The 57,049-nt window shown below is 69.9% G+C and carries 50 protein-coding genes, 2 tRNA genes, 2 pseudogenes and 1 riboswitch (1 of these 55 cut by a window edge); of the genes and pseudogenes, 29 read left to right on the forward strand and 25 right to left on the reverse strand.

The features are described from left to right. Positions 1–101 precede the first annotated feature (101 nt). Positions 102–1,370 carry a diaminobutyrate--2-oxoglutarate transaminase gene (gene ectB / locus ACGFZQ_RS30545; RefSeq protein ID WP_393843042.1) on the forward strand — a complete coding sequence of 423 codons (1,269 nt, stop codon included), beginning with the start codon at positions 102–104 and terminating at the stop codon, positions 1,368–1,370. Positions 1,371–1,519: 149 nt separating this feature from the next. Here ectB and ACGFZQ_RS30550 read toward each other — a convergent pair. Together ACGFZQ_RS30550 and ACGFZQ_RS30555 are read right to left on the reverse strand one after the other, a co-directional pair. Beyond that, positions 1,520–1,614: transfer RNA gene (locus tag ACGFZQ_RS30550), tRNA-Ser, on the reverse strand. 56 nt (positions 1,615–1,670) lie between these two features. Beyond that, entirely contained in the window at positions 1,671–3,152 is a 1,482-nt protein-coding gene (locus ACGFZQ_RS30555) for a S1C family serine protease (RefSeq protein WP_393843043.1), read from the reverse strand. A gap of 257 nt (positions 3,153–3,409) precedes the next feature. Between ACGFZQ_RS30555 and ACGFZQ_RS30560 the strand changes: the two genes are divergently transcribed. From ACGFZQ_RS30560 to ACGFZQ_RS30570, 3 genes are all read left to right on the forward strand, one after another. Continuing rightward, positions 3,410–4,237 (forward strand): glycerophosphodiester phosphodiesterase, encoded by an 828-nt coding sequence (locus ACGFZQ_RS30560; protein WP_393843044.1) that lies wholly within the window; start codon positions 3,410–3,412, stop codon positions 4,235–4,237. A gap of 229 nt (positions 4,238–4,466) precedes the next feature. After that, positions 4,467–5,105 (forward strand): ATP-binding protein, encoded by a 639-nt coding sequence (locus tag ACGFZQ_RS30565; protein WP_351744649.1) that lies wholly within the window; start codon positions 4,467–4,469, stop codon positions 5,103–5,105. Positions 5,106–5,289: 184 nt separating this feature from the next. Next, on the forward strand, positions 5,290–6,279 hold the full coding sequence (locus tag ACGFZQ_RS30570; RefSeq protein ID WP_351744651.1) for a DUF5926 family protein: 990 nt from the start codon (positions 5,290–5,292) through the stop codon (positions 6,277–6,279). Positions 6,280–6,536: 257 nt separating this feature from the next. On the opposite strand, the gene ACGFZQ_RS30575 is transcribed toward ACGFZQ_RS30570, so the two are convergent. Together ACGFZQ_RS30575 and ACGFZQ_RS30580 are read right to left on the reverse strand one after the other, a co-directional pair. Next, positions 6,537–7,196, reverse strand: a complete 660-nt coding sequence (locus tag ACGFZQ_RS30575) for a hypothetical protein (RefSeq protein ID WP_393843045.1) — start codon at positions 7,194–7,196, stop codon at positions 6,537–6,539. Between the two features lie 54 nt (positions 7,197–7,250). After that, the gene (locus tag ACGFZQ_RS30580; RefSeq protein ID WP_393843046.1) at positions 7,251–7,925 is read right to left on the reverse strand and encodes a bifunctional DNA primase/polymerase; all 675 of its coding nucleotides are present in this window, start codon (positions 7,923–7,925) and stop codon (positions 7,251–7,253) included. 612 nt (positions 7,926–8,537) lie between these two features. Here ACGFZQ_RS30580 and ACGFZQ_RS30585 point away from each other — a divergent pair. The 3 genes and pseudogenes from ACGFZQ_RS30585 to ACGFZQ_RS30595 all read left to right on the forward strand — a co-directional run bounded on the left by ACGFZQ_RS30585 (position 8,538) and on the right by ACGFZQ_RS30595 (position 12,945). Beyond that, positions 8,538–9,923: a PP2C family protein-serine/threonine phosphatase gene (locus ACGFZQ_RS30585; RefSeq protein ID WP_393843047.1), complete on the forward strand. Its 1,386-nt coding sequence runs from the start codon at positions 8,538–8,540 to the stop codon at positions 9,921–9,923. 105 nt (positions 9,924–10,028) lie between these two features. Further along, a complete protein-coding gene (locus tag ACGFZQ_RS30590) occupies positions 10,029–11,495 on the forward strand; it encodes an aminopeptidase P family protein (protein WP_393843048.1) in 1,467 nt (488 codons plus the stop codon). Positions 11,496–11,581: 86 nt separating this feature from the next. Next, a pseudogene (locus ACGFZQ_RS30595) lies at positions 11,582–12,945 on the forward strand (PLP-dependent aminotransferase family protein). Between the two features lies 1 nt (position 12,946). Here ACGFZQ_RS30595 and ACGFZQ_RS30600 read toward each other — a convergent pair. The 4 genes from ACGFZQ_RS30600 to ACGFZQ_RS30615 all read right to left on the reverse strand — a co-directional run bounded on the left by ACGFZQ_RS30600 (position 12,947) and on the right by ACGFZQ_RS30615 (position 15,890). Next, entirely contained in the window at positions 12,947–13,762 is an 816-nt protein-coding gene (locus tag ACGFZQ_RS30600; protein WP_393843049.1) for a triphosphoribosyl-dephospho-CoA synthase, read from the reverse strand. A gap of 10 nt (positions 13,763–13,772) precedes the next feature. Continuing rightward, complete coding sequence (locus ACGFZQ_RS30605) at positions 13,773–14,705, reverse strand: intradiol ring-cleavage dioxygenase (protein ID WP_393843050.1); 933 nt, start codon at positions 14,703–14,705, stop codon at positions 13,773–13,775. A 121-nt stretch (positions 14,706–14,826) separates the two neighbouring features. Beyond that, complete coding sequence (locus tag ACGFZQ_RS30610; RefSeq protein WP_393843051.1) at positions 14,827–15,402, reverse strand: GNAT family N-acetyltransferase; 576 nt, start codon at positions 15,400–15,402, stop codon at positions 14,827–14,829. A gap of 38 nt (positions 15,403–15,440) precedes the next feature. After that, on the reverse strand, positions 15,441–15,890 hold the full coding sequence (locus ACGFZQ_RS30615) for an ATP-binding protein (protein WP_351744667.1): 450 nt from the start codon (positions 15,888–15,890) through the stop codon (positions 15,441–15,443). A 240-nt stretch (positions 15,891–16,130) separates the two neighbouring features. Between ACGFZQ_RS30615 and ACGFZQ_RS30620 the strand changes: the two genes are divergently transcribed. The 9 genes from ACGFZQ_RS30620 (at position 16,131) to ACGFZQ_RS30660 (ending at position 26,312) form a co-directional block, all read left to right on the forward strand. Beyond that, complete coding sequence (locus tag ACGFZQ_RS30620; RefSeq protein WP_393843052.1) at positions 16,131–17,009, forward strand: hypothetical protein; 879 nt, start codon at positions 16,131–16,133, stop codon at positions 17,007–17,009. A 160-nt stretch (positions 17,010–17,169) separates the two neighbouring features. After that, on the forward strand, positions 17,170–17,907 hold the full coding sequence (locus tag ACGFZQ_RS30625; protein ID WP_393843053.1) for a YcnI family protein: 738 nt from the start codon (positions 17,170–17,172) through the stop codon (positions 17,905–17,907). A gap of 129 nt (positions 17,908–18,036) precedes the next feature. After that, the gene (locus ACGFZQ_RS30630; protein WP_393843054.1) at positions 18,037–18,690 is read left to right on the forward strand and encodes an SCO family protein; all 654 of its coding nucleotides are present in this window, start codon (positions 18,037–18,039) and stop codon (positions 18,688–18,690) included. A gap of 92 nt (positions 18,691–18,782) precedes the next feature. Further along, positions 18,783–19,244 (forward strand): copper chaperone PCu(A)C, encoded by a 462-nt coding sequence (locus tag ACGFZQ_RS30635; RefSeq protein WP_393843254.1) that lies wholly within the window; start codon positions 18,783–18,785, stop codon positions 19,242–19,244. A gap of 14 nt (positions 19,245–19,258) precedes the next feature. Next, positions 19,259–21,307, forward strand: coding sequence for a copper resistance CopC/CopD family protein (locus tag ACGFZQ_RS30640; RefSeq protein WP_393843055.1), 2,049 nt, complete (start codon positions 19,259–19,261; stop codon positions 21,305–21,307). Positions 21,308–21,315: 8 nt separating this feature from the next. After that, a complete protein-coding gene (gene efeB / locus ACGFZQ_RS30645) occupies positions 21,316–22,599 on the forward strand; it encodes an iron uptake transporter deferrochelatase/peroxidase subunit (RefSeq protein ID WP_393843056.1) in 1,284 nt (427 codons plus the stop codon). A gap of 175 nt (positions 22,600–22,774) precedes the next feature. Beyond that, a complete protein-coding gene (pheA, locus tag ACGFZQ_RS30650) occupies positions 22,775–23,710 on the forward strand; it encodes a prephenate dehydratase (RefSeq protein ID WP_351744683.1) in 936 nt (311 codons plus the stop codon). A gap of 530 nt (positions 23,711–24,240) precedes the next feature. After that, positions 24,241–25,518: a serine--tRNA ligase gene (gene serS / locus ACGFZQ_RS30655; protein WP_393843057.1), complete on the forward strand. Its 1,278-nt coding sequence runs from the start codon at positions 24,241–24,243 to the stop codon at positions 25,516–25,518. Further along, positions 25,515–26,312: an HAD family hydrolase gene (locus ACGFZQ_RS30660; protein WP_351744688.1), complete on the forward strand. Its 798-nt coding sequence runs from the start codon at positions 25,515–25,517 to the stop codon at positions 26,310–26,312. The genes serS and ACGFZQ_RS30660 overlap by 4 nt, the downstream gene beginning before the upstream one ends. Positions 26,313–26,330: 18 nt before the next feature. Here ACGFZQ_RS30660 and ACGFZQ_RS30665 read toward each other — a convergent pair. The 6 genes from ACGFZQ_RS30665 to ACGFZQ_RS30690 all read right to left on the reverse strand — a co-directional run bounded on the left by ACGFZQ_RS30665 (position 26,331) and on the right by ACGFZQ_RS30690 (position 30,414). Next, positions 26,331–26,418: transfer RNA gene (locus ACGFZQ_RS30665), tRNA-Ser, on the reverse strand. Between the two features lie 203 nt (positions 26,419–26,621). Then, positions 26,622–26,834 carry a hypothetical protein gene (locus ACGFZQ_RS30670; RefSeq protein WP_351749106.1) on the reverse strand — a complete coding sequence of 71 codons (213 nt, stop codon included), beginning with the start codon at positions 26,832–26,834 and terminating at the stop codon, positions 26,622–26,624. 78 nt (positions 26,835–26,912) lie between these two features. Beyond that, positions 26,913–27,632: an ABC transporter permease gene (locus ACGFZQ_RS30675; protein ID WP_351695747.1), complete on the reverse strand. Its 720-nt coding sequence runs from the start codon at positions 27,630–27,632 to the stop codon at positions 26,913–26,915. 10 nt (positions 27,633–27,642) lie between these two features. Next, positions 27,643–28,554 (reverse strand): ABC transporter ATP-binding protein, encoded by a 912-nt coding sequence (locus ACGFZQ_RS30680; RefSeq protein WP_351695749.1) that lies wholly within the window; start codon positions 28,552–28,554, stop codon positions 27,643–27,645. Then, complete coding sequence (locus tag ACGFZQ_RS30685; protein WP_393843058.1) at positions 28,551–29,459, reverse strand: ABC transporter permease; 909 nt, start codon at positions 29,457–29,459, stop codon at positions 28,551–28,553. Before ACGFZQ_RS30685 ends, ACGFZQ_RS30680 begins: the two co-directional genes overlap by 4 nt. Next, positions 29,449–30,414 carry an ABC transporter ATP-binding protein gene (locus tag ACGFZQ_RS30690; RefSeq protein WP_393843255.1) on the reverse strand — a complete coding sequence of 322 codons (966 nt, stop codon included), beginning with the start codon at positions 30,412–30,414 and terminating at the stop codon, positions 29,449–29,451. Before ACGFZQ_RS30690 ends, ACGFZQ_RS30685 begins: the two co-directional genes overlap by 11 nt. Before the next feature lie 225 nt (positions 30,415–30,639). Between ACGFZQ_RS30690 and ACGFZQ_RS30695 the strand changes: the two genes are divergently transcribed. From ACGFZQ_RS30695 to ACGFZQ_RS30725, 7 genes and pseudogenes are all read left to right on the forward strand, one after another. Beyond that, entirely contained in the window at positions 30,640–31,491 is an 852-nt protein-coding gene (locus tag ACGFZQ_RS30695) for a M24 family metallopeptidase (protein ID WP_393843059.1), read from the forward strand. After that, the gene (locus tag ACGFZQ_RS30700; protein WP_393843060.1) at positions 31,488–33,248 is read left to right on the forward strand and encodes an SDR family oxidoreductase; all 1,761 of its coding nucleotides are present in this window, start codon (positions 31,488–31,490) and stop codon (positions 33,246–33,248) included. The genes ACGFZQ_RS30695 and ACGFZQ_RS30700 overlap by 4 nt, the downstream gene beginning before the upstream one ends. Continuing rightward, positions 33,245–34,195, forward strand: a complete 951-nt coding sequence (locus tag ACGFZQ_RS30705) for a MerR family transcriptional regulator (protein ID WP_393843061.1) — start codon at positions 33,245–33,247, stop codon at positions 34,193–34,195. The genes ACGFZQ_RS30700 and ACGFZQ_RS30705 overlap by 4 nt, the downstream gene beginning before the upstream one ends. Positions 34,196–34,370: 175 nt before the next feature. Next, on the forward strand, positions 34,371–34,940 hold the full coding sequence (locus ACGFZQ_RS30710; protein ID WP_393843256.1) for an RNA 2'-phosphotransferase: 570 nt from the start codon (positions 34,371–34,373) through the stop codon (positions 34,938–34,940). 7 nt (positions 34,941–34,947) lie between these two features. Beyond that, a pseudogene (locus ACGFZQ_RS30715) lies at positions 34,948–35,423 on the forward strand (hypothetical protein). A 42-nt stretch (positions 35,424–35,465) separates the two neighbouring features. Next, positions 35,466–36,368: an LLM class flavin-dependent oxidoreductase gene (locus tag ACGFZQ_RS30720; protein WP_351749087.1), complete on the forward strand. Its 903-nt coding sequence runs from the start codon at positions 35,466–35,468 to the stop codon at positions 36,366–36,368. Positions 36,369–36,483: 115 nt separating this feature from the next. Next, positions 36,484–37,371 carry a Cof-type HAD-IIB family hydrolase gene (locus ACGFZQ_RS30725; protein WP_351749085.1) on the forward strand — a complete coding sequence of 296 codons (888 nt, stop codon included), beginning with the start codon at positions 36,484–36,486 and terminating at the stop codon, positions 37,369–37,371. Between the two features lie 61 nt (positions 37,372–37,432). On the opposite strand, the gene ACGFZQ_RS30730 is transcribed toward ACGFZQ_RS30725, so the two are convergent. From ACGFZQ_RS30730 to hisC, 5 genes are all read right to left on the reverse strand, one after another. Beyond that, complete coding sequence (locus ACGFZQ_RS30730; protein WP_393843062.1) at positions 37,433–37,576, reverse strand: hypothetical protein; 144 nt, start codon at positions 37,574–37,576, stop codon at positions 37,433–37,435. A 6-nt stretch (positions 37,577–37,582) separates the two neighbouring features. Further along, a complete protein-coding gene (gene cydD / locus ACGFZQ_RS30735) occupies positions 37,583–41,155 on the reverse strand; it encodes a thiol reductant ABC exporter subunit CydD (protein WP_393843063.1) in 3,573 nt (1,190 codons plus the stop codon). A 113-nt stretch (positions 41,156–41,268) separates the two neighbouring features. After that, positions 41,269–42,276: a cytochrome d ubiquinol oxidase subunit II gene (cydB, locus tag ACGFZQ_RS30740; protein ID WP_393843064.1), complete on the reverse strand. Its 1,008-nt coding sequence runs from the start codon at positions 42,274–42,276 to the stop codon at positions 41,269–41,271. An 18-nt stretch (positions 42,277–42,294) separates the two neighbouring features. Beyond that, positions 42,295–43,803, reverse strand: a complete 1,509-nt coding sequence (locus ACGFZQ_RS30745; protein ID WP_351749076.1) for a cytochrome ubiquinol oxidase subunit I — start codon at positions 43,801–43,803, stop codon at positions 42,295–42,297. A gap of 267 nt (positions 43,804–44,070) precedes the next feature. Then, complete coding sequence (gene hisC, locus ACGFZQ_RS30750; RefSeq protein ID WP_393843065.1) at positions 44,071–45,150, reverse strand: histidinol-phosphate transaminase; 1,080 nt, start codon at positions 45,148–45,150, stop codon at positions 44,071–44,073. 470 nt (positions 45,151–45,620) lie between these two features. Between hisC and ACGFZQ_RS30755 the strand changes: the two genes are divergently transcribed. The 3 genes from ACGFZQ_RS30755 to ACGFZQ_RS30765 all read left to right on the forward strand — a co-directional run bounded on the left by ACGFZQ_RS30755 (position 45,621) and on the right by ACGFZQ_RS30765 (position 49,157). Further along, a complete protein-coding gene (locus ACGFZQ_RS30755; RefSeq protein WP_351748148.1) occupies positions 45,621–46,733 on the forward strand; it encodes a LacI family DNA-binding transcriptional regulator in 1,113 nt (370 codons plus the stop codon). A 285-nt stretch (positions 46,734–47,018) separates the two neighbouring features. Then, positions 47,019–48,107, forward strand: a complete 1,089-nt coding sequence (locus ACGFZQ_RS30760; protein WP_351748150.1) for a metallophosphoesterase — start codon at positions 47,019–47,021, stop codon at positions 48,105–48,107. 180 nt (positions 48,108–48,287) lie between these two features. Continuing rightward, on the forward strand, positions 48,288–49,157 hold the full coding sequence (locus ACGFZQ_RS30765) for a hypothetical protein (protein WP_351748152.1): 870 nt from the start codon (positions 48,288–48,290) through the stop codon (positions 49,155–49,157). A gap of 107 nt (positions 49,158–49,264) precedes the next feature. Here ACGFZQ_RS30765 and ACGFZQ_RS30770 read toward each other — a convergent pair whose 3' ends face one another. Then, positions 49,265–50,245, reverse strand: coding sequence for a LysR family transcriptional regulator (locus ACGFZQ_RS30770; RefSeq protein WP_393843066.1), 981 nt, complete (start codon positions 50,243–50,245; stop codon positions 49,265–49,267). 203 nt (positions 50,246–50,448) lie between these two features. Between ACGFZQ_RS30770 and ACGFZQ_RS30775 the strand changes: the two genes are divergently transcribed. Further along, positions 50,449–50,835, forward strand: coding sequence for a VOC family protein (locus ACGFZQ_RS30775; protein WP_351748226.1), 387 nt, complete (start codon positions 50,449–50,451; stop codon positions 50,833–50,835). A 61-nt stretch (positions 50,836–50,896) separates the two neighbouring features. Here ACGFZQ_RS30775 and thiC read toward each other — a convergent pair whose 3' ends face one another. Next, positions 50,897–52,717, reverse strand: coding sequence for a phosphomethylpyrimidine synthase ThiC (gene thiC / locus ACGFZQ_RS30780; RefSeq protein WP_393843067.1), 1,821 nt, complete (start codon positions 52,715–52,717; stop codon positions 50,897–50,899). Then, a riboswitch (TPP riboswitch) is annotated at positions 52,710–52,887 on the reverse strand. It overlaps the preceding gene by 8 nt. A 71-nt stretch (positions 52,888–52,958) precedes the next feature. Here thiC and ACGFZQ_RS30785 point away from each other — a divergent pair. Beyond that, complete coding sequence (locus ACGFZQ_RS30785; RefSeq protein WP_393843068.1) at positions 52,959–54,521, forward strand: YibE/F family protein; 1,563 nt, start codon at positions 52,959–52,961, stop codon at positions 54,519–54,521. A gap of 204 nt (positions 54,522–54,725) precedes the next feature. On the opposite strand, the gene ACGFZQ_RS30790 is transcribed toward ACGFZQ_RS30785, so the two are convergent. The 4 genes from ACGFZQ_RS30790 to ACGFZQ_RS30805 form a co-directional block, all read right to left on the reverse strand. Next, positions 54,726–55,163, reverse strand: coding sequence for an SsgA family sporulation/cell division regulator (locus ACGFZQ_RS30790; RefSeq protein WP_351748159.1), 438 nt, complete (start codon positions 55,161–55,163; stop codon positions 54,726–54,728). Positions 55,164–55,262: 99 nt separating this feature from the next. After that, on the reverse strand, positions 55,263–56,048 hold the full coding sequence (locus tag ACGFZQ_RS30795; protein ID WP_393843257.1) for an IclR family transcriptional regulator: 786 nt from the start codon (positions 56,046–56,048) through the stop codon (positions 55,263–55,265). 211 nt (positions 56,049–56,259) lie between these two features. Continuing rightward, complete coding sequence (locus ACGFZQ_RS30800) at positions 56,260–56,472, reverse strand: DUF5326 family protein (protein WP_351748160.1); 213 nt, start codon at positions 56,470–56,472, stop codon at positions 56,260–56,262. 169 nt (positions 56,473–56,641) lie between these two features. Then, entirely contained in the window at positions 56,642–56,959 is a 318-nt protein-coding gene (locus ACGFZQ_RS30805; protein WP_351695789.1) for a cupin domain-containing protein, read from the reverse strand. A gap of 60 nt (positions 56,960–57,019) precedes the next feature. Here ACGFZQ_RS30805 and ACGFZQ_RS30810 point away from each other — a divergent pair, with 60 nt between their 5' ends. Beyond that, positions 57,020–57,049 carry the 5' portion of a phage holin family protein gene (locus tag ACGFZQ_RS30810; RefSeq protein ID WP_351695791.1) on the forward strand. Its footprint extends 348 nt past the window's final position, so the window shows 30 of its 378 coding nt (coding positions 1–30); its start codon is at positions 57,020–57,022; its stop codon lies beyond the right edge, outside the window.

A 57,049-nucleotide genomic window follows, 5' to 3' on the forward strand; every position in this document is an offset into this window, starting at 1 on the left:
CCCGGAGAGCCGGACGGCCACTCCTGAGAAGCCACTGAAGGCAAGACCCCATAAGCCACATCCGGCCCTCCCGGGCCACCTAACAACTTACGGAGTACCTCATGACTGTCACCCCACCTGCTCTTGACATCTTCGAGTCCCTTGAGTCCGAGGTCCGCAGCTACTGCCGAGGCTGGCCAACTGTCTTCGACAGCGCCCGCGGCAGCTACTTAACCGACGAAGACGGGCACACCTACCTCGACTTCTTCGCCGGCGCGGGCTCTCTCAACTACGGTCACAACAACCAGGTGCTGAAGCGCGCTTTGCTCAACTACTTGGAACGTGACGGCATCACGCATGGTCTCGACATGGCGACGACCGCCAAGCGCGCCTTCCTGGAGTCCTTCAACAAGCTGGTGCTGGCACCGCGTCATCTCTCTTACAAGGTCATGTTCACCGGGCCCACCGGAACAAACGCCGTAGAAGCGGCGCTCAAGTTGGCGCGGAAGGTCAAGGGCCGCGAGGCGATCGTGTCGTTCACGAACGCCTTCCATGGCATGTCTCTTGGCTCCCTCGCCGTCACCGGTAACGCCTTCAAGCGCGCGGGGGCCGGCATCCCCCTCGTACACAGCACTCCGATGCCGTTCGACAACTACCTCGGCGGCCGCGTACCCGACTTCCTCTGGTTCGAACGAATGCTGGAGGACCGAGGGTCCGGCCTCAACAAGCCAGCCGCCGTCATCGTCGAAACTGTGCAGGGTGAAGGCGGTATCAATGTCGCGCGTCCCGAGTGGCTGCGTGGCCTCGCGAGCCTGTGCGACCGCCACGACATGCTGTTGATTGTCGACGACATCCAGATGGGCTGTGGACGCACCGGTGGCTTCTTCTCCTTCGAGGAAGCAGGGATCGTCCCGGACATCGTCACCCTGTCGAAGTCCATAAGCGGGTATGGACTACCCATGTCGCTGTGCCTGTTCAAACCCGAACTGGACGTCTGGGAGCCAGGGGAGCACAACGGCACCTTCCGGGGCAACAACCCGGCCTTCGTCACGGCCACGGCCGCGCTCAGTACCTACTGGTTCGACCAGCAGATGGAGAAGCAGACCCTCGCACGCGGCGAGCAGATCGAGCAGGCTCTCCGGGCTCTCTGCAAGGAGTACAGCGCGCTCGGGGCGACCTACCGCGGTCGCGGCCTGGTGTGGGGGCTGGAGTTCGCCGACAAGTCGCGGGCCTCCGCTATCTGCGCTCGTGCGTTCGAACGCGGACTGCTGCTGGAAACCTCCGGTGTCGACAGCGAAGTAGTGAAGCTGTTGCCACCCCTCACCGTGACATCGGATGAGTTGGACGAAGGATTGCGCATCCTTTCTCGCACAGTGGCAGAGACTGCTTGAGCTGGGACTACCGACCAAGATCTGGTCCACGCCTGGTCCACACGCGCTGATCCACAATGCGACAGAGACGGATCAAGGTGAGACACCCTCCATGCAGAGGGGGTGTCCCTCGCTGAGGAACACCCCCTCTGACCAGCACGTCTATGACCTGCGGAGGCGGTGGGATTCGAACCCACGGTGACGGTTTCACGTCACTACGGTTTTCAAGACCGTTCCCTTAGGCCGCTCGGGCAACCCACCCCGCGCCGACCGAGATCGGCGCGGGGAACAGAGTAACCGGTTCGTGCGCGCGTGTGCGGATCAGTTGTCGCCGACGCGGGAGCCGAGGGTGACGGTGACCGTGTGTTCGCTGCCGCCCCGCTTGTAGGTGATCTGAACCTTGTCCTCGGGCTTGTGGGTCCAGATCTCGCCGATCAGGGTCGGGCCGCTGTCGATCACCGAGTCGTCGAGCTTGGTGATGACGTCGCCGGGCTTGAGGCCGGCCTTGTCCGCGGGCCCGCCCGACTCGACCGCGGCGGAGCCGCCCGTGCCCGCGTCGGTGATCTGCGCACCGTTCGTCGAGTCTTCCAGGGACACCGACGCGCCGATCTTCGCGTAGACCGGCTTGCCGGTCTTGATCAGCTGCTGGGCCACGTACTTGGCCTGGTTGATCGGGATGGCGAAGCCCAGGCCGATCGAGCCCGACTGCCCGGTGCTGCCCAGGCCGCCGCTGGAGGCGGACTGGATCGCGGAGTTGATGCCGATCACCGCGCCGGAGGCGTCCATCAGCGGGCCACCGGAGTTGCCCGGGTTGATGGAGGCGTCGGTCTGCAGGGCGCTCATGTAGGACGCCTTGCTGGTGGAGCTGCCGTCGCTGGAGGCCACCGGGCGGTTCTTGGCGCTGATGATGCCCGTGGTGACCGTGTTGGACAGGCCGAAGGGGGCGCCGATCGCGATCGTCTCGTCGCCGACCGCCACGTTGTCGGAGTTGCCCAGGGCGAGCGGCTTGAGGTCCGACGGCGGGTTCTTGAGCTTGATGACGGCGACGTCGTAGCCCTGCGCGTGGCCGACGACCTCGGCGTCGTACTTCTTGCCGTCCGGGAACGTCGCGGTCAGCTTGCCGCCGTCGAGGGCGTCCGCGACCACGTGGTTGTTGGTGATGATGTGGCCCTGGGTGTCGAAGACGAACCCGGTGCCCGTGCCGCCCTCGCCGCTGGTCGACTCGGCCTCGATGGTGACCGTGCTGGGCAGCGCGTTGTGGGCCACCGCCGCGATGGTGCCGGCCGCGCGCTTGACCTGGGTGGCGCCGCCGTCGGAGGAGGCGGAGACGGTCGTGGAGCCCACGTCGTCGTTGTTCTTGGCCAGCGTGTAGCCGAGGCCGCCGCCGATGCCGCCCGCGACCAGCGCGGCCACCAGAACGGCGGCGATCAGACCGCCGCGCCCGCTGCCCTTCTTCGGCGCGGGCTGCGGCTGCTGGAACGGCTGGTGTTGCTGGTACTGCTGGTGCTGGTCGTACGGCGAGCCCCAGCCGGCCCCGGCAGCCGCACCTGCACCCGCGCCGGCGTCCGCGTAGGAAGGGATCGCGGGAGCCGGGGGCGGCCAGGAACCCTCGGCGGGGGCCTGCGGCGGGGGCGCGTAAGGGTCACCTGCGGGCGCCCCCTGGGGCACCGGCGGGATCGGGGTGGTCGGCGCTTCCCCGCCGTCGGACGCGGCTGCCTGCGGTGAAGCAGCGGGAGACGTCGGCGGCACGGGAGGTGCGGACGGGGCCGGAGGTACCGGGTTGCCCTCGTTCTCGGTGCTCACAGCTTCTCTCCTCGGTCCACGGCTTTTCGTCTCGGTCGCACTCGGTCACGCTCTTTCACGCTTGCTGTCGGTCCGGCGCGATTCAGCTGTGCATGTGCTTTTGTATGCCGTCAGCTTTTCCCACAGGCCGTCAGAGCACCATAAGCGGTGGCTGTGGGTACACCGATAACCTTTATATAGGGCCTGTCCGACAAAAGTTCCCTTTGCTGGCATCGGGGATACCCCCACGTGCGCCCGCTCGGTGGCACCATGTCGCGGTGACCCACGCACCACAGCATCGCATCCAGGTCGTCGCGCACCGCGGGGCCTCCGAGGACGCCCCCGAGCACACCCTTGCCGCCTACAAGAAGGCCATCGAGGACGGCGCCGACGCCCTGGAGTGCGACGTCCGGCTGACCGCGGACGGCCACCTGGTCTGTGTCCACGACCGACGGGTCAACCGTACGTCCAACGGGCGGGGGGCCGTCTCGGCCCTGGAGCTCGCCGACCTGGCGGCCCTGGACTTCGGTTCCTGGAAGAAGGGCCCGGCCTGGCGGGGACGGGACGAGGAGCCCGAATGGGAGTTCCGGCCGGAGGACCGCGCGGACACCTCCGTACTCACACTGGAGCGATTGCTGGAGCTGGTCGCGGACGCCGGGCGGCGGGTGGAGCTGGCGATCGAGACCAAGCACCCCACGCGGTGGGCGGGGCAGGTCGAGGAGCGGCTGATGCTGCTGCTGAAGCGGTTCGGCCTGGACGCTCCGGCCACGGCCGCCGAGGCACAGGTGCGGGTCATGAGCTTCTCCGCGCGGTCGCTGCACCGGGTGCGGGCGGCCTCGCCGACGCTGCCGACGGTCTATCTGCTGCAGTTCCTCTCACCTCGGCTGCGCGACGGCCGGCTGCCGGCCGGGGTGCGGATCGCGGGCCCCTCGATCCGGATCGTGCGCAACCACCCCACCTACATCGAACGGCTGAAGCGGAACGGCAACCAGGTGCACGTCTGGACGGTGAACGAGCCGGAGGACGTGGATCTGTGCCTGGAGCTCGGTGTCGACGCGATCATCACCAACCGGCCCGGGGCGGTGCTGCGGCGGCTCGGACGATGAGCCCGACGAGCCTGCGCCCATGCCGCTGATCGACGTGCTGATCGAGGCTCAGATAAAGAGTCGCGTAAGGAATCACCACACCCCTTGACCCGACAGCTCTCCCACAGCATCCTCACGTATCGGCCACACCATCGAAATCCAGCCACACGAAGCCATACCTGGGGGATATGGCGACGTACCCGTCACAGGGTGTGCTCCGGCGCGTTCGGTCCGCATTCGTTCGTTGCGAATGCGTCACCGGACATTCATTGGCCGGTTTCCGGTTCAGGCCGATGGGGCATCCACACCGTGGCGTGGGGCAAAGGAGGTCTCGGGGGTGGCGTTGGTGGTGGCACAGGAGGTGCCCACGTCGTCGAGCATGGCCGTACCCCATGGCCCTGCGGGCGTGGGGAAGGCGAGGCACCGCATGCGCGATCAGTTGCGCACCGGTGGCGTATCGGAATCGGTCATCGACGATGCCGTACTCATCCTTTCCGAACTTTTGAGCAATGCGTGCAAACACGGGCGCCCCTTGGGGGACGCGCTGGCCGGGGACGGCGACGTCCGGGCCGCCTGGCGGGTGGACACGCGCGGCCGGCTGATCGTCGAGGTGACGGACGGTGGCGGACCGACCCGCCCGGCTCCCATGACCCCGTCGGTCACGGCACACGGCGGCCGCGGGCTGAACATCATCACGGCCCTGGCGGACGACTGGGGGGTCCGGGACGACGCCCGGGGCGAGGTGACGGTCTGGGTCGTGGTCCAGAAGGACGTGAGTGATCCGGATGGCACGGTCCGCCGCGACGCCTTCGCTACGCGCGTCACGGCATCCGCGGCCCCGGAGATGTCCGGTCTGGACTTCTCCGACGCGTTCGACGACCTGGACTGACCGGTACCGACCTGGACTGACCGGAGTGCCGTCCTGGACTGACCGGTACCGGCCTGTACCGAGCCGTACCGACCCGGTCCGGCGGTGCCCGCTCCGCGGCTCCGTCCACAGGTACCCGTGGTCCAGCGCGTGAACGGCTAGGCTCCCGCCAGTACGAGACGAGCCGTAACCGGGAGACACCCAGATGGCCAAGAAGCGACCCCAGACAAAGGCCACGCGGCCGCAGCTCAGCGATGCGGCCCGGGCCGAAGGCGCTGATGGAGACTTTCCGGTTGTCGGTGCCCGTGAACCCTGCCCCTGCGGCAGCGGCCGGCGCTACAAGGCGTGCCACGGCCGGGCGGCCGCGCACGCGGCGACCGAGCTGGTGCACCGCCCGTTCGAGGGGCTGGCGGGCGAGGGCGACTGGGTGGCACTGCGCGAGCTGGTGCCCGCCGCCACGGTCGAGCTGACCCTGAAGGACGGCCTGCCCGAGGGCGTCCCCTCGGTCACGCTCGCGACGGTGCTGCCGATGGCCTGGCCGGCGCTCCGGCGCGAGGACGGCACCGTCCTCCTCGGCCTGCAGAACGACACGGCGTCCGGCGACATCAGCCGCGACCTCGCCGACACCCTCCAGCGCGCCCTCGCCGCCGATCCGGGCACCCCGGTGCAGGGCCGCCGCGCCCCCGCCGACAGCCCCCGGCTGCAGGACCTGCTCGACCCCGAGGGCCCGTTCGCGCCGGTCGTGCACGACGGCTTCGAGTTCTGGGTGCAGGACGCGGAGAACGCCACCGCGGAGGTGACCGCCTCCCTGGAGCGGGCCAACGCGGCCGCCATCCCGACGGTGAAGCTGACCGGCGTCGACTCCGCCTACTGGTGCGAAACGCCCGATAAGAACCATCTGCGGTGGGTCATGCCGTATCCCGAGGAGCAGCTTCTGGACGCTCTCGCGCGGCTGCACGCGGCGGGCAGGTCCGGCCTCGGCGAGGGAACCCGGCTGGTCGGTTCCTTCCGCGCCCACGGTCTCACCGTGCCGGTCTGGGACCTGCCGAGCGGGGTCGGCGCCGAGGACGTGGAGAAGCCGGCCGCCGAGTTCGCCGAGCGGCTCGCGACCGCTCTGGCCTCGGAGGCACCGCTCACGGCGGACGAGCGCCGGGCCCGTGGCGGGCTGACCAACCGACAGGTCACGCTCAGCTGACGATCAGGGTCGGGGGAGGGACGCGGCTGACCGACCGGTCAGCCGCTCCGGGCCCGTTGACTCGGGTGACTCCTGTCACAACTTCCCTACGTGGCAGGCAAATACGTGTCCGAATAGCCGAGATCGAATTTGCGAACCGCCGATCTCTTGTTACCGTCTCAGTAGCCCGGTTGCTGGTGCATCCCCCGTCGCCAGCAACCGGGCCTTTTCATGCCCGCGTTCATGCCGGCGTCCGGTGTACGGACCGTAGCGATACGTCAACTCCCGTTTGACCCACCGGAGTTGCCCTCGAACGAGCCCCCGGAGCCGTCGGCCGAGTCGCCCGCAGCGCCCCTCCCGAAGCCACTCACAGCCCCGCTCCCGGAGCCACTGCCGGAGTCGCTCGCCGAGTTGCTCGCGCTGCGCAGCAGCAGTGGTCCGTCGCCGTCGCGCGCCGCGAACTCCGTGACGGCCGTGTAGGCGTCCAGCGCGCCCCGCGCGTGCTCCCGGGGCGTCTCACAGGTGGCGGGCTCGTCGGCGGCGTCCGCGGCGCAGTGCGTCTGCACGGTGCGGCCGTGCGGGCCCATGAGACTCAGCACGGGCTCCAGGTCCGCCCCGGTGGCGTTGCGGTAGTAGGTGCGCGCCCAGGTGTCCGCGCCCTGGGCCATCACGCAGGTCTGCGCCTCCACTCCGCCGGGGGAGGTGAGTTCGGGACCGCAGCGGGCGGCCGTGGCCAGGCCCAGGCCGAGCACCAGGGGGGACCGGACGGGCGCCGGCAGCTTCTCGTCGTCACTCCGGGCAGGGTGTCCGGCGGCGTCGCCCACCTGTCCCGCGGACGCCACGGTCAGCGGCAGCGCGACCGCGCACACCATGACGCCCGCGAGGGCGAGCAGACGTAGTCGGGGGTCTGGGGGTTGCCCCCCAGAATTACGCAGCATGTGCGGAAGATAACCAGCGAGGCACGAGAAGCCGCGTTCTCGCGCCCGACACCCTTACAACTCGGGTGCGCTCACACCCGTACGGGTGAGGACGTCGACCACGGCGTCCACCACGGCCTCCACATCGGGCACCCAGGGTTTGGCCGAGCCGGGCAGCGGGGCGCGCTCCCAGCGGATGGCGCCCTGGCCGGTCTCGGAGGGGGGCAGGGCGAGATAGCCGCCCTCCCCGTGGAAGCGGAGCGAGCCGGGGACGAAGTCCTTGGCGTACAGCAGCTCGCCCAACTGCTCCATGGAGTACGGCTTGACGAGCAGCGCCCAGCGGGTGGGCGCCGCGACCACCGGGCCGAGGCGCATGCCGCGGCGGTCGAGAAGAGTCAGGGCATGGGAGGCCGCGAGGGCGGGCAGACTGACCGCGCAGGGCGCGTTCCCGCCGACGGCTCCGGTGGCGAGGATGATCGGCGCGGCCGGCCGGTTGCCCCACCACCAGCGCACCATGCGCTCGTCGGTGGTGGCCGCGAGCAGACCGGGGTCGAAGGGGTGCGCACCGGGCACCGTGCACTCCGGGTCGGGGCAGGCACAGCGGGCCCGGCCCTGCGGGTCCGGGGCCACACCCGGGAGTACGGGCCACTGCCATTCCGTCGCGAAGGTCAGGGCCGCGCCGAGAAAATCAGGCCCCTTGTCTTTTCGCCTGGACAGGAGCCTGCGTCGCCTTCCGAGGATCTCGCGCATGAGCGCTCGTTCCTTTCCGTTGCACCGCTGGCAACACCGTGGACCACATCACATCATGTGTCGATCACTTCACTGTGCGTACCTGTTGGCGCATCACACCCCTGCACTGGCAAGGGGAACCCCAAGGGTCGAGCCGGGGGCCGCGCCCGCATCCAATACTGCGTCTATCAAAAGCACGGCCACGGCATGGGGGTGGCGAAGTCTGGCGTTTTGCCGTTCCGAGTGTTTCTCTCCGCCGCCGCCACGGGAGGATGGGGCACGGTCGTCGGTGGTTAAGACGCCCGGGTCCGTCGCCAGGTTCCGGGTGATCCCCAACCACCCCTGGCCTTCTCCGAGTACGTACCCATCACGACCGCTGTGACGCTCCGTGGAGCAAGGCCAGTCGACCGCAATGAACCGTTACCCGAGTCAGTTTTAAGCCAACTTTGCTTTTGCGCAAGCCGTCCCGGGAGAAGTCACCGGGGACCCACGGACACCAGGAATCCCAGCAGGACAATGCTGGACATCCCCTCACGAGTGCGTGTACATGTGGAGACACCGCTAGCGGCGCAGAAAGACATGGGGGTTTGCGATGCTTTTGAGCAATACGCACAGGTCTGAAAGCCGGACACGATGAGCGCCCCGCACCCTCCGAAAGTGGCTGGAATCGATTCAACGGTCCCCACGCCCGCACACACTGTCGCGCCGGTTCCCCCCGCCCCGGGCGCACCTTCCGTCCCGAAGGCCCCCGCCGCACCAGCACCGGGCACCCTCCTCCAGGACCGGCTGGCCGGCTGGGTCTCCGACCTGACCACCCTCCACGAACTGACCGAACGGCTCGCCCGCACCGACGGACTGGAGCCCGCCCTCCAGGAACTGCTGCGCGCCGGTACCGCCCTCGTGGGCGCCCGGCGCGGTCTCGTGGCGCTGGAGCCCGCCGACGGCCTCGGCCCGCACACCACGCTCGGCCTCGGACTCGGCCGCGCGGACCTCGGCCACATGGAGACCGTCCCGAGCGGCGCGCTGCCGTACGACACCGGCACCGCCGCCGAGATCGTCCACCCCGACCTGTTCGCCGAGGACGGCCTGGACCCCCGGCACCGCGAGGTCGCCGCCCGCCTCGGCTACGCAGCCAGCTACGCGCTCTCCCTGACCACCGACGCGGCCGCCCGCCTGGGCGCGGTCCTGTGGCTGTACGACGAGCCGGCCGAGCCGAACGAGCGCCAGCGCCACCTCATCGGCCTGTACGTCCGCTTCGCCGCCGAGCACCTGGCCCGGCTGCTGGAAGTCGAGCGCACGCGCGCGTGCATGGCGACCATCGCCGAGGAACTGCTCCCCTCCCGGCTCCCCCGGGTGGCCGGCGTCCAGCTCGCCGCCCGGCACCGCACCGGCCCGCGCGGCGGCGGCGACTGGTACGACGCGCTGCCGCTGCCCGACGCCGCCCTCGGCCTCGCGGTCGGCTCGGTCACCGGCTCCGGGCCCAGCGCGGTGGCCGCCATGGGCCGGCTGCGGGCCTCCCTGCGGGCGTACGCCGTGATGGAGGGCGAGGACCCGGTCGCGGTCCTCTCCGACCTCGAACTGCTGCTGCGCCTGACCGAACCGGCCCGCTCCGCCACCGCCCTGTTCGCCTACTGCGAGCCCGCGCTGCGCAAGGTCACCCTGGCCGGGGCCGGACACAGCCCGCCGCTGCTGATCGGGGAGCGCCGCACCGAGTTCGCGGAGACGTCGGTCTCGGCGCCGCTCGGGATGCTGGCCTGCTGGGAGGCGCCCAGCGTGGAGATCGAGGCCGAGGCCGGGGAAACGGTGCTCCTCTACACCGACGGGCTGCTGCACCGCACCGGCGACCCCATGGACCGCGCCTTCGCCCGGCTGCACGCGGCCGCCGCGGGCATCCCGCGTGCGCTGCGCCACGACCCCGGGGCGATCGCCGACCATGTGCTGCGCACGGTGCTGCCGAACGGACTGGACTCGGCCGGCGGCGAGGAGGACGTGGTGCTGCTCGCGGCCCGTTTTGACTGACCGGTCAGTCAAAAAGCCACGTCAACCGGTCAGGAGTCGTCCGGCCCTGGGTCGCCGTTCGGTACGACCGTACGATGGACGGGATCCAGTGCAGTGTCGAGGAGGATGACCGTGGCCGACGAGCTCACACCGGAGACCCCGGAAACCGAGCCGGAAGAGCCGATCAAGCAGCGCAAGAACGGCCTGTACCCGGGCGTGTCCGACGAGCTCGCCGAGAGCATGAAGTCCGGCTGGGCCGACACGGAGCTGCGCGACCTGACCCCCGTCGAGCAGGCCGAGCACACCGCCCGCCGCCGCGCCGAGCTGTCCGCCCGCTTCCCGGGCGACCGCCTGGTGATCCCGGCCGGCAACCTGAAGACCCGATCGAACGACACGGACTACCCGTTCCGGGCGTCGGTCGAGTACGTCTATCTCACCGGTGACCAGACGGAGGACGGCGTACTCGTCCTGGAGCCGAAGGACGACGGCCATGTGGCCACCGTCTACCTGCTGCCCCGCTCCGACCGCGAGAACGGCGAGTTCTGGCTCTCCGGGCAGGGCGAGCTGTGGGTGGGCCGCCGCCACTCCCTGACCGAGTCCGAGGCGCTCTACGGCATCCCCGCCGCCGACGTCCGCGAACTCGCCGACAAGCTGCGCGAGGCCACCGGCCCGGTGCGGGTCGTCCGCGGGTACGACGCCGGCATCGAGGCCGCGCTGACCGACAAGGTCACCGCCGAGCGCGACGAGGAACTGCGCGTCTTCCTCTCCGAGGCGCGGCTGGTCAAGGACGAGTGGGAGGTCGGCGAGCTACAGAAGGCCGTCGACTCCACGGTCCGCGGCTTCGAGGACGTGGTGAAGGTCCTCGACAAGGCCGAGGCCACCTCCGAGCGCTACATCGAGGGCACGTTCTTCCTCCGCGCGCGAGTGGAGGGCAACGACATCGGCTACGGCTCCATCTGCGCGGCCGGCCCGCACGCCTGCACCCTGCACTGGGTCCGCAACGACGGCCCGGTGCGCTCGGGCGACCTGCTCCTGCTGGACGCCGGCGTGGAGACGCACAGCCTGTACACCGCGGACGTCACGCGCACGCTGCCGATCAACGGCACCTTCAGCGAGCTGCAGAAGAAGATCTACGACGCGGTGTACGACGCCCAGGAGGCCGGCATCGCGGCGGTGCAGCCGGGCGCCAAGTACCGCGACTTCCACGACGCCGCGCAGCGCGTGCTGGCCGAGCGGCTCGTCGAGTGGGGGCTCGTGGAGGGGCCGGTGGAGCGGGTGCTGGAGCTCGGGCTGCAGCGCCGGTGGACGCTGCACGGGACGGGGCACATGCTCGGGCTCGACGTCCACGACTGCGCTGCCGCGCGGACCGAGACGTATGTCGAGGGCGTCCTTGAGCCGGGGATGGTGCTGACCGTCGAGCCGGGGCTGTACTTCCAGGCCGACGACCTGACCGTTCCGGAGGGGTACCGGGGGATCGGGGTGCGGATCGAGGACGACATCCTCGTGACGGCCGACGGGAACCGGAACCTGTCCGCGGGGCTGCCCCGGCGGTCGGACGAGGTCGAGGCGTGGATGGGTTCGCTCAAGAGCTGACGTATGGGGTGAATGGCCGGGTACCTGGGTGGTGCCCGGCCATTGTTGTGTTCTGCGTAGGTGGATCCAGTCAACGGGGGTTACGAGTGGACGACTTCTGGGGTGCCGTCGTACTGCGCCTGGAAGGTGATACCGGCGACGGACGGCGGGTTGGGCTGGAGCGTGCCCTGCGGGACGCCGTTCGCGTCGGGCAGCTGCTGCCCGGGGCCCGGTTGCCTGCCACCCGGCGGCTCGCTGCCGAGCTGGGGATCTCCCGGGGCACCGCCAAGGCCGCCTACGACCAGCTGGTCGCCGAGGGGTATCTGACCGCTCGGCAGGGGTCCGGGACCCGGGTCGCCTCGCTCCCCTCCGGCGCCTCCGACGCTCCCGAAGCGGCCGCACGCGCGCGTGCCCCGCTTTTCGATCTGCGGCCCGGCGGCCCGGACGTCGGGGCGTTCCCGGCGGCCGCCTGGTTGCGGGCCCTGCGGCGGGCCATCGCCGGCGCGCCGGCGATGGCGTACGACTACGGCGATCCGCGCGGGCGGATCGAGCTGCGGACCGCGCTGTCGGGGTATCTGATGCGGGCCCGCGGGGTGGTGGCGCCGCCGGAGCGGATCATGGTCACCTCGGGGTATGTGCAGGGGCTCGCGCTGCTCACACGGGTGCTGGGCGGGGCCGCCGCGGTGGCCATGGAGGACCCCGGGATGCCGTTCCACCGGGAGGTGGTGCGGAAGAACGGCGGGACCGTGGTGCCGGTGCGGGTGGACGAACATGGGGCGCGGGCGGCGGAGCTGGGGGACGCGGGGGCGGTCGTCCTCACCCCGGCCCACCAGTATCCGACCGGAGCCACCCTGCATCCGGAGCGGCGGCGGGCCGTGGTGGACTGGGCACGCGCGCGTGGCGGGGTGATCGTCGAGGACGACTACGACGGGGAGTTCCGCTACGACCGGCAGCCCGTGGGTGCCCTGCAGGGGGTGGCCCCGGGGCAGGTCGTGTATCTGGGGACCGCCTCCAAGACGCTGGGTCCCGCGCTGCGGCTCGGGTGGATGGTGCTGCCGCCGCATCTCGTCGACGCCGTCGCCGACGCCAAGCTGCACAGCGATCATCACACCGAGTCCATCGGCCAGCTGGCGCTCGCCGAGCTGATCGAGAGCCATGCCTACGACCGGCACGTGCGCGCGTGCCGGTTGCGGTACCGGCGGCGCCGGGACCAGCTGCTGGGGCGGCTGGGTGCCGGACGGCACGTGCGGGGGATCGCGGCCGGGCTGCACGCGCTCGTCGCCGTGACCGACGAGAAGGAGACGCTGGCCCGCGCGGAGGCCGCGGGGCTGGCGGTGGGCGGCCTCGGGGAGCACTGGCACAGGGGCGGCGGTGCGGGGCGGCCGCAGGCCTGGTCGTCGGGTACGGGACGCCCCGGGAGCGGGTCTACCCGGAGGCCCTGGAGGTGCTCGCCAAGGTGCTGGACGGCTGACTCACCGTGTCGGGAGGGCGTCCAGGAACAGGGCCCCGGCGAGCAGGCCCGCGCTGCCCCGCGGGCTCCAGCCGCGCTCGTACAGGTCGGCGTCCAGGGCCGTCAGCGCCTCCGCGCCGGCCCCCGTCGCCGTACCGCCCGCTTCCAGGACGCCGCGGGCACCCGCCTGGACGTGGCGCAGGCCGAAGGGACCCGCGGTGTAGAGGAGTTCGGTGTCCTGAAGGGTGGACATCACGGTGAGCAGGGCGTCGAGCCGGGCCTGGTTCTCGGTGGCGCCCGCCTTGCGGGCCGTCGCCAGTGCGTCCAACGCCCTTCGCACGTGCGGGAATCCGGCCCTGGCCTCGCCCCGGGCGCCGGCCGCGCCGTACTTGGCGGAGATCGACGAACCCCGGGAGGGGCGCTTGGGGGCGCCCTTGTCGTTGAAGGCGGCGATCTTGCGCGCCGTGGCGGCGATCTCGCGGGCCTTGGCCCGGGGATCCAGGGCGGCCGCGGCGACCAGGAGGCCGAGGGCCCACAGGGCGCCCTTGTGGCCGCCGCCGGCCAGGCCCACCGAGTGCTCGGTGGACCGGCCGATCGAGCCCAGCTCCGCCCGCAGCACCGGCGAGGCCTCGCCGGTGCGGCGGGCCGAAGCGGCCATCGCCGCGAGGCCGGGCGCCAGCGCCCTGGCCGACCAGCGCAGACTGTCGTGCTCCCGGCGCGTGCTGCGGGCGTCCAGGTCACGCGGGTCGGGCAGCCCCGGCTTCGGGGCCAGCGCCAGCTGACCGGTGAGCGCGGCCACGGCGGCCTGCGCCAGCGCGTCGTCCTCGCGGCTTGTCATGTCCCTTACCTTATGAGGAGGCGGAGGCCGAAGGGGAGGCGCTGTCGCTGGGCGGGGCACCTGTGGGGGCGCCGCTCGGCGGGGTGCCGCCCCCACCGCTGCCGGCGCCGGTGTTCTCGGCGTCGGGGTCGATACCCAGGGTCAGGGAGCCCTTGTAGCCCTTCGAAGGGTCCTTCTTGTGCACGGCCTTCAGGGTCAGCAGACCGCTGGAGGCACCGCCGCCGTCGTACACCATGTCGTCGGCGAGGACGGTGTAGCTGCCGGTGTGCCTGGAGTACGGGGCGAGGGTGAAGATCTCCTCGGCGACGGTGTCGTCGAAGAACAGCTGACCGGTGTAGTTGACCTTGCCGCCCTCGTAGGTGCCGTCCTCCTTCTCGCCGCCCGTGTGCACCTTCACGTGGATGTGGCAGGTGCGCGGGGTGTACCAGCCCGGGAAGATCGTCTCGAACTTGACGACCCCGTTGGCGTTGGCGATCTGGTAGCCGCGCAGGTAGGTGTTGTCGTCGGCGGAGTCGCCCTCCTCGCTCTCCGCGGGAGCGGAGCCGCCCGGGTTGGCGGTGGTGTAACCGGAGTAGTAGCCCCAGGCGTCGCAGTGCCAGATCTCGACCGCGGCACCCTTGACCGGGGTGCAGCCGTCGGTGGCGTCCACGACGGTCAGGCGCAGGGTGAGCGGAACACCGGCCTTGCCCTCGGTGATGTCCTTGCGCACCAAGGCACCATCGAGGTAGTACGGGCCCTCCGTGACGCTGCTCATCAGCGTCATGCACTCACTGCTGGTGGAACTGGCGGAGGCCGTGGCGTCCGCGTCGGTACTGGTGTCGGTCACATCGGCGAAGGCCGACTGGAAGCCGGCGACCGCGAGGCCGCCGGCCGCCACCGTGCCGCCGGACACCACGAGGGCGCGGCGGCGGGTGATCGACGTGTCTTTGTGGTTTCCCGTCATGGTCGACGAAGCTAGGAACGCCGTTTGTCAGGGGCATGGGCAGGGGCTGGCAACCGGCTGTGAAGGCCCAGGAAGCTGAAGTCGGCGGGAAGACGCTGGCCACAGGGGTGGGGTGACGCTGTCACAGAGCCGGATCACGGTCGTGCAGAACCCGCTGGAACAGCCGGCTGTCCCGCCATTCTCCATTGATGTGCAGATACTGCGGAGCATCGCCGATCGTCTCGAATCCGCATTTCTTCAGCACTCGTTGCGACGTCGTGTTGTCGATCAGCGTGGACGCCTCGATCCGGTGGAGTCCCACGACATCCCGGGCGATCTCGCAGACCTGCTCCAGCGCGGCGCTGGCCAGCCCGCGGCCCTGCTGGTCACCGGCCACCCAATAGCCGACGTACGAACTGCAGAAAGGTCCCAGGGAAATTCCGGAAAGGGTGATCGCACCGACGATCCGGCGGTCCTCGGCCGACTCCATGACCCAGGGGACCATGATCCCGTCCGCGGCCTGTCGCAGCAGGCCATCGATGCGTTCGCCCTGCCCCTCGACGGTGAAGAAGGACTCGGGTCTGACCGGTTCCCAGGGTTCGAGATGCTTTCGGTTGCCGGCGTACGCGGCAGCCAGCGGTTTCGCGTCACCGACGGCAATGGGACGCAATATCACGCCGGGCAGGATTGCTTTTTCTTTAATCTTTCTGAGAATCATGCGCGCACCTTAGCGCGCGGGTTATGCAGGAGGGAGAGTCATGCCGAAAGCAGAGAAGGATCTTTGGTCCACTTGAGGATCTTGTCGAAGCTGACCACCGTCCCGCCGCGGCCCGGTTTGTTGCCGATGTGGACGTGATCGGCGAGTTCTCTGATCAGACAGAGCCCTCTGCCGTGCTCGGCGTCCGGGCGGGCGGGTCTGATCTCCTGGGTGCGGGCGAACCCCGGGCCGACCCCCGGGCCGGAATCGGCCACTTCGATACGGCACTTCTCACCGTCCAGATAGGCGGTGACCCGGTACGCCTCCGACGCACGGCCCGCCCCGCCGTGCTCCACGGCGTTCGCGCAGGCCTCACTGAGGGCGACCGAGAGGTCGTAGGAGATCTCGGGGTCGACGCCCGCCGTCTCCATCGTGCCGATCAGCAGCCGCCGGGCGAGCGGGACGCTCGCGGCCTCGCGCCGCAGATGGAGTGACCACCAGATGCTCATGCTCCAGCCTCCTGGCTGCGGCTCGACATACCGATACCTATTGCCACCCGTGCGCGGGTGTAAGCACTCCGTTCATGTGAGAACGCCCATCCGGGGGATGCGCCTTGGGAGGTTTCGGTGTATGAGCGGGTGGTTCACAGCAAGGACGATCTTCCGGTTCTTTCACTCCTTTCACCTGTAACCGAACCTTGTGGACCTGCCGTATGGCGGGCGTGAGCCCAGTGCGATGATGAGCGCGCCATGAACGCCCCCCAGCCGCGCACGGCGCGCACCGGAAGCGGACTGCGGCTCCTGCGGGCCGCGGTGTTCGCCGCGCTCTGTGTCGTCCTGGCCGCGGCGGGGCACACGCTGGCATCCTGCGCGACCGTTCCGCTGTGGACGCTCGGCGCGGGCTTCCTCGGCACCCTGGCACTCGTCGCCCCGCTCACCGGGCGGGCCCGCACGCTGCCGGGGATCGTGGCACTGCTCGCGGTCTTGCAGACCGTGCTGCACACGCTGTTCGGGCTCGGCCAGCACGGCGGCGCGGCGATGTCGGCCGGCTCGATGTCCATGTCTTCCATGTCGTCGATGCCGACCATGTCGTCGTTTTCGTCGCTGTCTTCCCTGTCGACGAGTGACGCCTCGCTGGTCGAGCGGGCCGCGCGGCTGGTGTGCGGGGCCGGGGCGGCACAGATCAGCCCCGCCCACGCGTACAAGATCCTCTCCGACGCCCATCTCAGCACCTCCGGTTCGGCCGCCGGCCTGAGCGGGACGACCCACGCGGCGGACGCCACCGGGGCCTCCGGCTCGCTGCTGCCCTCCGTGCCCATGCTCCTCGGACACCTCCTCGCGGCCCTCGTCGCCGGCTGGCTGCTGCGCCGGGGCGATCTGGCGCTGCTGCGGCTGATCGAGCTGTCGGCGCACGGAGTCGCCGAGGGGGCGCTCGTCCGTTCCCTGGGCGGAGCGCTCGCGCTGGCGCGCGCTCTGTGCGCCGGGCTCGTGGCCGTACCCGAGGCGCCCGCGCACAGCCGTCGCAGCACCTGGGACGAACCGTCCGCGCCCCACACCGTCGCACTCCAGCACGCCGTGATCCGGCGCGGGCCGCCCATGGCCGCCGCCGAACTCGTTCTCGCCGCCTGACGCGACGCGACCAGAGCACTTCCCGGGATCTGTCCGGATCCGGAGGGGCCTGCCGCCGTCGCGCGGCACGCGCGCGTGCGCTTCCCGCTGCCCGTGCGCCCCCTCAACGACAGAACTCACTCGGAGTGGAGTGCTCCCTGCCATGAAGGCTTTCCGTGCCATGAAGATTTCTCGTGTCGCCGCCGTCACCGCCGTCGCGGGCACGGCCGTCCTGGTCGTCTCCTCGCCCGCGTTCGCACACGTCAGCGTGCAGCCCGAGGGCACCGCCGCAAAGGGCGGTTACGCGGTCATCGACTTCAAGGTCCCCAACGAGCGCGACGACGCCTCGACCACCAAGCTCGAGGTCAACTTCCCCGCCGACCACCCGCTGGCCTCGGTGATGCCACAGCCGATGGCCGGCTGGAAGGTCGAGGTCACCAAGTCCAAGCTGGCCAAGCCGTTGGAGATGCACGGCGAGAAGATCGACGAGGCGGTCACCAAGGTCACCTGGACCGCTGAGGACAAGGGGATCGAGCCCGGCTACTTCCAGAAGTTCCCGCTCTCCGTGGGCGCCCTGCCCGAGGACACCGACGAACTGGTCTTCAAGGCGATCCAGACGTACTCCAACAAGGAGGTCGTCCGCTGGATCGAGGTCCAGCAGGAGGGCCAGGAGGAGCCCGAGAACCCGGCCCCGGCCCTCGCGCTGTCCGCCGCCACCGACGACCACCACGCGACCACCACGGCCGAGGACACCGCGGCCAAGACCGAGACCACCGCCTCGGACGACTCCGACTCCTCGTCCGGCGGCAGTGACACCACCGCCCGCGTCCTCGGCGTCGTCGGCATCGTGGTCGGCGCGGCCGGGGTCGCCTACGGCGTCCTCGCGGGCCGCCGCCGGTCCACCGGCTCCGAGGCCTGAGCTCCACGTCCGTAGCGCGCACAGGGGGCCGTGCGAGGCTGTCGTGGCTCCGACAGCTCTGGTACGCCCCCGACAGTTCTCGTACGCCCCCGGTGCGCGCCGGATCTCTCACATCTGGGACATTTTCGTATGCGCAAGAAGACGTTCGCCGCGGCCGCGCTGCTCGCCGCCGCCACCCTGACCCTCTCCGCCTGCGGCAGCGGCGACGACGGCAAGTCACCCGTCACCGTGGTCGCCGGGGACACCTCGAACAAGGCCGCGACCATCCTGGACCAGCCGTTCGAGAAGCCGGACCTGGTACTCACCGACACCCACGGCAAGAAGTACGACCTGCGCGCCGAGACCAAGGGCCGGCCGACGCTCATCTACTTCGGCTACACGCACTGCCCCGACGTCTGCCCGCTGACCATGAACAACCTCGCGGTCGCCAAGAAGGCGCTGTCCAAGGCCGACCAGGCCAAGCTGCGGGTCGTGTTCGTCACCACCGACCCCACCCGCGACACCCCGGCCGAGCTCGGCAAGTGGCTCAAGGGCATCGACTCCCAGTTCATCGGCCTGACCGGTGACTTCTCCACCATCCAGGCCGGCGCCCGCACCCTGGGCATCTCCATCGAGCCGACCCACAAGGACAAGAAGACCGGCAAGACCGTCTCGGTGCACGGCACCCAGGTCATCGCGTTCTCGCCGAAGACCGACGGCGGTTACGTCCTCTACGGCGAGGACGCCACCGTCGACGACTACACCAAGGACCTCCCCAAGCTGGTCAAGGGGGAGAACCCGTGAGGCGTCGGGCCCGAGCCGTCCCGGCACCGCCCCGTCCGGCACCGCCCCGCCGGGCGCTGCCCCTTCCGGCGCTGACCGGGCGGCGGCTCGCCCTGACCGGCGTGGCCACGACCGGCATAGCCCTCGCGGGCGCCCTGGTCCTGGCGGGCTGCGGCGGCTCGGATGCTCCGGGCTCCTCGGGAACGGAACTGTCCGTCGGCGCCTCTTACATGCCCCAGCCGGTCTCGGCCGACATGGCCGCCGGGTTCCTGACGATCACCAACAAGAGCGGGACGAAGGACGAACTGACGTCCGTCACCAGCGACTCCGCCGGCGAGGTCACCATGCACGAGACCAACGGCGGGGCGATGGACGAGGTCAACTCCTTCGAGGTGCCCGCACACGGTCAACTCGTGTTCAAAAGCGGTGGCAACCATCTGATGTTCGAGAAGCTGAAGCGCCGCCCGAAACAGGGCGACACGATCACCCTGAAGCTGAAGTTCGCCGAATCCGGTCCGCTCACCGTCGAGATGCCGGTGAAGTCCGCCACGTACAACCCTTCGACCGGACACTGAGGGAGGGACCGACCTTGACGCGGACCATCACCCCCCGCCTGCGCACGCTGGTGCTGCTGTTCCTCGCCGTCACCGGCGCGCTGCTGGCCGGCGCCGGGCCGGCCTCGGCGCACGCCGCGCTGACCGGCAGCGACCCCGCCCAGGGGGTGGTGGTCCCGAAGGCACCCGACCAGGTCTCGCTCACGTTCTCCGAGAACGTGTCGCTGAACAACAACTCGATCCGGGTCCTCGACCCCAAGGGCAAGCGGGTCGACCTGGCCAAGCCGAACAACCTGACGGGGACGACCTACGGCGTCCAGCTCAAGAGCGGGCTCGGCAAGGGCACGTACACCGTCGCCTGGCAGGTCGTCTCCGCGGACAGCCACCCCGTCGCCGGCGCCTACACCTTCTCCGTCGGGGCGCCCTCCACGACCGTCGCCTCGGTCGGGGACCAGGACGCGGGCGGCGGGGTCGTCGGCTGGCTCTACGGCTTCGGGCGTTACATGTCGTACGCCGGATACATCGTGCTCGTCGGCGGCGCCGCCTTCGTGCTCGCCTGCTGGCAGCGCGGCTCCGGCGTACAGGCCCTGCAACGGCTGGTCGTCGGCGGCTGGCTGACGCTCACCGCGGCCACTCTCTGGCTGCTGCTCCTGCGCGGCTCCTACGCCACCTCCGGCAGCGTCGGCGACATCTTCGACCTCAACCTGCTCGGCCAGGTCCTCCAGACCAAGACCGGCGCGGCCCTGGTCTCCCGGCTGCTGCTGCTCGCGGCCGCCGCGCTGTTCATCGCGGTCCTCTTCGGGGCCTACGACAAGCGTGAGGAGGGCGCTGAGAAGCGGGACCTGACCTTCGGGCTCGCCATCGGCGGGACCGTCGTCGCCGCCGGGCTCGCGGCGAGCTGGGCCATGGCCGAGCACGCCTCCACCGGGCTCCAGCCGGGCATCGCGATGCCGGTCGACGTCATCCACCTGCTCGCCGTCGCCACCTGGCTGGGCGGCCTGACCGCCCTGCTGGTCGCCCTCTACCGGGCGCCCGCGGACACGCCCGTAGGGGCCGTCGCCGTGGGCCGCTTCTCCCGCGTGGCCTTCGGAAGCGTGGTGGCACTGGTCGCCACCGGCATTTACCAGTCCTGGCGCCAGCTCGGCTCCTGGTCGGCGTTCACCGACACGGCCTACGGGCAGCTGCTGCTGGTCAAGATCGCGCTGGTGGCACTGCTGGTCGGCATCGCGTCCATCTCACGACGGTGGACGCGCCGGCTCGCGGACACCGCGGTGACGGAGACCGGGGAAGTCACCGACGCAGGGGAAGAGGCCGAGGAAGAGGCGGAGGTGGAGAAGGAGACCGTCAAGGCGTCGGCCGGCACCAAGGAGGCGTCGGTCAAGTCCGGCGTGTCCAGCGCGTCCGCCGCTTCTGACACGTCCGGCGCTTCCGGCGTTTCCGGTGCCAAGGGCTCCGGCAAGGGCGCCTTCGTCGATGACGACTCCGAGGACCCCGAGCGGGCCGTCCAACTGGCCCGGCAGCAGGCCGCCAAGGACTCCGCCCGGCAGAAGCGCGTCCGGGACGCCGACCCCAACCGCTTCGGCCTGCGTCGCTCGGTGCTCGCCGAGGCCGGGGTCGCCGTCGCCCTGCTCGCGGTCACGACCGTGCTCACGCAGACCGAGCCGGGCCGCACCGAGCAGGACGCCAAGGCCACCGCGGCGGCTGCGTCCTCCTCCTCGTCCTCGTCATCGAACTCGTCCTCGGGTGCGCTGACCCTCGACATGTCCTTCGACACCGGCGGCAAGGACGGCAAGGGCGTCGTCCGTGTCGACCTCGACCCCGCAGCCGTCGGTACCAACGAGATGCACGTCTACGTCCAGCGCCCCAACGGCCGGGCCTTCGACATCCCCGAGGTGAAGGTCGCCTTCACCCTCGCCGCCAAGAAGATCGGGCCGCTTCCCGTGGCCCCCGACCACGTCACCACCGGCCACTGGGCCGCCAACGGTGTGCAGATCCCCATGGCCGGCGACTGGCAGATCGCCGTGACCGTGCGGACCTCCGACATCGACCAGGTGACCGTCTCCAAGAACGCGCAGATCGGCTGAACCGCACCATGGCTGAACCGTCCCAGTCCCTCCGTCCGTCGGTCACCGAGGAAAGCCCGTCGGCTCCCCCGGCCGAAGGCGTCAGCCGGCGCGCGCTGCTCGGCACCGCCGGGGCCACCGGACTCGTCCTCGGCGCGGCGGGCGCGGGCGTCGGCTACGCGGCCGCGCCCGCACAGGCCACCCCGCTCAGCTCGGTGGGTTCCGGCCGGGCGATGTTTCACGGGAAACATCAGCCCGGCATCACCGAGGGCCTCCAGGCGCGCGGCCATCTCATCGCCTTCGACCTGGCGGCGGGCGCAGGCCGGAAGGAGGCCGCCGCGCTGCTGCGTCGCTGGTCGACGACGGCCGAGCGGCTGATGGCGGGCGAGGCGATGACACAGGACGACACGGATGTGGCCCGTGACGCCGGTCCCTCGTCGCTGACGATCACCTTCGGCTTCGGCAACAGCTTCTTCGCCCGCACCGGCCTGGAGAAGCAGCGCCCGTCCGCCCTGGACCCGCTGCCCGACTTCTCCTCCGACCACCTCGACAGGGCGCGCAGCAATGGCGACCTATGGGTACAGATCGGCGCCGACGACGCCCTGGTCGCCTTCCACGCCCTGCGCGCCGTCCAGAAGGACGCGGGCAGCGCGGCCAAGGTCCGCTGGCAGATGAACGGCTTCAACCGCACCCCCGGCGCCACCGCCCACCCCATGACGGCCCGCAACCTCATGGGCCAGCTGGACGGCACCCGCAATCCGAAGCCGGCGGACTCCGACTTCGATCAGCGGATCTTCGTTCCGGCGAGCGGTTCGAACGGCCCCGCCTGGATGGCGAACGGCTCCTACGCCGTCGTACGCCGGATCCGCATCCTCCTCGACGACTGGGAGAAGCTCTCGCTCGCGGCCCAGGAGGACGTGATCGGGCGCAAGAAGTCGAACGGGGCGCCGCTGTCCGGGGGCACCGAGACGACGGCGATGGACCTGGAGAAGGCCAGGGCCGACGGCGAGTACGTCGTCCCGATCAACGCCCACGCCAGGATCACCAGGCCCGACCAGAACGGGGGCGCGGCCATCCTGCGGCGCCCGTTCTCGTACCACGACGGCATCGATGCCGACGGGACGCCGGACGCGGGGCTGCTCTTCGTCTGCTGGCAGGCGGATCCGCTGCGTGGGTTCGTACCGGTGCAGCGGAAGCTGGACCGCGGGGACGCGCTCTCGCAGTACATCCGGCACGAGGCCAGCGGACTGTTCGCGGTGCCGGGCGGGGCGGCCGACGGGGAGTACGTGGGGCAGCGGCTGCTGGAGGGCTGAGGCCGGGTATCTCGTGCAGTGGATTCCGGGTGCTTAGTGGATTCCGCGCGGTGGCCGCGTTACCACCGTGGATTCTGATCACTATTGGCGCGTTTCCGGGTTTCAAACCACCCGGTCGAGTGGTTCCGACGAGACAAGTGAGCCCTGCTCCCTTGCGCCCATTAGGGTGAGGGACATGCCAGCGAGCTACGCGTATCTCGGTCCCGAAGGCACCTTCACCGAAGTCGCCCTGCGCACGCTTCCGGAGGCGGCCACCCGGGAGCTGATCCCGTACGTCTCCGTGCAGTCCGCGCTGGACGCGGTACGGAGCGGCGAGGCCGAGGCCGCGTTCGTGCCGATCGAGAACTCCGTCGAGGGCGGGGTCACCACGACCCTGGACGAGCTGGTCGCGGGCGAGCCGCTGACGATCTACCGCGAGGTGCTGCTGTCGATCACCTTCGCGCTGCTGGTCCGCCCGGGCACCAAGCTCTCCGAGATCAAGACGGTGACCGCGCATCCGGTCGCCCAGCCGCAGGTCCGCAACTGGCTGCGGGCCCACCTCCCCGACGCCCTCTGGGAGTCCGCCGCCTCGAACGCGGACGGCGCCCGGCTGGTGCAGGAGGGCCGCTACGACGCCGCGTTCGCCGGTGAGTTCGCGGCCGAGCGGTACGGCCTGGAGGCCCTGGAGACCGAGATCCACGACGCGAAGAACGCGCAGACCCGGTTCGTCCTGGTCGGCCGTCCGGCCCGGCCCGCGGCCCCGACCGGCGCGGACAAGACCTCGGTCGTGCTCTGGCAGAACGACGACCACCCCGGCGGGCTGCGCGATCTGCTCGGCGAGTTCGCCACCCGGGGCATCAACCTGATGCTGCTGCAGTCCAGGCCCACCGGCGCCGGCATCGGCAACTACTGCTTCTGCGTCGACGCCGAGGGGCACATCTCCGACCGCCGGGTGGCGGAGGCCCTGATGGGGCTGAAGCGGATCTGCCGCCAGGTGCGGTTCCTCGGCTCGTACCCGCGTGCGGACATCAAGCCGGGCGAGACCGCGGAGCCGACGCGGCCGGGGACGTCGGACGAGGAGTTCATGGCGGCCTCGGACTGGGTGGCGCGCTGCCAGGACGGCCGTTTCTAACCGGCCATACGTTCACATCTTCGTTATCCACAGAAGTTATCCACAGGCCCCCAACTCGACCTGGGGACAAGTCGACAGCATCACCTGACTCTGTCGACAAATCGGCCTACGGTCCACAGGCGAGCCGGTGATCACTCACGTCACCCTTCGTCCACTCGTTTCCCATGGTTCATCTTTTGGAGCGACTCCTTTCCACTCGAAAGTGGGTGTTGTCCAGGTTTGGGCGGGGAATTCCTCTCTTCAGGCGTCGGCTTCGAAGTGATCCATTTCGAAGTCCACACTCTGTCCACACAGCCTGTGGATAACTCTCGGGAGGGCGTGGATTCCTGTGGACAACCGGGCCTCCAAGTCCCGCTCCCCGCAAGGGAATCCAGTCAACCGCAGGCCGCCCGCATGCCCCGTCTCGGGGAGTGAGACACTTTTTATTGACACGCTCGGCAATTCCCTCATAACGGAACGTAAGTCGCGATTCGGAACACGGGTCAATAGTGATTCGTGGGGGGCAACCCCACACCGGTAGCCTTGGCTCCGTGATTGACCTACGCCTGCTCCGTGAGGACCCCGACCGTGTGCGCGCGTCCCAGCGCGCCCGTGGAGAGGACGTCGCGCTCGTCGACTCCCTCCTCTCCGCCGACGAGCGGCGCAGGTCCTCCGGCGTCCGCTTCGACGAGCTGCGCAACGAGCAGAAGTCGCTCGGCAAGCTCATCCCCAAGGCCGCCGGTGACGAGAAGGCCGAGCTGCTGAAGAAGGCCGGCCAGCTCGCCGCCGACGTGAAGACCGCCGACGCCGAGCGTGACGCCGCCGCCGCCGAGACCCACGAGCTGCTGCTCAGGCTCGGCAACCTCGTCCACCCCGACGTGCCCGTCGGCGGCGAGGAGGACTTCGTCACCCTGGAGACGCACGGCACGATCCGCGACTTCGGTGCCGAGGGCTTCGAGCCCAAGGACCACCTGGAGCTGGGCCAGCTGCTCGGGGCGATCGACGTCGAGCGCGGCGCCAAGGTCTCCGGCTCCCGCTTCTACTTCCTGACCGGTGTCGGCGCCCTCCTGGAGCTGGCGCTGGTCAACGCGGCGATCGCGCAGGCCACCGAGGCCGGCTTCACGCCGATGCTGACCCCGGCGCTGGTCCGGCCGCAGTCCATGGCGGGCACCGGCTTCCTCGGCCAGGCGGCCCAGGACGTCTACCACCTCGACAAGGACGACCTCTACCTGGTCGGCACGTCCGAGGTGCCCCTCGCCGCGTACCACATGGACGAGATCATCGACGCCGAGCGCCTCCCGCTGCGCTACGCCGGCTTCTCGCCCTGCTTCCGCCGCGAGGCCGGTTCGCACGGCAAGGACACCAAGGGCATCTTCCGCGTCCACCAGTTCGACAAGGTCGAGATGTTCTCCTACGTCGCCCCCGAGGACTCGGAGGCGGAGCACCAGCGCCTGCTGGCCTGGGAGAAGCAGTGGCTGGCCTCGCTGGAGCTGCCGTTCCGGGTGATCGACGTCGCCACCGGTGACCTCGGCTCCTCCGCCGCCCGCAAGTTCGACTGCGAGGCGTGGATCCCGACGCAGGGCAAGTACCGCGAGCTGACGTCGACGTCGGACTGCACCGAGTTCCAGTCCCGCCGGCTGTCGATCCGGGTCCGCGACGGCAAGCAGGTCAAGCCGCTGGCCACGCTGAACGGCACGCTGTGCGCCGTACCGCGCACGATCGTGGCGATCCTGGAGAACCACCAGCTGGCCGACGGTTCGGTCCGGGTCCCCGAGGTGCTGCGCCCGTACCTGGGCGGCCGAGAGGTCCTGGAGCCGGTGTCCCGGTGAGTTTCCCGTACGGGCTGATCGCCACCGACCTCGACGGCACACTGCTCGGCCCCGACGAATCGATCTCGCAGCGCACCCGTGACGCGCTCGCCGCGGCCACCGCGGCGGGCGCCGCGCACATCGTCGTCACCGGCCGCGGCGTCCCCTGGACCCGGCCCATCCTCGACGACCTCGGCTACCACGGCCTCGCCGTGTGCGGTCAGGGAGCGCAGGTGTACGACGCCGGGTCGCACCGCCTGCTGACGTCCGTGACGCTGGACCGCCAGCTGGCCGGGGTCGCCCTGGCCAAGATCGAGGCGGAGGCGGGCCCGCTGTACCTCGCCGCGAGCCGCGACGGCCTCGACGGCGAGGTGCTGGTGGGGCCGGGGTACGCGGTGACGGGCAAGCTCCCGTCGACTCCGTTCACGGACGCGGCGGATCTCTGGACGGCGCCGCTGAACAAGATCTACATCCAGCACCCCGAGCTCTCCGACGACGAACTGGCCGAGGTGGCACGTCACACGGCCGGCGGCTTCGTCACGGTCGCCATGGCGGGCGAGGGAATCGTGGAGCTTCTGCCGCTGGGGCTGTCGAAGGCGACGGGCCTGTCGCTGGCCGCGCGCCGGTTGGGCCTGAAGTCCGCCGACACGATCGCCTTCGGCGACATGCCCAACGACATCCCGATGTTCGCCTGGGCGGCCCGGGGAGTGGCCATGGCCAACGCCCACGAGGAGCTGAAGGCCGTGGCGGACGAGGTGACGTCCTCCAACGAGGAGGACGGGATCGCGGTGGTGTTGGAGCGTCTGCTGGGCTGAGGCGCCTTCAAAGCGTTGCGGAGGATGCACGGATCGAACGTGCGCGGGCTTTTCAGGCCCGACCAAGGCTTAGCAAGCCAGTGCCTTACCACTCGGCCAATCCTCCGGGTGGGCGGCCCACGCGAGAGCGACCATCGCGTGCTCGAAGCGGCCGCCCCGGGCAGCTACACGGCGATCCGCCGCGGGCTGCCCTGACGGGAGCGGGACGTACTGTCGTGCATGGACATCGTCCGGCTCCTCTCCCGGTTCGGGGGCTGACACAACAACTGTGCCTGTGAACCGAGTTGGGAGCCACCGAATTAAACGCGCCTACCGACGCCACCACTTACGCCGCCCCTTGCTGAAGAACCACCCGGCCGGCGGCTCGTCCGACCGCCACGGCTGCGGCTCCGGCCCCCCGGCCTTCCACTTCGCCGCCAGCATCCGCGCCCGCGCGGACGGCTCCGAAGTCCCCGCGGACCGTATGAAGTCCTCGTCCAGGACAACCCCGTCCCAGTCCCCGTCTCCGAAACCCTCAGCCATCCCGCGCCTCCTACGCAGTACACCCGCTTTGTCAGTGTGACTGGACAGAGGTGAAGCCCCCGTCAATAAGCCTGGCGTCTACTCCTCGCCCGCCAGCGTCAGCGAGCGCAGCTTCTGACCGGCGTACCAGGTCGCCAGGACCGTCACCGCGATCAGCAGCACCGTGGCCGTCGCCAGGGACACGTCCGACGTGACCAGCTCGCCGCCCGTCACCTTGTGGGCGACCGCCAGGGACCACTGCTGGACGCTCAGCGTGCGCGCGCCCGGAACGAGGGAGCCGAACAGGGCCTCCCAGACCAGGGCGTAGACGAGCCCGAAGACCACCGCGTGCCGGGACACCGTGCCCAGCAGCAGGAAGAGCGCCGCGTAGGCGATCGACGCGACCAGTGCGGCCACCGTGTAGGCGACGGCGATCTGCTGACCGTTGCCGTTGAGGATGAAGCCCGCGATCAGCGTCGGCAGGGCCGAGAAGACCATCGTCACGGCGATCGCCACGATCAGCTTGGTGAGGATGATCGTGGGCCGTTTGATCGGCTTCGACAGCAGGTACACCACCGAGCCGTCGTCGATCTCCGGGCCGATCGCACCCGTGCCGGCGATGACGCCGATGATCGGCACCATGGTCGCGAGCGCGAGGCCGCCGAGCAGGTCGGAGGCCGTCTGGTCGTCGGCGCCGGCGAGGCCGCGGACGACCACCGAGATCGCGATGAGCAGCAGGGGCAGCGCCCCCAGGATGAGGGCTCGGCGGCGGCCGAGCAGGGCTCGATAAGTGAGCCGGGCGACTGTGGGGTCGTACATCTTCGGCCTCCTACGCCGCGACCAGATACGAGAACACGGATTCGAGGGACTCGTCGGACGGCGAGACCGTGAGCAGCCGGATGCCATGGTCGCGGGCGACCCTCGGCAGCAGGGCGGTGAAGCGGCCGAAGTCGACGGCCTGGATGCGCAACGCGCCCTCGGTGAGGTCGACTTCGATGCCCGAGGTCGACGGGTCGGCGATCAGCGCGGCCGCGAGGGCGCGGTCGTCGCTGGAGCGGACCAGGTAGCGGTGCGGACGGTCGGTCATCAGACGGCGGATCTTGCGGAAGTCGCCGCTGGCCGCGTGCCGTCCGGCGACCACGACCTCGATGTGCCAGGCGAGTTGCTCGACCTCTTCGAGGATGTGCGAGGAGAACAGCACGGTGCGGCCCTCGTCGCCCATCTTCCGCAGCAGGTCCATCAGTTGCATCCGCTGGCGCGGGTCCATGCCGTTGAAGGGCTCGTCGAGCAGGAGCAGCGAGGGGTCGTGGACCAGGGCGGACGCCATCTTCACGCGCTGGCGCATGCCCTTGGAGTACGTCGAGATCTTGCGGTCCTGCGCGTACTCCATCTCCACCGTCGCCAGCGCCTTCTGGGCGGCCTTGGCGCCGAGGCCGTGCAACTCGGCGTTGGCGACGACGAATTCGCGGCCGGTGAGGAAGTCGTACATCGCCTCGCGCTCGGGGACGATGCCGATGTGCTTGTAGATGGCCTCGTTGCGCCAGGTCGGCTGTCCGTCGAGGGTGACCGTGCCGGTGGAGGGGGCGAGGAAGCCGCCCATCATGTTGATGAGGGTGGACTTTCCGGCGCCGTTGGGGCCGAGCAGGCCGGTGACGCCGGGGCCGATGGTCATGGTGATGTCGTTGACGGCGACCACGTTGCCGAACCAGCGGGAGACATGGTCGATGGAGAGCGTGGTCACAGTCCCACCTTCTTGTAGCGGCGCAGCAGCAGGCCGTAGCAGGCGGCGATGAGGCCGACGATGACGAGCAGGTACACCGCGCCCTGGGCGTGGGAGGGCCCGTCGCCGCCCGGGAAGGTGTTGGTGCCGCCGAGCAGGGCGGTGCTCAGGCCGCCGACCAGGGTGACCGGCGAGAACAGGCCGATCCACGGGATGGCGCCGGTGCTGCCCTGGGCGTCGGCGATGGCCTGGAGGGTGGAGACCGCGCCGTAGGAGATGGTCAGGACGGCGATCACCGCGGCGATGCCGAAGCCGCGGCGCGGCGTGACCGAGGCGATGACCAGACCGATGCCGGCGAACAGCAGGGACAGCAGGGCCACCGAGAGCAGTCCCTGGCCGAACCCCTTCGTCTGGTGGGCGAAGTCCATCTTGGACAGCAGGGCGCCCGCGTACAGCACGACCAGCGGGGCGCCGGTGAGGATGAACAGTGCCGAGCCCAGGGCCGCGAACTTGGACTGGACGTAGTCGGCGGTCTCGATGGGCCGCGAGAAGTACAGCGGGATGGTCTTGAAGCGCAGGTCGCGGGAGACGGCCTGGGGTGCCTGCGAGGCGACGTACAGGCTGATGACGGCCTGCATGATGATCGCGTACCGCGTGTAGGACACCGGCAGGTCGTGCGCCTTGGTGGCGACGGCGACGGCCACCATGATGGCCGCCGGCACGCACATCACCGCGAACAGCAGCATCGGCAGCACCTTGGACTTCACCGAGCGGCCGAGGCCGTAGGAGCCCCGCAGGGTCTGCGAGTAGAGGGACAGGCGGGCGTAGGCGCGGCCCAGGCGCGGGCCGTCGTAGCCGCGGTAGCCGATGTCGTGGATACGGGACTGGTCACCCGCGGGGGTGGCCAGGGGCTGCTCAACCGCCATGGACGGCCGCCTCCTTCCGCTGCTCGTCGCTGCTGGTGAACACTTCGGAGATGTGGTGCCTGCGCTGCTCCATGCGCACCAGGCCGATGCCGAGGTCGGCGACGACGTCCCGTACCAGGTCGTACGTCTCCTCACCCTGGGCGGTGAGCAGCAGGATGTGGCCGGCGCCGGGGAGGCCGCCGCCCTCGTTGTCCGTCTCCACCCCGCGCGCGTGCAGCGCGTCGCGCACCGCGCGGGTGCCGTCGGGGTGCGCGTCGCTGTCGGTGACCTCGATCGCGAGGGTGGTCGTGGACTGGGTGAAGTCCGTGGTGGAGCTGGAGCGCAGCAGCTTGCCGCCGTCGACGACGACCACGTGGTCGCAGGTCCGCTCCAGTTCGCCGAGCAGGTGCGAGGTGACCAGGACCGAGATGCCGAAGTCGGTGTGGATGCGGCGGATCAGGCCGAGCATCTCGTCGCGGCCGACCGGGTCGAGGCCGTTGGTCGGCTCGTCCAGGAAGACCAGCTGCGGGTCGTGCACCAGGGCCTGGGCGAGTTTCACGCGCTGCTTCATGCCGGTCGAGTAGCCGCCGATGGGGCGGTACCGCTCCTCGTAGAGCCCGACATGGCGCAGGGTGTCGGCGGTGCGCTCGCGCGCGGCGGCGGGCGGCAGGCCGGACATGCGGGCCATGTGCACGACGAACTCGGTGGCCGAGACGTCGGGCGGCAGGCAGTCGTGCTCCGGCATATAACCCACCCGCTCGCGGATGGCGGCACCCTTGGTCGCCACGTCGAGGCCGAGCACCTCGGCTCGGCCCTCGCTGGCGGGGGACAGACCCAGCAGGATCTTGATCAGGGTGGACTTGCCGGCGCCGTTGGCTCCGACGAGTCCGGTCACACCGGGTCCGATGTCCACGGACAGCCGGTCGAGCGCGGTCACCCGGGGGAACCGCTTGCTCAGGCTTTCGGTCGCGATCACAGTCACGCCATCGAAGGTAGTGATGTGGACCACGGAGGTCGTCAGACCCTGGAGCCGTCTTCGCGTCACTCTCGAGTATTACGGGACCCTAGGGGATCCCCTGCTTAAGGGCTACGCAGAGTTATCCACAGGACTTGCATCACCTATTGACGTCGCCTCTAACAACTGTCACATTCACCAGTGTCAAGTTACGGACGCGTACCGCAGTCGATGGGGACGGGGCGGATGACGACGACAGCGCACGACGTACTCTCCGAACGCGCGACGGAGCTCCAGGGTTTCCGGCGGGTGCAGCGACTCGCCTACGAATGCGCGGAGGCGATCGCGGCCCGGCTGGAGCCCGGCGTCACCGAGCGCGAGGCGGCCCGGATGCAGCGCGAGTGGCTCCGCGCCCGCGGCGTACGGGACTGGTTCCACCTCCCCTTCGCCTGGTTCGGCGACCGCACCGCGTTCACGGACTTCCGCATACCGCTGCAGTTCTTCCCGACCGACCGCCGGCTGGCCCCCGGGATGCCGTTCATCCTGGACCTGGCCCCGGTGTACGACGGCTACACGGCCGACATCGGCTACTCGGGCTCCCTCGGGATCAACCCCGTACAGGACCGGCTCATGGCCGACCTGGAGGCACACCGGGAGCTGATCCTGCGCGAGGTGCGCGAGCGGCGCCCGCTGCGCGAGATCTACGAGGACGTGGACCGCCTCATGATCCGCCAGGGCTACGCCAACCGGCACCGCGCTTACCCGTTCGGCGTGATCGCCCACAAGGTGGACCGGGTGAAACAGCGCCGCTGGTCACCTCATCTTTTCGGGTTCGGCACCCAGTCCCTGAAGGGCCTCGCCGCCGACGCCCTGCACGGCCACCGCGAGGGCTGGTCGCCCCTGTGGTCGCCGTACCGCTTCTCCGACCATCCGCCCCAGCCGGGCCTGTGGGCGGTCGAACCACACCTCGGTTTCCGGGGCACCGGAGCCAAGTTCGAGGAGATCCTCGTGGTCACCGACTCCCGGGACCCCGAGCAGAGCGCCTTCTGGCTGGACGACGATCTGCCGCACGTGCGGCGCTGGGCGGAGGACAAGTGACGGCACTGAAGGGCGCACGCGAACGCCGGGTGCACACCGGCGGCATCGAACTGTGCGTGGCGGAACTGGGCGACCCCGCACAGCCGACGGTCGTCCTCGTCCACGGCTACCCGGACAGCAAGGAGGTCTGGTCCGAGGTCGCGCCCCGCCTGGCCGACCGCTTCCACGTGGTGCTGTACGACGTCCGGGGCCAGGGCCGCTCGACCGCACCGCAACCGCTGCGCGGCGGCTTCACGCTGGCCAAACTGACCGACGACTTCCTGGCCGTGATCGACGCGGTGAGCCCGGACCGCCCGGTGCACCTGGTCGGCCACGACTGGGGCTCGGTGCAGTCCTGGGAGTTCGTCACCGTGGGGCGCACGGAGGGCCGTATCGCCTCCTTCACCTCGATGTCCGGGCCGTCCCTCGACCACTTCGGACACTGGATCAACGCGCGCGTGAAACGCCCGACACCCCGCCGGGTGGGCCAGCTCCTCGGCCAGGGCGCCAAGTCCTGGTACGTGTACCTGCTGCACACCCCCGTCGTCCCCGAACTGGCCTGGCGCGGCCCGCTCGGCAAGGCCTGGCCGGGCATCCTCCGACGAGCCGAGAAGCTCCCCGCCGGGGACTACCCGACCGGCTCCCTCCGCTCCGACGCGGCGCACGGTGCCTGGCTGTACCGCGACAACGTACGGTCCCGGCTGCGCCGCCCGCGCGAGGACGCGTACGCGCACGCACCCGTGCAGCTCATCACGCCCCTGGGCGACGCGTTCCTCTCCGCGCGGCTGTACGACGACCTGGAGCGCTGGGCACCCCAGCTGAGCCGCCGTACCCTGCCCGACAAGCACTGGGTCCCGCGTACCCGGCCGGACCAGGTGGCGTCCTGGATCGAGGAGTTCGTGATCTCCGTCGAGGACGGCCGGGGCACCGAACCGAAGCGGGCGGACCGCCATGCCCAGCGGTTCGGCGGCCAGTTGGTGCTGGTCACCGGCGCGGGCAGCGGCATCGGCCGGGCCACGGCGTTCGCGTTCGCGGAGGCGGGCGCGCGCGTGGTGGCCGTGGACCGGGACGCGGAGGCCGCCGTCCGCACCGCCGAGCTGTCCCGGCTGATCGGAGCGGCGGACGCCTGGGCCGAGACGGCCGACGTCTCCGACGAACAGGCCATGGAGAAGCTCGCCGAGCGGGTCCACCGCGAGCACGGGGTCCTTGACGTACTGGTCAACAACGCCGGAATCGGCCTCTCCGGCTCGTTCCTCACGACGACCACGGAGGACTGGCGCAAGGTCCTGGACGTCAACCTCTGGGGCGTGATCCACGGCTGCCGCCTGTTCGGCGCGCGGATGGCGGACCGCGGCCAGGGCGGCCACATCGTGAACGTCGCCTCGGCGGCCGCCTTCCAGCCCTCACGGGTGTTGCCGGCCTACAGCACCTCCAAGGCGGCGGTCCTGATGCTGTCCGAGTGCCTGCGCGCCGAACTCGCCGCTCAGCGCATCGGCGTGACCGCGATCTGCCCCGGCATCGTCAACACCAACATCACGTCGACCGCCCGCTTCACAGGGGTCGACGAGGAGGAGCAACGACGGCGGCAGAAACGCTCGGCCCGCCTGTACGGGATGCGGAACTACCCGCCGGAGAAGGTGGCTTCGGCGATTCTGGAGGCGGTGGAGCACAACAGGGCGGTGGTACCGGTGACACCGGAGGCGCGGGGGGCGCGGGTGCTGTCGCGGGTGGCGCCGGGGGTGCTGCGGAGGATCGCGAGGATGGAGCCGAGGCTGTGACGGCCGACCCCTCACCGCACAAGGCGTACCGCATCGAAGACCTGGCCCACCACTCCCGGACCAGCGTCCGAACCATCCGCGCCTACCAGGACAAAGGCCTGCTGCCCCGCCCGGAGCGCCAGGGCCGCGCCAACCTCTACTCCGACGCCCATCTCACCCGCCTCCACCAGATAGCCGACCTCCTCGCCCGCGGCTACACCCTCGCCTCCATCAAGGACCTCCTCGACGCCTGGGACACCGGCCGCGGCCTGGCCGGTGTCCTGGGCCTCGTCACCGAGGCCGAGGGCCCCTGGAGCGACGAGGAACCGGCCCGTCTCTCCCGTGCCGACCTGGACGCCCGCTTCGGCGGCACCCCCGACGACACGGCCGTGGCCGAGGCCGTGGCACTCGGCGTCCTGGAACCGGTGCCGGGCGACCCCGACTCCTTCCTGGTCCCCAGTCCCCAAGAGCTGGCCGTGGCAGCCGAGTTGTACGCGGCGGGGGTACCGCTCTCCGCGATCTCGGACCATCTGCGGGAGTTGAGGACCCAGGTCGAGCACATCGCCGCCCGCTTCCTCGAGTTCACCACCGAGCACGTCTTCGCCCGCTACCTCGACGACCCGCACCACCGCACCGACGCGAAAGCGGCCGAGGCGGCCTCCCTGGTCCGGCGCCTGCGCCCGCTCGCCCAGCAGACGGTGGACGCCGAACTGGCCCGGGCCATGCGCCTGTTCGCCACCCGCGAGGTGCGCCGGCGACTCGGTACCGGGGAGCAGCCGAAGTCCCGGGAGGAGACGCGTACCGTGTCTCTCCCCGCCGACACGATTCAGGCCGTACGACGCCTGGTTGGCCCGGACCACATCGCCGAGTTCATCGCCCTGGCCGCCGAACGGGAGGCGCGCGCACGCCACTTGGACGCGCTGACCGCACATCACGTCCCCGTTAACGATCTTGACGAAACGCCCTGAATCGCCCAGCGGTTGTCCACAGCACGGCCAATTCCCCTGTGGATAACCGCACTTGGTTGTGGATCAAACCTTCGGCAAAAAATATCTGCGTGATCCGCGTCTCTCCCGGCACGCTGGTGGCGTGAACGACAAGAAGAGCCACAGACCGCACCGCGAAAAGAACGACAAGCCGAACATCGGACAGAACGACAGGACGTGGGACGACCGGCGCACCGTGAAGGTGTCGAAGTACCTCTCGAAGCACCTGCGCCACCAGCCGGAACGCATCGGCCTCACGCTCGACGAGGCCGGCTGGGTGGAGATCGACACGCTGCTCGCGGCGGCAGCGGCGCACGGCTTCCCGGTCACCCGCGAGGAACTCGACCACGTCGTCGCCGCCAACGACAAGCAGCGCTTCGCGATCGAAGGCGCCCGGATCCGCGCCAGCCAGGGCCACAGCATCGACGTCGAACTCGGACTGCCCCCGGCGACCCCGCCGCCGTACCTCTACCACGGGACCGTGGCCCGGTACCTGGACGCGATCCGGACCGCGGGTCTCCGCCCGATGAGCAGGCACGACGTGCATCTGTCCGCCGACCGCGAGACCGCGACCCGGGTAGGTGCCCGGCGCGGGCGCCCGGTCGTGCTGTCGGTGGACGCCGGCGCGATGCACCGAGCCGGCCATGTCTTCCACGTCAGCGCGAACGGGGTGTGGCTGACGAGGGCCGTACCGCCGGAATACCTGCGCTTCCCCGACCCGCACTGACCCCTGCATGATGGCTGGTATGGACCAGAGTGACCGCAGCGACCTCCTCCCCACGACCGAGGCGGCCGTGACCGCTCTTCGCGTGATCGCCGCCGAGTGCGGCCGCGAGATCGAGGTGACGCACGACATCGGCGCGGACCAGACCTCCCCGCGCAGCGCGGCGGGCTTCGGGGTCACCGCGGACCCGGACGGCTCGCTGCCGCACGAGGCATACGCCGAGTTCGGCGGGTGCCCCGGGTGAGCGTGCGGCTCTACCCGGACGACGACGCGCTGATCACGGTGGAGGGCGTCGCGTTCCACGACCTCCCGCGCGACGACGTGCCGGCCTTTCTCCGCGCCGTCTTCGGCGGGCTGGCCCATGTCCGCGCCCGCCGTTTCCCGCCGACGGCCTCGCTGGTCGTACCGCTGCCCGGGGACCGTACGTACAAGGAGCACCTGAGTGCGAGCTTCCTCACGCCGTGGCTGAGCGGCCGCATACGGTGACCGTTTCGTCCACTGTCGCCGGGGCCCCTTAGTCTCGGACGCATGAGTCTGCGTCTGAGCACCGTGATCCTGCCGTACCGCCGCTGGAGCGAGGGCGGCCGCGCCGCGTGGACGCGGGCCGAGGAGCTGGGCTTCCACACCGCGTACACCTACGACCACCTGTCCTGGCGCAGTTTCCGGGACGGCCCGTGGTTCGGTGCGATTCCGACGCTGACCGCCGCCGCGTCCGTCACCGACCGGCTGCGTCTGGGCACGCTGGTCACCTCGCCGAACTTCCGGCATCCGGTGACGCTCGCCAAGGAGCTGATCTCCCTCGACGACATCTCCGGCGGCCGGGTGACGCTGGGGATCGGCGCCGGCGGCACCGGCTTCGACGCCACCGCGCTCGGCCAGGAGCCGTGGACCGCGCGCGAGCGCGCCGACCGGTTCGCCGAGTTCGTGCCGCTGCTCGACCGGCTGCTCACCGAGGACTCCGTGACGTCCGAGGGCGAGTTCTACTCGGCCCACGAAGCGCGCGACATCCCGGGCTGTGTACAGCGGCCCCGGCTGCCCTTCGCGGTCGCGGCCACCGGCCCGCGCGGGCTGAAGCTGGCCGCGCGGTACGGGCAGGCGTGGGTGACCACCGGCGACCCGAAGCTGTACGAGAACGGCACGCCCGAGCAGTCCGTCGAGGCGCTGCGCGGTCAGACGGTCAAGCTCGGCGAGGCCTGCGCGGCGGTCGGCCGGGACGCGTCGGAGCTGGAGAAGGTCCTGCTCACGGGGTTCACCCCGGACCGTGCCCGGCCGCTGGAGTCCCTGGACGCCTTCGTGGACTTCGCGGGCCGTCACCAGGAGCTGGGCTTCACCGAGCTGGTGATCCACTGGCCCATCCCCGACTCGGACTTCGCGGCCGAGGAGAAGGTCTTCGAGCAGATCGCCATGGAGGCCCCGGCCCAACTGGCCTGAGGCCGACGGGCGGGAGCCGAGGAGAGTGGGCCGAGCGGGCGGACAGGGCCCCAGGGACGCTTCGGAAGTCGTCTGTGTCTCATCTGTGCGGAGCACCGCACTGGCGTGCGGGCATATGCGCGAGAATGGCCCGGTGACCTCAGCGACCCGACAGCCCGAGACCTCCGCCTTCGCGACTCCCCCCCGGCTGATCGCCACCGATCTCGACGGCACCCTGCTGCGCGACGACAAGTCGGTCTCCCCGAGGACGGTCGCCGCGCTGGCCGCAGCCGAGGAGGCGGGCATCGAGGTCTTCTTCGTCACCGGCCGCCCGGCCCGCTGGATGGACGTCGTCAGCGACCACGTCCACGGCCACGGCCTGGCCATCTGCGGCAACGGCGCCGCCGTGGTCGACCTGCACGGCGGCCCCGGCGCCCACCGCTTCGTGAAGGTGCGTGAACTGGCCAGGGAGAACGCGCTGGACGCGGTACGGCTGCTGCGCGACGCCGCGCCCGGCACGGTGTACGCGGTCGAGCAGACGTACGGCTTCCACCAGGAGCCGGCCTATCCCAAGCTGCACCTGGAGACACCGGACCATCTGCTGGCCGCCGAGGAGATCCTCGCGGCCGACGGCCCGAGCGCCGGCGAGCCCGTGATCAAGATCCTCGCCTACCACCCCGACCTCGACCCCGACGCGTTCCTCGCCCTCGCCCGCCTCGCCGTCGGCGAGCGCGCCAACGTCACCCGGTCCAGCCCCAGCGCCCTGCTGGAGATCAGCGGTCCGGGGGTCTCCAAGGCCAGCACGCTGGCCCTGGAGTGCGCCGAGCGCGGCATCTCGCACGAGGAGGTCGTGGCCTTCGGCGACATGCCCAACGACGTCGAGATGCTGACCTGGGCCGGGCAGTCGTACGCGATGGGCAACGCCCACCCCGACGTGATCGCCGCCGCCTCCGGCCGTACGGTCGCCAACAACGAGGACGGTGTGGCGGTCGTGATCGAACAGCTGCTGGCCGCGCGCATCTGAAACCGCCGGATTCGGTACGGCACAGGCTGCCGGCTCCGGTTTCAGTGCGGCGCCGGCCAGGTCATCGTCGTCCCGCCCCCGTCGGGGATGCGACCCCGTCCTCGGCGACCGTCAGCCGGGCGCTCTTTCGCCCGTGGGGCAGCGTCACCATGGCCTCGACGACGACCTCGATCCGGGAGGCACCGGAGTCCCCGAGGCGCTCCACTCGGTCCTAAGACGCTCCCACCAGGCCCTGAGGTGCGTCCGCCGGTGACTCCGTCGCCGCCTCCCGCTCCGCCATCCCCCGCAACGGCCCGGCCACGGCGGCCAGCTCCGCGTACGGCCCGCGCTGTACCACCCGGCCCTCGTCGAGCACGATCACCTCGTCCACGGCCTCCAGGCCCGCCAGCCGGTGGGTGATGAGCACGGTCGTACGGCCCTCGGTGGCGGCCAGCAGATCCGTGGTGAGCGCGTCCGCCGTGGGCAGGTCGAGATGCTCGGCGGGCTCGTCCAGGACGAGCACCGGGAAGTCCGCGAGCAGCGCCCGGGCGAGCGCCAGCCGCTGCCGCTGGCCCCCGGACAGCCGGGCCCCGTGCTCGCCGACCAGGGTGTCGACCCCATGGGGCAGCCCGTCCACCCAGTCCAACAGCCGGGCCCGGCCCAGCGCGTCCCGCAGGTCCTCCTCAGTGGCGTCCTTGCGGGCGAGCAGCAGGTTCTCGCGTACGGAACTGTCGAAGAGGTGCGCGTCCTGGGCGCACAGCCCGACGAGCCGGCGTACGTCGTCGCTGTCCATGCCGTACGCGTCCACGCCGGCCAGCGTGTAGGAGCCAGCGTCCGGGGCGAGGAACCGCAGCAGGACCTGGGCGAGGGTCGTCTTGCCGGAGCCGGAGGGACCGACCACGGCGATCCGGCGCCCCTCGTGGAGGGTGAGGTCGAGCCCGGCGAGCGCGTCCCGACGCTGGCCCTCGTGGCGTGCGGACAGGCCCTTCAGCACGACGGGGAAAGGCGCGGCGGGTATCTGGCGGGGCCGCTCGGGCTCCCGTACGGGCTCGGGCGCGTCCAGCACCTCGTAGATGCGCTCGGCGCTCTTGCGCACCCGCTGCCGGTGCCGCACGGCGAGCGGGAGCCCCAGCACGGCCTCGAAAGCGGCCAGCGGCGTGAGCACGACGACCGCCATCGCCACTCCGCTCAGTCGGCCGTCGGCGACCCCCTGGGCGCCCAGCAGCGCCGTGGCGGCGACGGTCAGGCCCGTCAGCAGAGCGGTCAGTCCGTCACCGAGGGCGGTGGCGGCGGCGGCCCGTGAGCCGATCCGGGTGAGCGTGCCGTCGGCCCGCCGGGCGTCGCCGGTACGGGCGGGCAGCGCGCCGGCGACGGTCAGTTCGGCGGTGCCGGTGAGCAGGTCGGTCACGCGGGTCGCGAGCAGGCCGCGGGCGGGTGCCAGCCGCTGCTCGGCGCGTCGGGCCACGGCGGAGGTCACCAGCGGAACACCGACGCCGGCCGCCAGCAGCCCCACGGCCAGAGCGGCGCCCGCCGCGGGCAGCAGCCAGGCCGTGAACCCCACGGCCCCGGCGGACACGGCCACCGCGACCCCGGCGGGCAGCAGCCAGCGCAGCCAGTAGTCCTGGAGGGTGTCCACGTCGGCGACGAGCCGGCTGAGCAGGTCCCCGCGCCTGGTCGTCCGAAGCCCGGCAGGTGCGAGCCGTTCAAGGCGCCGGTACACGGCGACCCGGGTGTCGGCCAGCATCCGCAGCACGGCGTCGTGCGACACGAGCCGCTCGCTGTACCGGAACACGGCCCGCCCGATACCGAAGGCCCGCGTAGCCGTCACAGCGACCATCAGATACAGCACCGGCGGCTGCTGCGAGGCCCGCGAGATCAACCACCCGGAGGTCGCCATCAACCCCACAGCGCTGCCGAGCGCGAGAGCCCCCAGCAGAAGAGCGAGCAACAACCGCCCCCGCCGAGCCCCAGAGGCCGCACGAACCCGCCTCAGAACACCCTGCTGAGACACACCCGCCGTCTCCACAGCCCCACGCACAGACAGCCCGAACCGCCCCGCCGAGCCGCTTTCCGGCCGACCGGGCTGCTCGCTCGCCTCGCTTTCCAATTGACCGAGTCGGGTGGTGGGTGGGCGAAGGGGCTGGTCCAGGGGGCGGGGCCTTCCGGGGGCCTCGCTGCCGGAGAGCCTCACCACCCGGTCCGCCGCACAGAGCAGGGCCGGCCGGTGCACCACCAGCAACACCGTCCGCCCCGCGGCAAGCCGCCGTACCGCCGCCACAACCTCCGCCTCGGTCGCCCCGTCCAGCGCAGCCGTAGGCTCATCCAGCAACAGCACAGGCCGGTCCGCAAGGAACGCCCGCGCCAGCGCCAGCCGCTGCCGCTGCCCGGCGGACAATCCGGCCCCGTCCTCACCGAGCACGGTCCCGGCGCCGTCCGGCAACGCGTCCACGAACTCCAGCGCCCCCGCGTCCCGCAACGCCCGCCGTACCGCCTCGTCGTCCGCGTCGGGACGTGCGAGCCGTACGTTCTCGGCGATCGTCCCGGCGTACAGATGCGGCCGCTGCGGCACCCACGCGATCCGCGACCGCCACGCCTCCAGGTCCACCTCGCCGAGCTCGGCTCCCCCGATCCGCACCCGACCGGCCACCGGCCGCACGAACCCCAGCAGCACGTTCAGCAGCGTCGACTTGCCCACGCCACTCGGGCCGACCAGTGCGACGGTCTCGCCAGGTTCCACGGTGAACGACACATCGGTCACCGTGTCCGCCGAGCGATCCGGGTAGCGGACCGTCACTCCTTCGAAGGCCAGGGCGGCATCGGAAGGGATCTCCCCCGCACCGGACACCGGCACCGGCGTCTCCAGCACGGCGAAGATCTCCTCCGCCGCCGCGAGCCCCTCCGCCGCCGCGTGGAACTGGGCACCCACCTGCCGCAGCGGAAGGTACGCCTCGGGCGCCAGCACCAGGATGACCAGCCCGATGTACAGGTCCATGTCTCCGTGCACCAGCCGCATACCGATGGTCACGGCGACCAGCGCCACCGACAGCGTGGCGAGCAGTTCCAGCGCGAAGGAGGAGAGAAAGGCGATCCGCAGGGTCCGCATGGTCGCCTGCCGGTACTCGCCGGTGATCCGGCGGATGGACTCGGCCTGTGCCTTGGCCCGCCCGAACACCTTCAGCGTGGGCAGCCCGGCGACCACGTCCAGGAAGTGGCCGGACAGCCGGGACAGCGACCTCCACTGACGGTCCGTACGGGACTGGGTGGCCCAGCCGATCAACACCATGAAGAGCGGGATGAGCGGCAGAGTGCCGACGATGATCGCCGCGGACACCCAGTCCTCGGTGACGATCCGCGCGAGCACCGCGACCGGTACGACAACCGCCAGCCCCAACTGGGGCAGATAGCGGGAGAAGTAGTCGTCGAGGGCGTCGACGCCTCGCGTGGCGAGGGCGACCAGCGACCCGGTCCGCTGACCGCTCAGCCAGCCGGGCCCGAGCGCCACCGCCCGGTCGAGAAGCCGCCCCCGCAGTTCGGACTTGACGGCCGCGCTCGCCCGGTGCGCGGCCAGCTCGGTCAGCCAGGAGACCAGTGCCCGGCCGATGGCGACGGCCGCCAACAACAGCAGGGGAGTGCGGAGTTCGGATACCGAGTGGCCGTGCTGGAACGCGCCGACCACCACTTCGGCGATGAGCATCGCCTGGGCGATGACCAGCCCGGCCCCGACCGCACCGAGGCCGACGACCGCGATCAGGAAGAGACGAGTGGCTCGGGCGTAGCGCAGCAGACGCGGATCGATTGGTTTCACGTGAAACATGCCCTTCGGTCCGTAGTGGGTGTTTCACGTGAAACACCCACTCCTTGGACTCATGCGGACTCAGTGCAGGGTCGATGCGGGGTTAAGGCGGACTCAGCGCCGACTCAGTGTGCGGCTTCGGCTGCGATGTGCTGCGTACCGATCCGCTTGCGGAACACCCAGTACGTCCACCCCTGGTAGAGCATGACGAGCGGTGTGGCGATCGCCGCGAGCCACGTCATGATCTTCAGGGTGTAGGGGCTCGACGAGGCATTGGAGACCGTGAGGTTCCAGTCCGCGTTGAGCGACGACGGCATGACGTTCGGGAAGAGCGACAGGAAGAGCATCGCCACAGCGGCCACGATGGTCACGCCGGACAGGGCGAACGCCCATCCTTCACGGCCCCGCAGGTTGGCCCCGAGTGCGGCGACCAGCGCGGCGACCGCCACCACCAGGGCCACCAGGCTCTTGCCGTCTCCGCTGTCGGCCTGCGTCCACAGCAGGAAGGCCAGCGCCAGCACGGCGGCCAGCAGACCGACCTTCGTCGCCAGCTTCCGCGCCCGCACCCGGATGTCACCCACGGTCTTGAGTGCGGTGAACACCGCGCCGTGGAAGGTGAACAGGGTCAGCGTCACGAGTCCGCCGAGCAGGGCGTGCGGGTTGAGCAGGTCCCAGACGTTGCCGACGTACTCGAAGTGCTGGTCGATCTTCACGCCCCGCACGATGTTCCCGAAGGCCACGCCCCACAGGAACGCCGGGATCAGCGAGGTCCAGAAGATCGCGGTCTCCCAGTTGCGCTGCCAGTTCTCCTCGGGACGCTTCGCCCGGTACTCGAAGGCGACGCCCCGGACGATCAGACAGACCAGGATGACCAGCAGGGGCAGATAGAAGCCGGAGAAGAGCGTGGCATACCACTCGGGGAAGGCGGCGAAGGTCGCGCCGCCCGCGGTGAGCAGCCACACCTCGTTGCCGTCCCAGACCGGGCCGATCGTGTTGATCAGCACCCGCTTCTCCGGCCGGTCACGGGCGAGCAGCTTGGTGAGGATGCCGACCCCGAAGTCGAAGCCCTCCAGGAAGAAGTAGCCGGTCCACAGGACGGCGATCAGGACGAACCAGACGTCGTGAAGTTCCATGACTGCGTCTCCCTCGGCCTAGTACGAGAAGGCCATCGGCTTGTCGGCGTCACGCGCCTCGCCGCCGATCTTCGTGGGCGGGTTGAGGTCGTCCTCGGTGAGCTCGGGCGGGCCGGCCTTGATGTACTTCACGAGCAGCTTGACCTCGATGACGGCGAGGATGGCGTACAGCGCGGTGAAGGTGATCATCGAGATGAGGATCTCGGCCTGGGAGACACCGGGGGAGACGGCGTCACGGGTCTGCAGGACGCCATAGACGACCCACGGCTGACGGCCCATCTCGGTGAAGATCCAGCCCCAGGAGTTGGCGATCAGCGGGAAGCCCAGCGTCCAGATCGCCACCAGCCAGTACAGCCTGCCGAGCTTCGGGCTGAGGGCCTTGTTCTTGAAGAGGACCAGATGCGGCACCTCGTCCTCACCGACCCGCAGATGCTGCGGCAGCATGAACTTCTTACGGGTCAGCCAGAGTCCGACCAGACCGATGGCGAAGGACGCCATGCCGAAGCCGATCATCCAGCGGAACGCCCAGAAGGTGACCGGGATGATGGGCCGGTAGTCGCCGGCGCCGTACTTCTGCTGCTCGGCCTTGTTGGTGTCGTTGATGCCGGGGACGTACGAGTTGAAGTTGTCGTCGGCCAGGAACGACAGCAGGCCGGGGACGGACAGTTCGACGGTGTTGTGGCCCTTGCTGACGTCGCCGTAGGCGAAGATCGAGAAGGGCGCCGGCTTCTGGCCGTCCCACAGGGCCTCGGCGGCGGCCATCTTCATCGGCTGCTGCTTGAACATGACCTTGCCGAGGGTGTCACCGCTGATCGCGGTGAGCATGCCGGCGATGACGACGGTGACCAGGCCGAGCCGCAGCGAGGTCTTCATCACGGTGATGTGCTTCTTGCGGAACAGGTGGAAGGCGGCGATGCCGACCATGAACGCGCCGCCGGTCAGGAAGGACGCGGACAGCGTGTGGAAGGCCTGGGCCAGCGCGGTGTTCTGGGTGAGTACGGCCCAGAAGTCGGTGAGTTCGGCCCGCCCCTTCGCCTTGTCGATCTTGTAGCCGACGGGGTGCTGCATCCACGAGTTGGCCGCGAGGATGAAGTACGCGGACAGGATCGTGCCGATGGAAACCATCCATATGCAGGCCAGGTGGATCTTCTTGGGCAGCTTGTCCCAGCCGAAGATCCACAGCCCGATGAAGGTGGACTCGAAGAAGAAGGCGATCAGTGCCTCGAAGGCGAGCGGGGCACCGAAGATGTCGCCGACGAACCGCGAGTAGTCGGACCAGTTCATGCCGAACTGGAACTCCTGCACGATGCCGGTGACCACACCCATCGCGATGTTGATCAGGAAGAGCTTGCCCCAGAACTTGGTCGCCCTGAGGTACTTCTCCTTCTCCGTGCGCACCCATGCGGTCTGCAGTCCGGCCGTGAGGGCGGCAAGCGAGATCGTCAGCGGGACGAACAGGAAGTGGTAGACGGTGGTGATGCCGAACTGCCAACGCGCCAATGTCTCCGGCGCCAGGGCCAGGTCCACGTCGTCGGTCTCCTTACGTCGCCGTAGTGCAGCGGCAGTTTGCCCCCTTTGCCGCAGACATCACGGAGCAAACGGGACACGCTTGTGAATGCATTCACATTCACAAGCCATTATGACGTACCGATTTTCGACGCGGGCAGGGGGGTCCTGTCTTCTCCGTCACGTCGACCCACGGGCCCTCGGTTTCACGTGAAACCCATACGCAACGGGGTCGCCTCGACGGCGACCCCGTGTGTGGAACTGGCCTACTGCTGGAGCTCCTTGTGGCTAGAGCTCCTTGCGGAAGTTCTCCGCCGCCTTCAGGAAGATGTCGTTCGCCTCGGTCTCCCCGACCGTCACCCGGACACCCTCGCCCGGGAACGGTCGGATGACCGCGCCGTGCTCCTCACAGAGCTGCGCGAAGGCCGTCGTACGCTCCCCCAGCCTCAGCCACACGAAGTTGGCCTGGGTCTCCGGAACCGTCCAGCCCTGGGCGCGAAGCGCCCCGACCACGCGCTGCCGCTCGCACACCAGCGAGCCGACCCGGCCGAGCAACTCGTCCTCCGCCCGCAGCGAGGCGATCGCCGCCTCCTGGGCGAGCTGGCTCACGCCGAACGGCACCGCCGTCTTGCGCAGCGCCGCCGCCACCGGCTCATGGGCGATCGCGAAGCCGACGCGCAGTCCGGCGAGGCCGTACGCCTTCGAAAAGGTCCGCAGGACACAGACGTTCGGACGTTCGCGGTAGATCTCGACGCCGTCGGGTACCTCGGGGTCGCGGATGAACTCCCGGTAGGCCTCGTCGAGCACCACCAGCACATCACCGGGGACCCGGTCCAGGAACCGCTCCAGCTCGGCCCGCTTCACGACCGTTCCGGTCGGGTTGTTGGGGTTGCAGACGAAGATCAGGCGGGTGCGGTCGGTGATCGCGTCCGCCATCGCGTCCAGGTCGTGCACCTCGCCGGGCGTGAGGGGAACCTGGACCGAGCGAGCGCCGCTGATCTGCGTGACGATCGGGTACGCCTCGAAGGACCGCCAGGCGTAGATCACCTCGTCGCCGGGGCCGCTGGTGGCCTGGATCAGCTGCTGGGCGACGCCGACCGAGCCGGTGCCGGTGGCCAGATGTCCGAGCGGGACGCCGAAGCGGTCCGACAGCTCGTTCATCAGTGCCGTGCACGCCATGTCCGGGTAGCGGTTGAAGGAGGCGGCGGCCGCGGTGACGGACTCCATCACACCGGGCAACGGGGGATACGGGTTCTCGTTGGAGGAGAGCTTGTACGCGACGGGACCATCGGCCGCCGCCGCCCTGCCCGGCTTGTAGGTGGGGATACCCTCCAGCTCGGCGCGCAGCTTGGGGCTCGTCTCGCTCACCGCAGTCCTCCTCGCGACCACCAGCGGACCGTCCGCGCCGCCGGCATCCAATACTTCTCACCTTATGAGGATTCGGCGCCGCTGCGTACAGCGAAAGAGCGAGCGCAGAGACTGACCGCGCACCGGCCGAGTGGGCGAGGACCCGGAGCGGCGAACCTCATCCGTCCCACTGGCATCACGGGCATCACCACACGAAGGCGCATTTTTCGGGGGCGCGCCCTACATATATCTACGCGCCGGTGGCTCGCGCCGTGGCGCGCATCACCCGTGAAGGTGAGTTGAGACCTCTTCGAGACATCGGGCACTTGGCAGGCCCATGCGTGCCGACAAGTCACGTCTAACCATTGGATCGTTCAACTGACTTTCTTTCTAAGGTAGTTGACCCCCTTTGACCTTGCAGAAACGTGCCTGTCAACGCGTGCATATGCGTCCGCACTACCCCACCGCATGAGCCCTACTATCGGCTCGCCATGACAGCAGCAGGGAAGCACCAGGTGAGCCGCGCGGAAACCTCTCGGCGAGGAAGCCGGCCGGGCCGGGCGGGCATCAGAGATGTGGCCGCCGCCGCCGGAGTCTCCATCACGACCGTCTCCGACGCCCTGAACGGTAAGGGCCGGCTCCCGGATGCCACCCGGCGCCACGTCCGGGAGGTCGCCGACCGGCTGGGGTACCGCCCCTCGGCCGCCGCCCGCACCCTCCGTACCGGCAAGTCGGGACTCATCGGCCTGACCGTGACGACGTACGGGGATGAACCTTTCACCTTCACCGAGTTCGCGTACTTCGCCGAGATGGCCCGGGCCGCCACCTCCGCCGCGCTCGCCCGCGGCTATGCCCTGGTGATCCTGCCGGCGACCTCACGCCACGACGTGTGGTCGAACGTCGCCCTGGACGGCACGGTCGTCATCGACCCCTCCGACCAGGACCCGGTGGTCAGTGAGCTGGTCCGGCAGGGGCTGCCGGTGGTCTCCGACGGCCGCCCGGCCGGCTCGCTCCCGGTCACCGCCTGGGTGGACAACGACCACGAGGCCGCCGTGCTCGGCATCCTCGACCATCTCGCCGACGCCGGCGCCCGCCGGATCGGCCTTCTCACCGGCACCACGACGGACACGTACACCCATCTGTCCACCACCGCCTACCTGCGCTGGTGCGAACGCGTCGGCCAGGACCCGGTCTACGAGGCCTACCCGGCGCACGACCCCTGTGCGGGCGCCGTAGCCGCCGACCGGCTGCTGGCCCGCCCGGACCGCCCCGACGCCGTCTACGGCCTCTTCGACCCCAACGGCACCGACCTGCTCGCCGCCGCCCGCCGCTACGGGCTGCGCGTCCCCGACGACCTGCTGCTGGTGTGCTGCAGCGAGTCGACCGTGTACGCCAACACCGAGCCGCCCATCACCACGCTCTCCCTGAAGCCGCGCCGCATCGGCACCGCCGTCGTGCAGCTGCTCATCGACGCGATCGAGGGAGTGGAGTCGGACCAACCGGTCGAGCAGGTGATACCGACCGAACTGATCGTGCGTACCTCCTCCCAGCGACGCCCGCAGCGCACCACGGTCAGCCCGCCCCGGGCACCGGAGGAGGAGTAGCACGGACGGCCCGTACGCACGCACGGCCGATCCGTACGCACACGGAGGCGGCCGACGCGCCTGCCGGGCGTCGTCGAGCGACGGCCGGCAGGTGAACGGCGGGTGGTCGAACCCCTGCCCAACCGGGGCGAAAGCCGCACTGAACTGGAGTCCTGCTCCGATTCACCACCCCTGGGTCATCACACGGCGCGACGGGCGTTCCTATGATGGGCGCACGACACCGCGGGCCGCTGCGACCAGGCAGTCCGAAGCGGTGCAGATGCGGCGCGATGGTGGAGGGGTCTGATGACTCAGGGGGCCGGTCAGGGACCCGAAGCGGAACGGACAGCGGCGTTGCGCGACTTCCGGGTGCCCGCGTACGTCAACGAGACCGGTCCGTACGTCCAGAGCACCCACCCCGGCGACGTCGCCCCGGCGCTCGACGAGCCGTACCCCGACGGATATCCCGAGGGGTACACACCCACCCAGCGCGACCTGCCCGTCATCAACCGCGGCGACACGCTCCAGATGCCCGTCGACCCGGCCACCGCCCCGGCCGCTCAGCTCGCGGCGGGTCCCGGCCCGCTGTACGTCGTCGGGGACGTGCACGGCTACTTCGACGAGCTGATCGACGCGCTGCGGGAGCAGGGGCTGATCGACGCGGACGGGCACTGGTGCGCGGGCACGGCCCGGCTGTGGTTCCTCGGCGACTTCACCGACCGGGGTCCGGACGGCATCGGGGTCATCGACCTGGTGATGCGGCTGTCGGCCGAGGCGGCCGCGGCCGGCGGCTACTGCAAGGCCCTCATGGGCAACCACGAGCTGCTGCTGCTCGGCGCCAAGCGGTTCGGCGACACCCCCGTCAACTCCGGCGCGGGCACCGCCACCTTCCAGGCGGCCTGGCTGCTCAACGGCGGCCAGAAGACCGACATGGACCGGCTCCAGGACCACCACCTCCAGTGGATGGCACGTCTGGACGCGGTCGAGGAGGTCGACGGCTATCTGCTCGTCCACTCCGACACCACCGCCTACCTCGACTACGGCGACTCGATCGAGGCGGTCAACGACACGATCCGCGAGACCATCACGCGAAACGACGCGGACGAGGTCTGGGACCTGTTCCGTAAGTTCACCAAGCGGTTCTCCTTCCGCGACGAAGGGGGTGCAGACGCCGTCCGTTCCCTTCTCGATACGTACGGCGGTACCCGCATCGTTCACGGGCACAGCCCGATTCCCTATCTGCTGGGCGACGTCGGCTCCGAGGACGGCGAAGAGAACACCGGCCCCGTCGTGGAAGGACCACACGTCTACGCGGAGGGACTCGCCATCGCCATGGACGGCGGAGTGACCATGGCCGGAAAGCTGCTGGTCAGGCAACTTCCGCTGGACGCCTGAGCGTTCGGCACGCTGTTCTGTACCCCGAAGTCACACGCGGGCCACCCCCAATTTCCGGCAACCCCCTGTCACCGCGTGCCTTAACGGCTCTACCATCGGTTTATCCGTAGCAGGCTCCCCTCCGTTTCTGCCCGACGGCTCGCCGGCGTGCGAGCCCCAAGCCCTACGGAGCATCGGGGGATGCACATGAACAGCGTTCCGCAGCACCTGCACAGCGAGGACCGCCAGGAATACGAGCGGATCCTCGATGAGGCGCTGCGCTCCGCCCCTTACCGTCCCGAACTGGCCGGTACCGGCCAGCATTTGAACACCGAACAGCTGCGCACCATGGCGCTCAACGCCACCGCACTGATAGCGGCGGCCGCGGCGACCGAGTACCAGCACTATGTGAAGGTCCGCGAGGAACTGCGCAATCCTGCGCGGTCCACCCCGGCCACCGTCCATGAGGCCGACTCGGCGGAGTCGGCCACGGGCGGTGCGCTGGGGCTCGCCACCACCCTCGGCGAGGCCGCCGAGACCACGGGTGCCGGCGGCTTCGCCCTCGCCCTGGTCCTGGCGCCCGTGCTCGCCGGTACCGCCGCCGCGATCTTCCTGCTCGTCGGCTACGTCCTGAAGATGCTGGACCCGGCCCCGGCGTTCGCCCAGACCATGCTCACCGCGGGCTGGGTCTTCGGCGTCGTGACCGCGGCCGCCATCCTCATGGCCGGCGCGGGGCTGCTGCTCACCGCACTGCGCAACAGTCCCTCGCTGGAGGCGGGAGCCTACGGCGAACCCGGTGGGGAGGTGGCCAAGGCCAGGGACGCCTGGCGGGACGCTCTGCTGGAGCGCGGCATCCTGCCCTTCCTGCGGGAAGCGCTGGCCACCGCACCCGGCACGGCCGGACTGCGCCGTACGACCCCGTCGGGCCCGGGAGGCCGGATGCCGCGTCTCGGCTACGACCGTCCTGGCTTCAGCACCGACGACGGCACCGCACCCGCCGCCCGGCCGAGCTTCACGAGCCCGGACTACACCAGCCCGGACTTCGGAGGCCCGGAACACCAGCCGGAATAACCCGGCTTGCGCCCCCCGCCCGGGGGCGCAGGCCGGACACCCGGTCCACGAGAGGGAGCCGCGAAGCCGACCGGCAGAGCACTCGCCGGTTTCTCGCGTGTTCGGCGTCAGTCGGTGATCGGCGGACACACCCGGTTGCCCGCGGCCGCGGGCTCCTTGGATTTCTGCACCATCCCCTTCTCGATCAACACCGAAGCGGTCGGCGACGGCTTCACGGCATCGGCCGCCGCTCTGACAAACGCACGCACCCGCTCTGTCGTGTTCCCTGCCTGCCAGACCAGTCCACGCTCGATCGGCCGCGCATCATGCAGGGGCACATACGCGATATCGGGTCGGGGGTAGTACTGCCGGGAATGCTCTCCGACCGGGAGGACCCCTCTGCCCATCGCGACCAGGGTGAGCATCTCGGAGAACGACCCGCCGACGGGGCCCTTCGGAACGGGCTTGCCCGACGGTGTGCGGTCCGGTGTTCGGTCCCTCTTGAAGGCCGCGGAGGTCACGTCCGGGTACTGCACCACGGGGTACTGAGCCAGTGCTTCGACCGACACCGACCGCTCACCGGCCAGCGGATGCCCGGCCGCCACGGCGAGCACCCGCTCCTCCCTCAGCAACACCGGCCCGCGGGCCATGCCGTCGAACGGGTAGGAGGCGAGAAGGATGTCGATCGAGCCGTCCAGCAGACTCGCCCGGGAGTTGGACAGTTGCACCTCTCGTACGTCGACCCGGCAGTCGGGATGACGTGCGGTGAACAGGCCGACGGCTCTGAGCAGTGCCGGCGCCGTCCACTCTCCGAGGAAGGCCACCCGCAGTTCCCCTGCGACGCCACGACTGGCGTCGGCCGCTCTGCGTAGCGCCTCCTCCATGGCGGCGACCAGGGGCCGCAGGTCATCGGCCAACTGCCGCCCGATCGGGGTGAGCCGGACGGTACGGCTGTTGCGTTCGAACAGCATGCCTCCGACACGGCGTTCCAGCTTCTTGACCATCTGGCTCACCCGCCCGGTCGTGATCCCCAACACCTCGGCGGTCCGGCCGAAGTGCAGTTCCTCGGCAAGCGTCAGAAAGATCTCGGCCTCCAGCCGCTCCAGCATGATCCCCCCTCGGCGTTTAATCCGGCTCAACGGTCGTACTTCGATCATGCCTTGATGGCCCCTACCCCACGGCCGATCGTGGAAGGCATCCCCGTCCGGTCCCCCATGAGACCGGATCCGCACCCTGAGGAAGCCTCATGAACACCACTGCCACCACCGCCTCCCCGACCCCGCGGCAGCGCTCCGGAGACGAAGTGTCCCCGGTGCGTGTCAAGGCATTCGACCACTTGGTCCTCAACGTCGAGGACGTCGAACGGTCGATGGACTTCTACGCCGGACTCCTGGGCCTGGAACCGGTCCGTCTCGCGGAATGGCGAGCCGGGAAAGTCCCCTTCCCGTCGGTCCGAGTCACTCCGGAGACCATCATCGACCTGGTCGTCCGCTGCCGGGGCGAGTCCAACGTCGACCACATCTGTCTCACCGTGGAGCCGGTGGACTGGGACGAGGTCATCGCGTCGGGGGCGTTCACCGTCGTCGAGGGCCCCGTGGAGCGCTTCGGCGCGCGCGGCACCGCCACATCGGTCTACGTCCGGGACCCGGACGGCAATACGGTGGAGCTGCGCTGGTACCCGCAGGACGCCGAAGGGTGACCGAGCCCACGGTGTCGGTCCGGGGTGTCCGACGCCCCGGACCGGCACCTCGGCTAGGAGCTCAGTCCGCCAGCGGCAGGTACACCCGGTTCCCGCTGGCCGCGAACTCCTTCGACTTCTGGAGCATCCCCTCCGCGACCTCCTCGGGAGACGCCCCCTCAGCCGCCCCAGCACCGAACCGCTCCGTGATGCTGTGGCTGATCTTCATCGAGCAGAACTTCGGCCCGCACATGGAGCAGAAATGGGCCGTCTTCGCCGGCTCCGCCGGAAGCGTCTCGTCGTGGAACTCCCGAGCCGTGTCGGGGTCCAGGGCGAGGTTGAACTGGTCCTCCCACCGGAACTCGAAGCGGGCGTCGGACAGCGCGTCGTCCCACTCCTGCGCGCCCGGGTGACCCTTGGCGAGGTCGGCCGCGTGGGCGGCGATCTTGTAGGTGATCACGCCGGTCTTGACGTCGTCGCGGTTGGGCAGGCCGAGGTGCTCCTTGGGGGTTACGTAGCACAGCATCGCCGTGCCCCACCAGGCGATCATGGCGGCACCGATGCCGGAGGTGATGTGGTCGTACGCCGGTGCGACGTCCGTGGTCAGCGGGCCGAGCGTATAGAACGGAGCTTCATCGCAGATCTCCTGCTGAAGGTCGATGTTCTCCTTGATCTTGTGCATCGGGACATGGCCCGGGCCCTCGATCATCGTCTGTACATGGAAACGCCTGGCGATCCGGTTGAGTTCCCCGAGCGTGCGCAACTCCGCGAACTGGGCCTCGTCGTTGGCGTCCGCGATGGAGCCGGGGCGCAGGCCGTCGCCCAGCGAGTACGTGACGTCGTAGGTGGCGAGAATCTCGCAGAGTTCCTCGAAGTTCTCGTACAGAAACGATTCCTTGTGGTGCGCGAGGCACCAGGCCGCCATGATCGAGCCGCCGCGCGAGACGATGCCGGTCTTGCGGTTGGCGGTGAGCGGCACATACGGCAGCCGCACGCCCGCGTGGACGGTCATGTAGTCCACGCCCTGCTCGGCCTGTTCGACGACCGTGTCCTTGTAGATCTCCCAGGTCAGCTCCTCGGCCCTGCCGTCGACCTTCTCCAGGGCCTGGTAGAGCGGGACCGTGCCGATGGGGACGGGGGAGTTGCGCAGCACCCACTCGCGGGTGGTGTGGATGTTGCGTCCGGTGGAGAGGTCCATGACCGTGTCGGCGCCCCAGCGGGTTGCCCAGGTCATCTTCTCCACCTCCTCCTCGATGGAGGAAGTCACGGCGGAGTTGCCGATGTTGGCGTTGACCTTCACCAGGAACCGCTTGCCGATGATCATCGGCTCGATCTCCGGGTGGTTGACGTTGGCCGGCAGCACGGCCCGTCCCGCCGCGATCTCCTCACGGACGACCTCGGGGGAGACGTTCTCCCGGATGGCGACGTACTCCATCTCCGGGGTGACCTCACCCCGGCGCGCATACGCCAGCTGCGTGACCGCCTCGCCGTCACGGCTGCGGCGCGGCTGGCGCGGGCGGCCCGGGAAGACCGCGTCCAGGTTGCGCAGTCCGCCACGCGGAGAGGTGTGCTTGATCCCGTCGTCCTCGGGACGAACGGGGCGGCCCGCGTACTCGGCGGTGTCACCGCGGGCGATGATCCAGTTCTCCCGCAGCGGCGGCAGGCCCCTGCGGACGTCGGTCTCGACGAGCGGATCGGTGTACGGGCCGGAGGTGTCGTAGAGCGTGACCGACTGCCCGTTGGTGAGATGCACCTGACGGACCGGCACCCGAAGGTCGGGGCGCGAACCCTCGACATACCCCTTGTGCCAGCCGATCGACTCTCCTGCCTCTTGGGGTGTTTCACCCGCAATGGGCTGTTCGTCCTGACTGAAGGCAGGCGTGCGTGCGTCCTTGTTGGTCATGAGACCTACTCCCTACGCCGGCATTACCCGGTAACAGGTTCGGCGGTCGACGCAGCGGCTTCCGTCGGGCGGCGTTTCATGTGAAACATCACTCGTTCCACGTGAAACATCGCGAATACGGAGGTCAGCGCCCTCTCAGCCCGGTGCTCCGAGCTCCCGCGTGTGCAAAGGTGCCTCCACGCTAGCGTCAATTCGGGCGCGGTGAACAGAGGGCCCCTGTCGTTCTTGCGATGATCGGGCGGTGACCACGACACAGCAGCACCCCTATCCGCCCCCCGACCCAAGGCGCGGCAACGGCGCCGCACAGGGCGGCGGAACCGGCCACGGGGGCCACGGTGCCGGTGACGGACACGACCACGGGCAGGGCCACCAGCACGACCAGGGGCGCGCTCACAGTCACGACGACGGCCACATCCTCGGCCACCCGCCCGGCCAGGGACCGGGCCAGGGACCGGGCCAGGGACCGGGCCAGGGACCCGGCCAGGGCGGCTCGGGGGCAGGCGGCGGGCACGGTCACTCGCACAGCCACAGCCACGGCCCCGCCGCGCCGGTCTCCAAGCATCTGCGCAAGGTCATCGCGGCGATCCTCATCCCCTTCACCGCCGCGGTCGTCGTCGGGCTCGTGGTGCTGTGGCCCGGCGGCGCCCCGTCGCACGAGCGCACTGGCGTCGGCTTCGACCGGCAGACGCAGGCGGCCACGGTCACCAAGGTCGTCTCGGTCAGCTGCAAGTCGGTCAACGCTTCGGGGGACAGCTCGACAGGCGACACCTCCACCGCGGAGGGCAGCTCCGCGAAGCAGGAGGAGGACGGCACCTGCAAGAAGGCCACGGTCCGGGTCGACACCGGCAAGGACAAGGGCCGTACGTTCACCGAGATCGTGCAGCCCGACCAGTCGCGTCAGCTGGACGAGGGCGAGAAGGTCGTGGTCGCGTACGAGCCCTCGGCGCCCAAGGACCTGCAGTACTCGGTCACCGACGTGAACCGGAAGTTCCCGATGGCGCTGCTGGCCGGGATCTTCGCGCTCGCCGTCGTGGTGGTGGGTCGGCTGCGCGGTGTGATGGCGCTGGTCGCGCTGGCCGTCAGCTTCCTGGTGCTGACCATGTTCATCCTGCCGGGGATCCTGCAGGGCTCGAATCCGCTGCTGATGGCGGTGGTCGGGTCGAGCGCCATCATGCTGATCGCCCTGTACATCTGCCACGGGCTGTCGGCCCGGACCTCGGTGGCGGTGCTCGGCACGCTGGTCTCGCTGTGCCTGATCGGCCTGCTCGGCTCGGAGTTCATCGACTGGGCCGCGCTCACCGGCAACACCGACGACAACACCGGCCTGATTCACGGCCTGTACCCGTCGATCGACATGAGTGGTCTGCTGCTGGCCGGTGTCATCATCGGTTCGCTGGGTGTCCTGGACGATGTGACGGTGACCCAGACATCGGCCGTCTGGGAGCTGCACGAGGCCAACCCGACGATGGGCTGGCGCGGGCTGTACCGGGCCGGCATCCGCATCGGCCGCGACCACATCGCCTCCGTCGTCAACACTCTCGTCCTGGCCTACGCGGGCGCCGCGCTGCCGCTGCTGCTGCTCTTCTCGATCGCGCAGAGCAGCGTGGCGACGGTCGCCAACAGCGAACTGGTGGCCGAGGAGATCGTGCGCACCCTGGTCGGCTCGATCGGCCTGGTCGCCTCGGTGCCGGTCACCACGCTGCTCGCGGCGCTGGTGGTCTCGGCCGACCGGCAGAGCAAGGAAGCGGTCGCGTCCGTGGAGGCCCCGGCGCGTGGCGGACGAGGGCGTCGCCGGAAGCGGTGAACGTGCGGCGAAGAAGCAGTGGGCGGCGCAAGAGGACGGTCCGCATGAGGAGAAGCGCTCCGGCACCCGCCCGGGGGCGCACAGGGCATCTCCCCCTCAGGGACACGGCAGGGCTACGCAGGGCGCCCGCCCAGGGACACGCAGAAGCGTTCCTGCGCGTCCTCACGCGGCTCGGCGGAGCGGCTCGCGCCCCGTGCCATATCTTCAGCCCGCGCTCTGCTCCTCGGCCAGGATGCGGTCCAGGGCCTCGTCCAGATGGGCGTCGAAGTCGGCGAGCGCACCTTCCTGGCCCAGCGGCACCAGCTTGTCGGTACGGTCGAGAAAGGCCACCAGCGGTGGTGCCGAAGACCGGAACACCGCCTGGTCGCCGCCGACCTGAAGCCTGATCAGGACCTCTCCCAGCACCTCGGAATCAGCGGGCGCAATATGCACATCGCCCTCCCCGCACGGCCGGCCCACCCCGTCGATCAGCAACTCACGGCCGAAGGCCCAGGTCACCGGCGCATCCCCGGGCAGATGGAAGGTGAGCCGTACGGCATACGGATCACAGGTCTCGTAGCGCAACTCCACGGGGATGCGGAAGGAGAGCTCCTCCGAGACGAGAAAGCTCATCATGACTTCTGCTTGTACGGACTCGCGCATCGCCTACCCCGTCATATGACACCGACTGGCCGGGATTTATCCCTTTGATGGTGGTCAAATCTTGCTGAACGTACACAGCAGATCACAAGGAGTGAGTTTTCAGATACTGATAGCGATTGCCAGCGATCCCAGGTGCCGTCCCACCTCCGCCTGCAACTGCCGTGCGGCGGGCAGCAGCCGGTCTGCCTGGTGGAGAGGGAGCGAGATGGCCACCGTGGCCGCCGTGGTGCCGACGGTGATGGGGATCGCCGCGCACACCGTGCCCAGCGCATACTCCTGGCGCTCCACCAACGGCGCCATCCGCCGCGTCCGCTCCAGCCGCCGCAGCAGCGCATGGTCGTCACGGACCGTGTACGGGGTGAGGGCCTGCAGGGGATAGCGGTCGAGATGATCACGGCGGGTGTTCTCGTCCAGCTGGAAGAGCAGACTCTGGCCGATGGCATGCGCGTGCCCGGTCTCGCGGAAGTCGGCCCACTCCTCGACCGCCGGGGTGCCCGGGGAGTCGGAGACGCACACGACCTCGATCTCACCGTCCCGGTACATCGCGTAGTAGACCGGCGCACCGATCGAATCCCGCCAGTGGGCGAGGGTGTCGGCTACCGCGCTGCGACGTTTCTGCTGCGCTCCGCTGCTGCTCAGCCGCTCCGCCGCTTCACCGAGGAAGAACAGGCCCTTGTCGCGCTGCAGATAGCCCTCGTGGACGAGGGTGCGCAGCAGGTGGTAGGCGGTGGGCAGCGCGAGGCCGGTCTCGCGGGCCAGTTGTTTGGCGGGGGCGCCGTGTTCGTGTCCGGCGACGCACTCCAGCAGGCGCATCGCACGCTGCACGGAGCCGATCAGGGTGGCCGAATGCGGCTGTGCGGGGTCCGAAGTGGCCGGCCGCTGCACGGGGGGTGTGCCGGAACGGCGTTGGGTGGGGGGCGGTGGAAGTTCCGTGGGTGCGGAGGTGGCGTCAAGCGTGGCCAAGGGTCACTCCCGGAGCGCGAGGGGGTCAGCGACTCTAACCGTCCGCCACCGCTCCCGGTCGGCCCGTACGGGAAACTTCCCTCCCCCGAGGGAACCGGTGATTCCTGTTACCGGTCACCGATTCCCACGGTCCTCACCAGTCGCTCTTCGACGAGGAGTTCGACATGAACTTCCGCACGACGTAGATCAGTCCGCCGACCAGCGCCACGAAGATCAGCAACTTGAAGAGCAGGTAGGCCAGGAAGCCGACGATGGAGCCGATCAGACCGCCGAACACCACCAGCGCGATGACCGGCACCGCGATCCACTTCACCCACCACGGCAGACCCGTGAAGATCTCTCGCATTGCCCTGCCCTCTGCTTTCCCGTGCGCTTCGGCACGTACGGTCGGTCTCGTGCGTACCGCACGATGCGATGTCCTGCACTCGATGCTAGAGCCGCGAGGGGGGCGTTCGGGGGCCTCTGATCCCTTGTCCTCCCCTGACCTCTCCCCTAGGGAACCCTGAGGCGAGAGGTCAGGCCTCGGGCGGAGAGAAGACGACCAGAACCCTCAGGTCCTCGCTGATGTGATGGAACTTGTGGGCCACCCCGGCCGGCACGTACACCACACTGCCGCGGGCCACCTGCGTGGTCTCCAGCCCGACGGTGATCGCCGCGCGGCCGCTGACGACGAAGTAGACCTCGTCCTGGTTGTGCGGCTTCTGCGGGTCCTGCTCGCCCGCGTTCAGGGCGTAGAGGCCGACCGACATGTTCCGCTCCCGCAGAAACTGCAGGTAGGCCCCGTCGTTGGCGGCGCGTTCCGCCTCCAGTTCGTCCAGCCGGAATGCCTTCATCGCCGTTGTTCGCCCTCGCCCCACTGCTCGTATCTGATCTCGTCTGCCACGATCAGACACATGAAGAATTTCGTAGTCAAGACGATCGCC

The organism is Streptomyces sp. NPDC048254, assembly GCF_043201895.1.
In the GTDB taxonomy this organism is placed as follows: Bacteria; Actinomycetota; Actinomycetes; order Streptomycetales; family Streptomycetaceae; genus Streptomyces.

What these genes read in the sequence shown, in the direction of transcription:
- ectB (WP_393843042.1), top strand. Translation starts at nt 102, where the DNA reads ATGACTGTCACCCCACCTGCTCTTGACATCTTCGAGTCCCTTGAGTCC.
- ACGFZQ_RS30565 (WP_351744649.1), top strand. Translation starts at nt 4,467, where the DNA reads ATGCGTCACCGGACATTCATTGGCCGGTTTCCGGTTCAGGCCGATGGG.
- ACGFZQ_RS30570 (WP_351744651.1), top strand. Translation starts at nt 5,290, where the DNA reads ATGGCCAAGAAGCGACCCCAGACAAAGGCCACGCGGCCGCAGCTCAGC.
- ACGFZQ_RS30575 (WP_393843045.1), bottom strand. Translation starts at nt 7,196, where the DNA reads ATGCTGCGTAATTCTGGGGGGCAACCCCCAGACCCCCGACTACGTCTG.
- ACGFZQ_RS30580 (WP_393843046.1), bottom strand. Translation starts at nt 7,925, where the DNA reads ATGCGCGAGATCCTCGGAAGGCGACGCAGGCTCCTGTCCAGGCGAAAA.
- ACGFZQ_RS30585 (WP_393843047.1), top strand. Translation starts at nt 8,538, where the DNA reads ATGAGCGCCCCGCACCCTCCGAAAGTGGCTGGAATCGATTCAACGGTC.
- ACGFZQ_RS30590 (WP_393843048.1), top strand. Translation starts at nt 10,029, where the DNA reads ATGACCGTGGCCGACGAGCTCACACCGGAGACCCCGGAAACCGAGCCG.
- ACGFZQ_RS30600 (WP_393843049.1), bottom strand. Translation starts at nt 13,762, where the DNA reads ATGACAAGCCGCGAGGACGACGCGCTGGCGCAGGCCGCCGTGGCCGCG.
- ACGFZQ_RS30605 (WP_393843050.1), bottom strand. Translation starts at nt 14,705, where the DNA reads ATGACGGGAAACCACAAAGACACGTCGATCACCCGCCGCCGCGCCCTC.
- ACGFZQ_RS30610 (WP_393843051.1), bottom strand. Translation starts at nt 15,402, where the DNA reads ATGATTCTCAGAAAGATTAAAGAAAAAGCAATCCTGCCCGGCGTGATA.
- ACGFZQ_RS30615 (WP_351744667.1), bottom strand. Translation starts at nt 15,890, where the DNA reads ATGAGCATCTGGTGGTCACTCCATCTGCGGCGCGAGGCCGCGAGCGTC.
- ACGFZQ_RS30620 (WP_393843052.1), top strand. Translation starts at nt 16,131, where the DNA reads ATGAACGCCCCCCAGCCGCGCACGGCGCGCACCGGAAGCGGACTGCGG.
- ACGFZQ_RS30625 (WP_393843053.1), top strand. Translation starts at nt 17,170, where the DNA reads ATGAAGATTTCTCGTGTCGCCGCCGTCACCGCCGTCGCGGGCACGGCC.
- ACGFZQ_RS30630 (WP_393843054.1), top strand. Translation starts at nt 18,037, where the DNA reads ATGCGCAAGAAGACGTTCGCCGCGGCCGCGCTGCTCGCCGCCGCCACC.
- efeB (WP_393843056.1), top strand. Translation starts at nt 21,316, where the DNA reads ATGGCTGAACCGTCCCAGTCCCTCCGTCCGTCGGTCACCGAGGAAAGC.
- pheA (WP_351744683.1), top strand. Translation starts at nt 22,775, where the DNA reads ATGCCAGCGAGCTACGCGTATCTCGGTCCCGAAGGCACCTTCACCGAA.
- ACGFZQ_RS30670 (WP_351749106.1), bottom strand. Translation starts at nt 26,834, where the DNA reads ATGGCTGAGGGTTTCGGAGACGGGGACTGGGACGGGGTTGTCCTGGAC.
- ACGFZQ_RS30675 (WP_351695747.1), bottom strand. Translation starts at nt 27,632, where the DNA reads ATGTACGACCCCACAGTCGCCCGGCTCACTTATCGAGCCCTGCTCGGC.
- ACGFZQ_RS30685 (WP_393843058.1), bottom strand. Translation starts at nt 29,459, where the DNA reads ATGGCGGTTGAGCAGCCCCTGGCCACCCCCGCGGGTGACCAGTCCCGT.
- ACGFZQ_RS30695 (WP_393843059.1), top strand. Translation starts at nt 30,640, where the DNA reads ATGACGACGACAGCGCACGACGTACTCTCCGAACGCGCGACGGAGCTC.
- ACGFZQ_RS30720 (WP_351749087.1), top strand. Translation starts at nt 35,466, where the DNA reads ATGAGTCTGCGTCTGAGCACCGTGATCCTGCCGTACCGCCGCTGGAGC.
- ACGFZQ_RS30725 (WP_351749085.1), top strand. Translation starts at nt 36,484, where the DNA reads ATGCGCGAGAATGGCCCGGTGACCTCAGCGACCCGACAGCCCGAGACC.
- cydB (WP_393843064.1), bottom strand. Translation starts at nt 42,276, where the DNA reads ATGGAACTTCACGACGTCTGGTTCGTCCTGATCGCCGTCCTGTGGACC.
- ACGFZQ_RS30755 (WP_351748148.1), top strand. Translation starts at nt 45,621, where the DNA reads ATGACAGCAGCAGGGAAGCACCAGGTGAGCCGCGCGGAAACCTCTCGG.
- ACGFZQ_RS30760 (WP_351748150.1), top strand. Translation starts at nt 47,019, where the DNA reads ATGACTCAGGGGGCCGGTCAGGGACCCGAAGCGGAACGGACAGCGGCG.
- ACGFZQ_RS30765 (WP_351748152.1), top strand. Translation starts at nt 48,288, where the DNA reads ATGCACATGAACAGCGTTCCGCAGCACCTGCACAGCGAGGACCGCCAG.
- ACGFZQ_RS30770 (WP_393843066.1), bottom strand. Translation starts at nt 50,245, where the DNA reads ATGCTGGAGCGGCTGGAGGCCGAGATCTTTCTGACGCTTGCCGAGGAA.
- thiC (WP_393843067.1), bottom strand. Translation starts at nt 52,717, where the DNA reads ATGACCAACAAGGACGCACGCACGCCTGCCTTCAGTCAGGACGAACAG.
- ACGFZQ_RS30790 (WP_351748159.1), bottom strand. Translation starts at nt 55,163, where the DNA reads ATGCGCGAGTCCGTACAAGCAGAAGTCATGATGAGCTTTCTCGTCTCG.
- ACGFZQ_RS30800 (WP_351748160.1), bottom strand. Translation starts at nt 56,472, where the DNA reads ATGCGAGAGATCTTCACGGGTCTGCCGTGGTGGGTGAAGTGGATCGCG.
- ACGFZQ_RS30805 (WP_351695789.1), bottom strand. Translation starts at nt 56,959, where the DNA reads ATGAAGGCATTCCGGCTGGACGAACTGGAGGCGGAACGCGCCGCCAAC.